We start from the raw sequence: 55,876 nt of genomic DNA on the forward strand, positions 1-55,876 counted from the left end.
ATGGATTACAACCAACGATTCCAGGAACAGGACAAGGAACTGCGAACGGACCAAAAGTAAATGAATCACAACCAGCGATTCCAGCAACGGGACAAGGAGCTGTAAACGGGCCAGTAGTAAACCAACCAAAAATACAGGCAGCGCCTGGTCAATCCGCACCAGCGCTACAGGGTTCAGTGCCAATAATGAGTCAACCAGCACCAGAGGTAAAAGGTTCAGTGCCAACAATGAGTCAACCAGCACCAGAGGTGAAAGGTTCAGTGCCAACAATGAGTCAACCAGCACCAGAGGTGAAAGGTTCAGTGCCAACAATGAATCAACCAACACCAGAGGTAAAAGGTTCAACACCAGCGATGGGTCAATCTGCACCAGCGGTACAGCGCTCAACACCGACAATGAGCCAGCCAGCACCAGCGGTACAAGGCTCAGCGCCAGTGATGGGTCAATCCGCACCAGCGCTACAGCGCTCAACACCGACAGTGAGTCAACCAGCACCAAGTGTACAAGGTTCAGCGCCAGTGGTGGGTCAATCCGCACCAGCGCTACAGCGCTCAACACCGACAGTGAGTCAACCAGCACCAAGTGTACAAGGTTCAGCGCCAGTGATGGGTCAATCCGCACCAGCGCTACAGCGCTCAACACCAACAGTGAGTCAACCAGCACCGAGAGTACAGGGTTCAGCGCCAACAGTGAGTCAACCAGCACCAAGTGTACAAGGTTCAGCGCCAGTGGTGGGTCAATCCGCACCAGCGCTACAGCGCTCAACACCGACAGTGAGTCAACCAGCACCAAGTGTACAAGGTTCAGTGCCAACAATGAGTCAACCAGCACCGAAGGTACAAGGCTCAGCACCGACAGTGAGTCAACCAGCACCAAGTGTACAGGGTTCAGCACCGACAGTGAGCCAACCAGCACCAAGTGTACAAGGTTCAGTGCCAACAATGAGTCAACCAGCACCGAAGGTACAAGGCTCAACACCGACAGTGAGTCAGCCAGCACCAAGTGTACAAGGTTCAGCGCCAGTGATGGGTCAATCCGCACCAGCGCTACAGCGCTCAACACCAATAGTGAGTCAACCAGCACCAAGTGTACAGGGTTCAGCGCCAACAGTGAGTCAACCAGCACCAACGGTACAAGGTTCAGCACCAACAGTGAGTCGACCAGCACCGAGTGTACAGGGTTCAGCGCCAACAGTGAGTCAGCCAGCACCAAGTGTACAAGGTTCAGCGCCAACAGTGAGTCAACCAGCACCAACGGTACAAGGTTCAGCACCAACAGTGAGCCAGCCAGCACCGAGAGTACAAGGTTCAGCACCAATAGTGAGTCAACCAACACCGAGTGTACAGGGTTCAGCACCAGCGATGGGTCAATCCGCACCAGCGCTACAGCGCTCAGCACCAACAGTGAATCAACCAGCACCGAGTGTACAAGGCTCAGCACCGACAGGGAGCCAAAAGAAAGTCGTTCAGCAAGAAAATAAGGTTATTCAAAAGACTGAGATTGTACAAGAGACAGAGGTAATTCAAAGAAATCATGTGAAGCAAGAAACAGGAAGTGTCTTACAAGAAAATAATAAACAGAATGTACTACAAAGTGAGCGTTTGGATGATAATGCTGAACAAAAGTTTAGCGTTCATGAAGATATGTAAGTACTAAAAATAATAGAAAGGTGAAGATGTAATTGAGCTATGAGATCCCTAAAGAGATAAAATCACCGATTAAATTAATTTTCTCATTGTATGCAAAGGATCTATCCATCATCGGCGTAGGAACATTGTTCCTATTAAATGTTGGAAGTGAATTTGTCCACAATTGGTTTACCATTCCCTACTATATTGTAGGGTTTGGTGCTTTACTTTTTATGGTTATGAGTTCTTCCACGAATCCAGGAAAACGAAATTATGTTGCTTTATATTTTTTAATTAAGCGTAATAAAACTACTTATCATCCTATTGATGCTAATGCGATAGAAAATGAATCTAAATACTCGAATGAAAATAAGGAGGAAGAGAGAAATGAGTACAGAGCAAAAATTAAATGATGCTGCAGGTGTTCCAACAATAGTTGTACCTGTAATAACAGATGAAGAAAAACCAGAGAAATCTGGTTTTTTTTCTATAAAAAAGAAAGAAAAGAAACCGAAAAAGAATATAAAGAAGAAAAAAACCAAAGGTTCGAGTGCCAAACCAAACGATAAGTATGCTTCCTTTTGTACGGTATGAGGGGAATCATATTGTTCTAAAAAATGGCGTTATGGATATTTTACAAATTACAACTACTGATTTAAATACGCTAAATGAATCGGATGAAATGATGATGATTTATCAAAGGGTTAGGTACATGCGGAGTTATGCGTATGATTATAAAGAAGTATCTTTAAATTTCCCTTCTAATACATTTATCCAACAAGAGTATTGGAGGAAAAAAGAGAAGAAACGCAAGATCCTATTAATCACAAATATATTGATCGTAAACTATTTGAATTGAACTTTTTAGAAGAAAAGAGAACGGATAGGGAGTTTTTTCTATTTATCTACGGTAGTAATAAAGAACAATTAGCAGAAAGACGTAGAATGGCAGAAAACCATTTTAAAAATTCTTTTCCATTAGTAAGGATTACAAAAGAAAAGAAAATAGATGTGTTGTGTGTACTAAATAATCAAAACTCTAAATTGTAAGGAGGACTAATCATGGCGTTTGAATTAGCTAATATCATTCCTATGTTAAATAAAAAGAAAAAAAGGGGGATCAAGATGAAAATAAGCAAAAACAGAAACATGATTTAGAATTTCTTGCAAAGATTCAACCGAAAGGCGGTTTAAGATTTGGTGATAACTTTGTAAGAAAAGGAGACGGTTATGAAGCTTGTATTCACATTGTTGACTATCCTACTAATGTAGATGCAAAGTGGATGAAGACGATTACTACAATGAAGAACGTTATAGTGGTTACAGATGTTTCTACAATGGAGAGAAGTGAGACCGTAACCAATATTAATAAGTCTATGTTAGAACAAAAAATGCGTTTTAGTAATGAAAAACAAGGGATTGCTCAACTAGATGCTGTTCAAAAACATGATGAGTTAACCAAACTATATCACCAAATATCACAATTAGGAGAAGTCATTAAGTTAGTTCATGTTCGTTTATACGTTCATGGAAAAACGACTTTAGAATTAGAAAAGAGCGTTGGAGACGTTTTAACGGAGCTAGAGGCACAAAGCTTCAAGGGGACTGTACTTTTAAATGAGCAAGAGCATGAGTGGAAAGCTTTGTTTAGCCCGTATGAAGAACAAATTACATACGCTAATAAGAGAGAGGGAAAGGGAATGCCTGGGCTTACATTAGCTGCTGGGCTTCCCTTTCATTATGCACAATTACGTGATCCAAGAGGATCATATTTAGGGACTACATTTACGGGTGGTAGCGTGTTATTTGATTTGTTCCATAAAGATAAGCAACGTAGATACTATAACGGTGTACTTATTGGAGAAATGGGTTCAGGGAAAAGTACACTTCTTAAAAAGTTGTTTTTAGATAATAAAATTAGAAATAACTTTATAAGAGGCTTTGATGTAACAGGAGAATTTGAGACGTTAATTAAAGAAGTAAACGGGCAAATGGTGGCACTTGATGGTACACAAGGTTTAATTAACCCGTTGCAAATTTATCGTTCAAGGATAGACGATGAAGATAAAAAAACAATGGAAGAAATAGAGACACATTCTTTCTTACAACATCTTTCTAAGGCAGCTACTTTTTATTGTCTGTTATCTCCACAAGTTACAGATGCGGATATCCAAGAGTATAAAAAAGTACTTAGAGAGTTCTATGAATCATTAGGATTCTTAGAAAAAATAAAAACTACAGGTGTAACTAACTTGAAAAATGAAGAGTATCCTATCTTTTTAGAATTACTCGAATATGTAAAGAAAGAGCTGTACTCGAATGTGGAAGAGAGAATTATTAACCCTGGACTATCCCTTTCTAGATCAGCTAGGCTAGAGAAAATTGAATTAGCTCTTGATGATATTGTAAATGGATACGGTCATCTATTTAATGGACATACAACATTAGAAGACCTAACAAATGAACAAGTTGTATTCTTCTCTGTAAAATCATTACGTAGTCTGGAGAAAAAAGTTTTTAATGCCCAAATGTATAATGCATTTAGTTTGATTTGGGATCACCTAATTCAAATTGGTGAACCACAACGTAAAGGAATTTATAAAGATGGCTTTGACTTTGATCTTATAAAACGTTTGTTAGTTATTTTAGATGAATCACATTTAACGATTAATACGAGTAACCCAATTGCGGTAGACTTTATACTGGAATTCGCGCGTGAAGCCCGTAAGTATTTTGGTGGGCTTCTTTTTGCTTCACAATCAGTTCGAGATTTTGTGTCAGATGCAAAAGATAATGAGGTAGCAATTAAAATTAAAACACTATTTGAACTAACCCAGTATAAGTTTGTCTTACAGCAAGATGCGAACTCATTAGATACGCTAAGGTACATTTTCCAAGGTCAGTTATCCGAAAGTGAGCTAAGGCAAATTCCATTATTACAGCAAGGAGAATGTGTTTTAGCCATTAAAGGTGTGCAGAACTTAACAATGACAGTAGAAGCTTCCGAAGATGAAATAAACCTCTTTGAAGGTGGTTTATAATGCATGGATATTAAAAAAATAATAATTAAAAAGATTCTTTTATGGCTTGGGATTCCTGGTGTTTTAATACTAGGAGTCCTTTTTATTGGGGCCATATCAGCAATATCCATATCTGGTTCTCATAAGTCCTCCAGTGGAAGTGGAGGGGGTTCTGGATTAATTATAGGGGCTGGTTGTAAATTAACAGGACAGGTCGATCGTACGAAGTTTGATGCGAAAATAAATCAATCTGGAGCGTTTGCGAATCATGCAGATGGATTTATGAAAGCAGCTGAATCAGCAAAGATTGATCCAGTACTATTAGCAGCAATTGCACTTCATGAAACGGGGTACGGGAAGTCAAATGCAGTCGTTAATAAAAATAATCCTGGAGGATTAATGGACCCAAAAACGAACTGGCAAACCTTACAGATCTTCTCAAGTTTGGAGGAAGGGCTTGTATATATGGCAGGGAACTTAAATAGACTTTATATCTCACAAGGGCTAACAACTATTGATCAAATAGGTGGGAAGTATGCACCGATAGGAGCAGACAATGATCCTGGTCAGCTTAATAAGTATTGGGTTCCAACTGTTACAAAAATTGCTCAAGAATTAGGTGGAGCAATGCAATGTGAGGTTGTAGAAGGTGGAGGAACAGGAACAGGAGACATTAAAGTTGATGAAAATATGAAAGGAGACTTTCAATTTCCCTTCGTGGGAATCAATTATGTTGTTACAAGTGATTATGGCGGTCGCTGGGGAACACTTCATGCAGGAATAGATTTAGTGGCGTATCGTGGAGCACCTGTTAGCGCTGTAGGGGATGGAAAAGTTGTGGATGCTCGTTTATCTAGTTCGTATGGAAACATGGTTACAATTCAACATCCTAATGGAGTGTTTACACGTTATGCCCACATGGATGGATTAAATGTATCAACCGGACAAGATGTAAAAAAAGGACAACAGATTGGGATACAAGGAAATACAGGAGACTCAACTGGAACACATCTTCATTTTGAAGCTAGAAGAGGAAATGATTATAAACAAGGAACCTCTTTTGATCCAAGACAGCTATTACCATTTCCACCAAGTCAATCTGCCAATCACTAAATAAAAGGAGGTTTTCGTTTGTCTGCATTTAAAGTTGGAAGTAATAAAAATAAAATTTACTATGCCATTATGATAGGAATTGTTGTCATTTTAACCATTTGTTTAACATCAAAAGAGTTTATGTTTAATGACGATCCTATTGTTCAAACTGAATTTAATCGACCGTTACCTGGATTAAACTATAATACTATTTATCTAAAAAAGTGGGAGTACAATCCAGATAAAGATATAATGCAAGTTCATCTTAAAACAGGGGAAAAAAGTGGAACGTATGTAAGTTCGAAATTATCTTTTACAGCTAAACAAAAAGGAAATGCTAAAGAACTACCAACGAAAGTTGTGTTTAATCAAGGGGATATGTATGTTATCCAAATCAGTGAAGTGCCAAAAGAATATAGAGTCGTAGGTTTATTTGTAAATGAAAAAGCAGAGATTGATTCATTTGAAACTAGCACAACTACCGAAGGTGGAACCATTCAAAAAGAAGAAAATAATAATCTAAAAGAAAAGAAAATCGTTTTAACAGGAGATTATCGAAAAATAAAAACAAACAAAGATCTATTAAGAAAAAATGAAAACGAGTACGCGCAAGATGAAACGGAAGAAGAATTACAATCTGTAAGGATAGAAATAAATAATGTAAAGAAAACAATCCCATTACAAGATGAACTAACAGATAAAATTGTAAATGAAATTGAAAGAATTGAAGCAAATAAAGTATATCAAACAGATGATGAAAAAGAAAAAAGTGAATCGGAAATTCAAAAAAGAAAGCTACAAATAGAACAGTATAAAAAGAGAAAATTAGAGCTAGAAAACAAAACTAAAGAGTTAGAAGCAAAAGAGAAAAATCTTCAGAAGAAATTAGAAGATCAGCGTAAAAAGTTTAATTTAGCAGAATGAAATTAAACTATTTTAAAAGATAAAAAGAGATATAAACATTATGAATATAATTATCAGATAATTTTTCGGTTGTATAAAAAAGTTATCTGATATTTTTTTTGCCATTATATAAGGAATTGTGTTTCAAGATAAAGGTTTGAAAAAGTACATTGAAACTACATTGGATTTACATTGAAACTGCATTGGAAATACATTGAAACCACGCTGAAACTACATTGAATTTCTCTTTCTCATGATATCACGTTTTTGTTAGGCTCTGCCTAACCTGTCACCTTCGGTGATAGCAAAAAACCCTTATGCTCTTGCAATTAAAATCACTAATTTGGAGGTTTTCCCCTATGAATGTGTTAATCCGTGATCTTGATGCTAGTTTAGTGAAACGCATTGACGAACTAGCAAAGGCAAAAAAAATTTCTAGACAAGAATTTTTGCATAGGTATATTAGTAATCTTGCTGTACTTCAAGATATGAAAGACTTACAAGATAAACATATAGAATTACAAAAACAAAGCATGATCCTCATAAAACAAAACACACAAACTATGAATCGTATGTTACAAGTTATTGAAGATATTGAATTGGAAAATGAATAAATAAAAATAGTGAAAGGGGCTTAAGTATGTCTAAAAAAAAGATGGATAAGACTTATTATTTAAATGAAACTACAGTTGCTTATATAAAGGAATATGCAGAAGAAAAAGGAATTAAACCAAGCCATGCATTAGAAAGAATTATTGTTGAACATCAAAACCAAAATCATGATTTATTAGAACAAATTAAAGGAGCAGTTAAAGATGTTATTCATGAAGATTTAGGAAGAATTAGAGCTGGTACAAATCTAACTGATAAACATACAAGAATGTTATTACAATTTGCAAATCACTATTTTACAGTAAATAGATTTGAGCGATTGGCTACAACAAATCAGTTTATGTCTAAAGGCATGGTACAAGCAGAAGAGTTTGTTAAAGATCAAATTTCAAATGCTCGAATGAAAAAGTTAGAAAGAGAAAAAGGCACAAGTGATTCAAATTAGGGAGGGAATATATGAATACGCCTGGTGTAGTAATTAAAAGTCAATTCGTATATTCCAAAAATGATTTTAGTAAAAATCAAGATAAAGAATTCGGGGATTATATTGATTATATCGGAAGAAAAGATGCTGTTGAGAAAGAAAAAAATGAATTTTGTTCTTATCAAGATTATATGGGAAACGAGGAAAAAACGTCTTCACTTTTTACAAAAGAGGAAGACGTAGTTTCACTAGATGGTAAGAATAGATTGAAAGAGGCTTTTAAAACGGCACAAAAAAACAAAAGTGTTTTGTGGCAAGATGTAATTAGTTTTGATAATGAATGGTTAGAGAAACACGGTATTTATAACTCGGAAAGCAAAATGCTAGATGAAGAAAAATTAAAAGATGTAACAAGAAAAGCAATGGATGTCATGATGACGAAAGAACGATTACGTGATACAGCAATTTGGTCAGCAGCCATTCATTATAATACGGATAATATCCATGTTCATGTCGCAATGGTCGAACCAGTACCGAGTGCCGGAAGGATAATTTCCAAAGGCAGATTCAAAGGAATGCATCGAGGGAAAAGAAAACAAAAATCAATTGATGCAATGAAATCAAAAGTAGTAAATAGCATTATGGATCGCAGCGAAGAGTACAAAAAAATTAATGATTTAATACGGAATAAAATTGTTAAAAGTAAAAAAGATGTGCAGCTTTCTGAAAAAAGAAAAATGAAAAAGTTGTTTGCTGAAATTACGAAAGAGCTACCTGAAGATAAAAAGCAGTGGCAGTATAACTATAACTCTATTAGCCATGTAAGGGATAAGATAGATCAATTAAGTGATATGTACATAGAGAAATACCATAAGAAAGAGTTTAAAGAATTAAAAGAGAAATTAGAAGAAGAAATGAAGATTATGAAAGAAGCTTATGGAGGGAGGGAAGAAGATAAAAAACGTTATAATCAATTTGGTGATACAAAGGTTAATGAATTATATACTAGATTGGGGAACGCTGTTTTAAAAGAAATGAAGCAGGTAGCAAAAGAACAACAACAAGCTAAATTTCAAAAGAGAAAAAATATTTTTTCTCGTGGTAAACGTATACGGTCTGGTTTTAAACAACGTACCAACATTATGAGAAGCTTAAAAAATATGAACTATCATATGAATAATGAATATGAAAAATGGAAGAACCAACGACAATATAAACAATTACAAGAACAAATTGAAAATGGATACGAGAGATAAAAATGAGAGTTTATTGGGAGTATGGTGGGAGGGAAGTACCTATTTTTAAAGATATAATTATATTATGAGGTTTAAACTTCTAATTTCTATTAAATAAATTAGAAGGGGAAATATAATGTTAGCTTTCTTTAAAAATTAGTTAACTTCAAATGTGAAGTTTTTTATTGCAAAAGCTCTAATAACTTTTGGAAGAATAAAAAATGAAAGGTTGATTATTCCATGAGGATCTTCATGAAGAATGGCGATATTACAAATTATGATAGTAAAGTTGATGTAATAATTAATGCATGGAATAGAAATTTTTTACCACGTTATTTTTTAAATGAAGCTGATTTTTCAAAGGCAATTAGGAAGAAGGCAGGTCATGAACCATTTAAACAATTGCAAAAAGAAGGTCTATTAAAGCTAGGTGAAGCGGTTATTACTTCATCTGGTTTTTTAAATTGAAAAGCATTAATTCATGTAGCTGGTATTAATACTTTGTGGAAAGCAACAGAGTATTCAATTAGGCAGTCAACTTATAACGCATTGCAATTAGTAATAAAGAAAAAATATAGTTCGGTTGCAATGCCGATTATAGGAAGCGGTACAGGAGGATTAAAAAAAGAAAAATGTTTAGCAATTATCAAAGATGAATGTAAGAAGTTTATTCATCATGAATTAGATGTATATATTATAGATTTTAGTGCCTCCTAGTCGATTTATTAGTTTGGTAAATAGAATTTGAAAGGAGGTGAATAAGTGAGTAATTGGTTATTTGCGTTATGCATGATAGTTGTTGCAAGTATTTTAAATGTGATTGTCTCATTTTTTATTAAAGGGGGGAGATTGCTTAAGGAGAGTCGTAAGAAAAGTGAAGGAGGAAAGGCACATAGAGTATGAGTTAGTAAAAATTTAAAGTGCAGTACGAAAGCATTCACTAGGAAATGGATTTGAAGCGGGACATAAAAGGCTAGCTTTTTGCCTATCTGGATTATATGGGGATATATAAGCTAAGAGTACAAGTTGTAGAGGTGATATAATAACCTTATTAATAAAATGGGGGTTTTAATATGAAAAATAAAAAATCAGCGGAATTTTTATTAAATTATTCTTGGGAAGGAAAAACAAAAGGACAAATAATTTTAGAAATGGAATTACCTGATTATGAACAAGGTTATTTAGAAGATGCAATGAATGAATTAGGACCAAAAGGAAAATATTCTGGCATGGATCTAGATAGTTATTTTGTATTAAGAATGGCTATGGATGAAGATGATGTTGGCCCATTAAATGATGATGATATTATATATAAAAATTAATATAATAAGGAGAATTATTGATGGTAGAGTATAATTCTGGAGATATTGTTAGGGTATTTTATCCGTATATACCAAAGGTGAAAAATACTTATGAAGTTTAGAGAGACTAAAAGAGTTGGTCTTTTTTATTTATTAATTTACACTTTTACACTTATGTAAAAGTGTAAAGATGGTATAATAACCTTATTAATAAATGGAGGTTTTGACATGGAAAATAATAAAATGGACAACAAAAAATCAAGTGCTTTTTTATCTAACTATTCATGGAAAGAGAAGGATAGAAAACAAATTATTGAGGAAATGGAACTTGAAGATTATGAACAAAAATATTTGGATCAAGCAATGAAAGAATTAATACAAGAAGAAAAATATAATGGTTTCGAATTAGATAAGAGAATTATGTTACTATTTGAAATGAATGAAGAAGAAGATGACGGATTTGATGAAAATGATGCTGAATATATGGAGTAAAGAAGTAGGTGAATGAAATGGAAAGATTTAAATCAGGTGATATTGTAAGGGTATTTTATCCTTTTAAACCAAAGGTGCTAAGTGAAGAAAATGAGGTAAAATTAGGGAAAACAAGGTTTGGTGTTATTATTAATGCCAAAAATAACAAAACCGTAGCTTTACCGATTCTTCAAATTCTTACAAGAGATGGGAAAACAGAAAAACCTAATTATAGAATGAGGGATGACGAAATTAAAGTTCCCCCAAATATTACATATAAAAAACCTTCACTTCAAAAGAGAATTCCTATAAATGGAGTAATTAAAACAGATAGAATCGAATTATTTGATTATGACGAAATAATAAAAAAGTATCGAAAATAGATTTGGTTACTAAGAGCGCTATACTAAAGAATTACAAAGGTATTTTGAAAGATAAATCTTTTTTAGATTCATTAAATAGGGAATCATCAGGTCATAAAGAGGCAATGCAATGTTTTGAACGTGTAATTATCGCTGAAAAATTACGTTTTTTAACTACAAATATAGGAGAATGCAAATACGAGTATATGGAAGATCAGTTGCTCAAAATCAATAAAATACAACCTTTAGGAAAATCAGATATGAATAAAAGAATCCATTTCTATGCTGTTGAATTAACAGATGAGGAAAATAAGGATTCTTTTTTTTATACCATCGCTTCAATGAAGCAGCCTGAACAAGTTGCCAGAGAATGGGGAAAGCCAAAAGCAGCGATTGATTGGCTAAAAGAGGATGAAAGGTTTTATAATTTACAAAAAGATATTACTAAGGTATTTAAAAAGACGCCCAATTCACATCCTAATAGATATAAAGCCTTTTCTTTATTCCGCAAAAACACAATAGAAAATGCTATGGAAAGATAAAAGAACTGTAAATTCAATACTTGATGAGGTTTAGAGAGACTAAAAGAGTTGGTCTTTTATATTTTCTGTAATTTACACTTTTACACTTGTGTAAAAGTGTAAAGGTGGTATAATAATCTTATTAATAAAATGGGGGTTTTGACATGGAAAATAATAAAATAGAAAACAAAAAATCAATTGATTTTTTATCAGATTATTCATGGAAAGGGAAAGATAGAGAACAAATTATTCAAGAAATGGAACTTGAAGATTACGAACAAAAATATTTAGATCAGGCAATGCAAGAGTTAGTAGCAGAAGGAAAATATACTGGATATCATCTGGATAGAAGGATTCTTTTACTAATTGATATGCATGAAGATGAGGATGATTTTGATGAAGATGATGTTGTTTATATCAGATAAAGGGATAGGTGAATCAAATGGGAATATATAAATCAGGTGATATTGTAAGGGTATTTTATCCTTTTAAACCGAAAGCTTTAAGTAATGATAATGAGCCACAGGTAGGAAAAAGAAGATTCGGTCTTATTATAAACGCTGGGAATAACAGTACTCTAGCCTTACCAATTCTTCAAATAACTTCGCATGGAGGAAGAACAGAGCAAACTAATCATAAGTTGAGAAGAGATGAAATTAAAGTTCCAGAAAATGTTACATATTACAAAGATTCAGCTCAAAGAGAAGTCCCTGTATATGGCGTGATTAAGACTGAAAGAATTGAATTCTTTGATGATGATGAAATATCAAGACCATTAACCAGCATAGATTTAGATACTAAGATTTCCGTACTAAACAATTACAAAGATATTTTGAAAAAGAGGATTTTTGTAGAAGTGTTAAATGAAGAATCACCAGGTCACAAAGAGGCAATGCAATGTTTTGAACGTGCGATTATCGCTGAAAAATTAAATTTCTTAACTACAGATCAAGGGGAATGTAAATATGAGCATATAGAAGACAAAATGCTTAAAGTAAATAAAATACAATCTTTAGGAAAATCAGATACAAATAAAAGAATCCATTTCTACGCTGTTGAATTAACAGCTGAAGAAAATAAGGATTCTTTTTTTTATACCATAGCTTCAATGAAGCAGCCAAAACAAGTTGCTAGGGAATGGGGAAAGCCAAAAGCAGCTGTTGATTGGTTAAAAGAGGATGAAAGATTTTATAATTTACAAAAAGATATTAGTAAGGTGTTTAAAGAGCCACCAAATCCACACCCTAATAAATATAAAGCTTTTTCTTTATTCCGCAAAAACATGTTAGAAAATGCTATGGAAAGATAAAAGGAATCTAATACTGAATTAAGTCTAGAGCAACTGATAGAGTTGGTCTTTTTTATTATTTCTTTTTAAAAAGGAGGTGTAGGGTTGCTTCTCATAGATGTTTCACCGTATATGTTTTTTTGCAGCATCATATTATTTGTGTTGATGATGTTTTATAAGTTAATGCATAAGCGTAAAGCGAAAAATATATTCTTAAAGTCAGGGATCAGAGACATTGATCAAATGGATGGACGACAATTTGAATTCTTTCTTGAGGCTCTATTTACAAAACTGGGATATAAGGCAGCTGTCACGAACGGTAGTCATGATTTTGGGGCAGATCTAATATTTGAAGGAGAAAATAGAGTTGTTATTCAAGCGAAAAGATATGCTTTTAAGAACAGAGTAGGAATTAAAGCTATACAAGAAATTTATGCAGCTAAAACCTTCTATAAAGCTAATGAAGCATGGGTAATCACAAATAGTACATATACATCATCAGCAAAACAATTAGCAAGAGCATGTGATGTGAAACTACTGGATAGATCATCTTTACAAGAATTTATTGTACAAGTAAATCCAGAACAGAAACCAGCTGATATAAGAAAATCAGTAGAACCAGCTACAAGAAAGTGTCCGAAATGTGGAGAGGTATTGGTATCTCGGACTCATGATGGACGAGTGTTTTTAGGGTGTTCATCTTTTCCACAATGTAGACACACTGAAAAAGTGGCAAATTAATATTGGGAGGTATTAGAATGGGACGACTTTCTTTGTTAGAAGAAATTAAATCAAAAGAAATGATATTTTCCACGAGGGGTGAGAAAGTTTCAATACCAATTGGAGATTTTGCAATTAATCACTTAGAGTAACACTTATAAAACCAAGTTTCATATGGTAGATTCACACCTGTTAGAGGAGATTAAAATAAGCTTTTTTTACCCATACTTTTCTAATTTAAAAGATACTTAAAATAGACTCTTACTTTAACAAGTAAGAGTCTATTTTTATTTATGAATAAAAATGAGAGTTTTACGGGAGTTTTTGGCTACTTATCTGGTTGGCAGCGAGGAAAATAAAGAGTTAACCTATTAGTATGGTAAAACCAAAAAATTAGATAAGGGGAGGGGAACTTTATATGGAAAACGTAGGGGGAATGGAAGAAAGTCCATTTGCTTTTATAGAAGGATGCGTTAATGCTCTCTTTTTAGTCTTACCCTTCTGGACGTTAGTATTTTTAGTAGTGTATTGGAATTTATTTTAAATCTATACTTAAAAATAAATACATTTAGGTGTAATTAGGAGTGCATAATGAAGAAAGAATTATTTGTCTGTGAAAAACCATCACAAGCGGAGACTTATGCGAAAGCTTAAGTGGTGGTGGCACAAGGAAAAAAGGATATTTTGAGGGTAATGATGTTAGGATATATAGTAGAAAAGGTCGAATCCTTTTTAAGGAAGTGTAGGACGGTATGTCTTATGATAGTGTGTTTTTGGTTAATCATGTTTTTAGTGGCTGGAGAACACTTTTTATAAAGTCTTATAGGAAGTATTGGGAAATGGAATCTCAAACGTTTAAGGTTTGAAAACTTTCGTATATGGATTATAAGAAGGGAATGAAATACTTAATGAACTTCAAAAGTAGTAAAGGAAATGTATACAAAAAGATCACTTGTCTTGGAAACAGGTGATCTTTTTATTAGATAAATTTCTACTTGCCAACAGCAGGTAGTCGTTACCCTATTCATATGTTCAGTAAATATTATAACACAATTGTCTTTGTTAAAGTGACAACATAGCGCTATGCTAGAGCTAAAATTATAGCAATACAATTCATTAATATTAATAAAATGCTATGGTGCCATGTTACTTTTGATTCGGCTTAATTTCTATCATTTAAATTTGAAAAATGTCACTATCCGTTATGCCTAATACTTGCATTTCTGTCCTTAATGAACGTTACGATTCGATTTTTATTGATTTGGTAGTCCTGTCTAGCAAGATATATTCGTGTAAAAATATGCCCCCTCATTTTTCTTTACCTTAACACCACATCTCACCCAGAAAATCTGTAGGTATATAAATTTTATATATTAAGTGCAGTTTCTTCACACTTGTTCTCATTAGAGTTTTCATAGTATGTATAGTACCTTTTTAAGGATACATAAGTTTTAAATCCTACTTGCTTCACAATGTGTTCAGCTGTGCATTGCTGCTGGATCATCTTTAAAATAAAGGTATTTCGAAAATGTTGTGCAGAAATCCCTTTCCTCAAATTTGCCCGCCTTACTTCTAAACGAATCATTTTTTGAATGGAGATTTCCGTTAGAAATTTTGGTGCATCATCGTCATAACTCCAAAGGTAAGTACCGAGCATAAAATGAAAAGCAACAAAGAGTGGATCATCGCTGTGATATCTAGGGCGTACTGGTTCAGGAATAGTTTTATAGTAATAATATAAGTGTAATTTATCCTCTTCTTTTAACTGGATTGTACGATTGATTTTTGTATCTTCCGGAATAGATAATGTATTGTTCTCAAAATGCACATGTTTCATTCGTAAAGCGACAAGCTCATGTAGAGATAATCCGTAGTCTAGGAGCAAAATTATAATAGAGAAATTTCGCTCTAAAATCATAGGACGGGTAGTTCGTTGTTTTTCTGTCAGTCCTTCTAATGATTGAGACACTTGCTTTAGACGCTCCTCTTCCTGTAGAAAAATAAAGTCTTCAGTACGTAATGCACGATTAGGTGGAGATATGTGAATGTCACTTTCGATGGGGCTAGGTAAATCTAAATATTCGTACAGCCTATTAAGAACGATGTAAATACGATGTACCGTCTTGTCAGAGTATTGACGTTCTTCTATTAAGTAAGTAAAGAATGCTTCGAAATCCTTTTTACATAGAGATTCCCAACTAATGTCTTCAGACAGTTGTTCAGATTGATGCAGCCATTGAATGCAGCTCTCGATATCGTAAATATATCGCTTGATCGTAGAGGGTTTTCTTCCTTTATTTAATAAGTAGGAAGAAAATCCTTGTAGTGTATCTTGTTTTGTTCCTGCAATGTTATTGATTTTTATTTCCCCTCTCTTTATATCTTTTGACCACCCTATAAAATGTAGGACTAGTCATATTACACCTTCTCATAGCATCTAATGCTGTTATCTGTCCGAATTTCCATTTATTATAGGCTTCAATGAATTCTGGAGTTATTTTAGTTTTAGGCCTTCCTAAATGTTTTCCTTTTTTCTTTGCAGCGTCAATGCCTTCACGTTGGCGAGTTTTTATTTTTGTCCGTTCCTCTTCAGCAAGCCACGATAAAATTTGAAGTACCAAATCAGTAATAAGAGTTCCTAAACCATCTTTATATTGAGTTGTATCTAAAAGTGGCATATCTAATACGACAATATGAGCTTGTATGTTTTGGGTAATATCTTTCCACTCCTGAAGGATCGCTTCTTTATTTCTCCCGAAGCGATCCAGGGAATGAATATATAAAATATCATCTTTTCTTAACATGCGTTTTAGAAGTTGGTATTGTTCTCGGTTAAAATCTCTTCCGCTCTGTTTATCGACAAAAATATCTCGTTCGTCAGTGATGAGTTTTTTCATTACTTCAATCTGACGATTCTCATTTTGGTCCTTGCTACTGACTCTTATATATCCAAATTTTCTTGTATTCAAAATAAAAAGACATCCCTTCAAAATTGGTTCTACTAAAATAATAACAAAAATACTTCAAAAGGTATCATTAATTATTTAGTATTTCAAAATTACATTTTCAAACCTTTTGAAGTACTAAATTTAATAGAGTTTACTGCGCATCAAAAGGTGTACCTTTTGAAGGATTCATCATATACATTCCAACATTAAATTTAGAATTATCTCAATGTAAATTGAGATTGCATACTAGTACAACTCTTTTTATTTTGAAGGGAGGGAAAAAAATGAATCAAATTAGTTTAGGAATAAAATCATTTATAGTGCTGCTCGGAACGTTTTGTGGATATTTTCTCGGGGGGTGGGATATAGTTTTGATAACTTTAACTATACTTACAATAATTGATTATATTACGGGAATTATTGCAGCAGCGTATAATGGTGAATTAAAAAGTAAAATCGGATTCCGTGGTATAGCCAAAAAGGTTGTAATGTTCTTATTGGTTGGAGTCGCAGTGCAATTAGATTTGATACTTGGTAGTAACAGTGCAATTCGTGAAGCAACAATATTTTTCTTTAGTGGAAACGAATTACTATCTATTTTAGAAAATGCTGGTCGTATGGGAGTAAAATTACCTGATGTATTGGTTAATGCAGTTGAAATTCTTAATGGGAAAAAACAGAGAGATAAAAAAGGAGACGATGTAAAATAATTTTCATATGAAGATATAAAACTTACAAATTATAAAATTTTGTTTTACTGCTGAAATTTAAATTTTATCTTTTCTAATAGCAAAATCCTCTGTACTTTAGATTTCTTACGATTTTTTTATTTAAGCACATTTTTAATCTATTCTTAGATTTTTAATGTCTTTCATCTAATTATTCTTATATTTTTTATTTTGTAGGTTTAAAGTTGATTTTTTACTATATAGCATCTCTTTATTAATTATATATATAAATATCTTTTATAAATATTTTTAAAGGGAGCTATGTAAAATGGATTTAGAAAGCAAGGGGAAATCACTAAATGAAGATGAGGTAATACAAATTATTGAGGCTTTTAAACCTAAAATTAAAAAGAGCTTATTTAATACTTCACTTGGTGAGAGAGAAGACTTAGAACAAGAAATTAAATTAAAAATAGTAGAAAAGATTAACGATATATACAGCGATGAGGTTCCAGGGTTCTTTCAATTTATAAATAGTTTTTAAAACTATTTATGTTTAGTTAATGTTTTAACAAAGTAATTTTTAAATTTACAGAACACTTGGATTTACATTCTTATTATTCAAGTGTTTTGTATTTTTTCAGTAAAGGTTGATTTTTTTGTATTTGCCTCTCTTTATAACATATACAATGCGGCGGTATAGCCAAGTGGAAAGGCAAAAGTCTGCAAAACTTTCATCCTCGGTTCAAATCCGAGTGCCGCCTTTTATTTTTTTGAATAAGAAAGGAGATAGAGATGATTAAAGAAATTTTTGTATACACTAATCCGAATTGCTTTTTCTGTAATGTACAAAAAAAATGGATGCAAGAAAACAACATGGATTTCACTGAGAAAAATGTATTAGAAGAAGAGTATAAAGAGGAGTTTATAAAAAAAAATATCCAAGGTACTCCTTATACTGAAGTTATTTATACTAATAATTTCACTGAGACCATATTAGGTTTTGATAAGAGTAAATTAGAAAAATTCCTTCAACAAGTTAAGGAAATACAAAATAATACTGATATTAAAAGTGGGGTCTTAAAATATAATAAATTAAAATCTGATTTAATTAATATTGTAAAGCAGATTGATGATTGTGAAAAAACAGAAATTCCTTTCTATCAAGATCTAGCTATTTGTTACTCAAAAGAAATAAAGCGACTAAGTAAATCTATTGAGGATATATACGATTTAAAGATATGTCATTCTGATAATAATTAAATATTTTATGGCACAAAAACAATTTATCACTTGACCCTGTTTGGATAAGTGATAAGTTGTTTTTTATTAAGTTATAAGATAAGACACTATCATTTTGAAAAATTAAATCGTCGATAAAAATATGTTTCAAAAGTAATAGCCTGTATTTGTTTATTTTTAATATCGGAACTTAATAAAAAAATTTTTAATCTAGAATAATTTTAAAAATTTAAAAGCATAAATGCAAGTTAAAATATATTCTTAAACTGAAATGTTGTAGAAATTTAGCTGTGAAATTTATTTTTCACCTTTCTTTTCCTCTTTATAACAAAAGAGAGGTGGAAAAATGAATATACATCTAATTCCTAATATTGTAAACGATTCTGTTCGGGTGGCTGAGGAATTACCAATAGGAATTCAAACTATGAATATCCCTGTACTTTGGGAAAAATCTAATAAAGGAAAAGGAAATGTTATTGCAATTATTGATTCTGGATGTGAGGTAACGCATCCGGAATTGAAAGATAATATTATAGGGGGGGTTAATTTTACAAGGGATGATGATGGAGATCCTGATATATATACTGATTATACTGGACATGGTACTCATGTGGCTGGTATTATAGCTGCTCAGAATAATAGTAGAATTATAGGAATTGCTCCCGAAAGTAAATTACTTATCTTGAAGGTTATTGATCATTCTGATAATGGTGAGTACAAAAGTCTTATTCAAGCTATTCAATATGCCGTTTCATGGAGAGGAATAAATGGTGAAAAGGTTAATATAATTAACCTATCAATTGGGGGAACAATAGATGATCCAGGTTTATCAGAAGTAATTGATAAATCAATACAATCTGATATTATTTTAATAGCTGCTTCAGGAAATTATGGAGATGATATAGCTGAAACGGATGAAATACTGTATCCCGCATATTATAACAAAGTCATAGAAATTGGATCTATTAATCAGGCATATCAAGTTTCAAGATTTTCAAATAGTAATAATAGAATAGATTTTGTGGCTCCAGGAGAAAAAATATTGTCAACATATCTAGGAGGGACATATGCAGAGTTGTCAGGAACGTCAATGGCGGCTCCACACGTTACAGGGTTGGTTTCTCTTTTAATAAATCATCTTAATTTAAATAATTCTTCATACAAGTATGAGAAAATATATGCTTATTTATTGAATAGCTGTGAAGATTTAAATTTATCTAAAAAGCTACAAGGTAATGGATTAATCAGAATTAAGGACGTATCTCCCGATTTTTCTGAATAACCAAAAACTGTAAGTAATGCAGCTATTTAATTTTGATATGAAAATATAAGGGCCTTAATACATTCTATGGTATTAAGGCCCTTTAAAATTGTTTAATTTATATTATAGATTTAAAATATAGTTTGATAAATAAGGCTTTTTAAACCCAAAATCCATGGCGAAGATTTTCTCCGTGGATTTTGTTATTTTGCAGATTTTCCACTCAAACGAGCAGTTTTTATAGCTTGGTTGGGAGAGTTTGGGCAAGAGCTATCAGCAAATCCTTGTAATCAGAATACGTGTAAAAAAGTAAATTTCTCTCAAGTAGACAGTGCTTAAAAAGAGCAACTATGCAACCTAAGTTCTATATTTATATAAAATCAGGTTATTTAATTCCTTTTAAAATCTTTGATGATTATAAACAGTATATATTTGAACACTGCAATATTAACCTCATCGATTTTACCTAAAGAATATAAATGGGAAAAATCTTCCTTAAAGTTACTGAATAAGTTTTCTATACAATCATTATCCTAAAAGTAGACCTTTCGAGAAATACTTGCCTTCATCTAATATTGTTAAGTATTTGATTATATTAACTAGATGTATGCTAATGATTCTTGATCAATATATAAGGGAATTCCATTCAAGTTTCGTTTTTTCTTTGTGTTTTTAAGTGTGTCTAAAATAAGCCTTAAGCATTTTCTATGACTGGTTTCATAGGAAACAATTTTATTAAATTACAAATGCTTAATAGTTGATAAGTACCATATTACATATGCCTCTTTTTTCCTGATTACAGCCTTGAAAAATTGTTTCACCCAATGACCTACAACCGAGGGATAAACACCTAATTTTCCCGCAATGAATTTATAGCTTATGTCTTCTTTTAATTATAAATCTACAGTTTTATTTTTAAAATTCTACATCGTAAGTGACTCTAATTTTATACATAGAAAAATCCCCTTATAGTAAACAGGTTAATCTGCCTTCCTTCTCCTGTTTACTATAAGGGGACCATAGCATATAAATGAGGCGCTATATGTTTATGTTCAATTAAAATGTCTTTTATTATTAATCTTGCAAGTATTCTATTTTAAGTTTTTTTAGAGCCCTTTTATGGATAGCAGATATATTTTGAGGTGAATCATTATAATATTCAGACACCTCTATATTCGACAATCCTTTTACATAGATAAGTTCCAGTATATGTTGTTGTTTTGGGGTTAATTTTAAAAAAGCTTTGTATAGAGATTCATCTTCTATGTGACTCTTTAATCCTGATGAACTAGAAATCATTAGTTCCAATATGCTTTTTTCTTCCGCCATAATATATTTGTCTGATTTTTCAATGAATTTACCATCTGAATCATCCTCTCCGCTACCGTTTAAGGTAAGTAAGAAGCGTGAATGAATTTTTCTTCTTCTTTTGTCATAGTCAATTGAGTAAAAGTGAATAAGATTATCTAAGTATTTTCCTAATTTTGATTTCTTATAAAATATTTTAAATGATTTATCTAATTCCTCGATATGGTGTTTTGATTCAGGATGCTGTAGATAGTCTAAGAAGACTTTATAGTTATTTGAGTCTTTTAGAAACTTTTGGATTATTGGTTGTTTAAAAGCTTCTTGATACTTTTGGGTAAAGTGACACAAGTCTACTTGCTTAAACATATTTATCCCCCTCTTCTGTTAAGACCATTGAATTATAGATATTTTAGACATCAATAATTCCATATATTAACAATAACATTTTACCAAATATATACATAATAAATCTTTTATATATAAAGAGAATTAATATTTAGAATTATCAACCTATCTGAAAAAAATAATTCTTATTTAGATAAGGTTAAAATAAGTCCCTTACACTATTTTTTAATTAAATATAGAATATTATTTAGTTTTTTAATCTGAAAATTGATTTTTAAGTATCAAATCTCTCTTTATATGTTGTAACCTGCAGGGAGCAATTCAAAAAGAGGAGGAATTACAAATGAGTCAAGAAGCAAATCATAATATTTTTAAGTCAGAAAGAATTGACAAAGGACACCAAATTGTTCAGACATTGCTTTCTTTAAAAGAAGTTAAAGAATTTATGGAACAGAATGTTTTGGATTTCAGCTCTATTGATCTGAATAAAAATGAAACACAAGATGGAAAATCAATTTCTATTCCTGTGAAATCAGAAAATGAAGAGATTTCACAATTTATCCTTGCTTTTGAAAAAGAAGATGGTGTGCTCAAAGTAAAGGTCTTAACTTTAAACACAGAAGATGGTTTAAAAGTTAGTTTTAATGATTTAAATAGTTCAAACAAAACAACAGGGATCTACGATGAGAATTTTAATTTAATTAAGGTAGAAAAAAATGGAGAACTACAATCTCAAGATATTGTTAAATGTATTTATAATTACTTTATGGCGTTACCTGGTTGGTTACAAGGATTTTGTGGTGGTGCTTGTTCTACCTGCCTCGGTGGTTTAGCTCCAGCGTGTGCAGCGTGTGCGGGTTGCATTGGTGGAAATGCTTGGGCATGTTTCTAAAATTATAAAGGGGGAAAATATGATGACAAATCAAAATGTAGCAGTTGTGACTGCTAGAATTGAGAAAACAAGTTATCTAATTGAGAAATTAAAACAGGTAAAAGAGATGAAAGAACTTGGAGATAAATATCAATTGAACTACGACGAAACTACAATTAATATGTACCCTGGAACAAATGGCTTCGCAGTAGTGATACCTGTAGAACAAGCAGATGCTTTACTTCAAAAGTTTGTGGTTGCATATTATGATGAAGATCATATGGTTAAAAATGTTAAAGTAATGTCTTTAGAATATAAAGATGGAGAATCTACGTTTTCATTTGCTACATCTGATGAGACACATAAAGTATCATGGAATATTGAAAATGGTGAATTAAAACCAGTAGTAAATTTAAGTGAGAAGCTACAGGGACAAGGTGTCACTGACGTATTAGACTGTATTAGTAAGGGATGGGATAGAGCACCGCTTGCAGTCAAAATTGCTTGTGGTACAGCTTGTGGTGGATTCTTTACAGGGGTTGGAGCCGCAGCTTGTCTTGGCTGTTTAGCAGGGTTTGGTATCACTTGTTAATAATAGGTAAATAATACTTTAAATTGAGCCCCGAATTATGTTTTGAATTGAACATAACTCGGGGCCTTTTTTTATAATTAAGATATTCAGAATAATAATAATGCATTGTTAGGTTTATTGATAGGAATGAATAATTATGTGTGAATTTGAGATGGTTTCACGATTTAATCCTTTACATCGAAGGGAAATAGTTACAAAAAACCAACCTGAGTTCTTTATTTATATAGGACCAGGTTGGTTTTTTATTTTTGAATATTTTCAAACCCTTACTAATTGGAAGGGTTTCCAGGTTTTCTGAGAAAATTAGAAATAATACAAAGAATTATCCCTAAAATAATAACACCAGCAGCTAATAATTTGTTTGTATGTTCAAACAAATTAATTCCATTGATAATATTGAGCATCATAAGTCCCCAAAAAACTAAAATTGACCCTAGACCATACAATACCTTTCTTATTCGAGAACGATTCTTCATAATTCCTCCCCCTATCTATTTGTGTATTTCAAGTTTATCATAAAAAAACAGGTAATATTTGTTTTTACAATTTTTTCAAATTATTTACTTAGTATGAATTATTTTTTTGATACTTAAATTTCTTGTTTGGGAACAACAGGGTTGCTAGCTTTACTATCGGAGATTGGTAAAAACGTTTTACTGGTCAATTAAGCACCAAGTATATTAATTACCATGTTAAGGAAATGTTTACGATGCTTTCTTAATAGGTTTGCTTTTCATTAAACAAGGAAAGCAAGCTGTACATGCAAGAATTATTCTATAAAATCTTTTATGAAAAAGGGATTCGGATGATTTTGTCGAATTTCTTTAAAAAATGATACTTTTACATTTAACTCAATTATAATTGAATCACTTCAAACCTAAGTAGAGGAATTCAAGGGGAAATTGAGATGATATGAAGAAATGTTTTGTCTTGATTAACAGAAACTGTATGTTAAGTCTAGCGATAAACCCCTTGATAATCAAAAGCGTAATGAAAAAATCGTTCCAATCTCAACATTTATTGTTGGCTTTTAAAGTTACTTGACGTTTACGAAAGAAAGGAGTATTTATGGAAACAAATACAGGATTAAACGATGATCTCACAAAAAAACCATCTATATTCAGTATAATCACCTCACCTACACTACAATTTCAAAGAATGCGTACCCACAAACCAATTATCGTACCGCTAATTATTATTTTACTTTTAACAATTATTACGAGCGCTCTTATCTCATACGTCACACTAAATAATCCTGCAATAAAACAAATGAATAGTAGTACTGATTTTCAACCCGTTACACATATTATGTTCTTAACTACTTTTAGTTTTACTACGATTAGTGGAATTATATCCGTATTTTGCGCTCCCGTTTTCTACAAAAATATCATGATACTTTTTGGAGTCGATACAACGTATAAAGAATTACTTTGTGTTACGCTCTATGCTGTGTTCATTATGAAACTCGGTATGTTGTTAAATGGAACAATCGCTGTTTTTCTTGGGGATTATCAGATTTCCTATACAGGATTAGCTCCCTTATTAACCGATTATCCTATCTTGCATGCGATGGCGCAAAGAGTAGATATATTTGCAATTTGGTACTACATTGTTTTAGGAATTGGATTATATGTTTTAACTGGATTACATAAAAAGAAAATTTTGATTCTTGTGATCGTGTTATTTTTCATCACAACTGCTTTAATGAGCATCGGTGGGATTATGCAAGAGATAACACAGATGGGTTCTGGTGTAAAAGCTCCATGATATTTGTAATGAATCTATAACTCTTAGACATAGGGTATTACTATCTTTAAATGGGTGCGTGATTGGTATATGAAATGAAAAATTTTAGCTAGCAAACGAGAAATAAATACTTTATTATTGATCCTGCAATATTTAAAATCTTCTATTCTAATACAATAAGAAAAGCAAAAAGAACTTGTAGGGATTCCTACAAGTTCTTTTTTAGATAATGTAAAAAAGTTTTAAAAAAATATCCCATAATTTGAATCGGGGCAAACACTATAACCGCGGGTTGATTTTATTATATACTGAATCTTAAAATATGCGCTTTTACATTTGAAAATTTTGTTGATTTAGAAAAGAATAATAAATAACCACCTTGAACACCTAAAAAATCTCAATTGAATACTTTGAATAAAACACTTTAAATCAATATTTATATCATAATAAATTATAAAAAATATAGGTATAGGTAAATAGAGAAGAATATAGGATTCTTACAGAAAGATATATATTTAAGATTAATTAACTATAAGACAATGAATTTTACGTTATAACTAACTATGGGATATTCTTATTTTTTTATTTATGTGATGAAGAAATTTGGTGTAGGAGAATTAAATAAATGTTTGTTTAAAATATTTTAGTTATGAATGATGGGTTTTTTGTTCAATTGTTCAATTAGTTAATTCCCTTCTTTATTATATAAAATCTATATAACAAAGAAAAATTACCTACTTCCATAGGTAATTGGGATATGGAAACGATTCGAGGTGCCACTCTGGAAAAGTATTCAATAATAAAAATCGTAGGAAATGATAATTCCTACGATTTTTTGATTAGAATTCTCTAATATTAATTGCAAAATGTGGTTTGAATCTCACTTCAATTGCTTTTTTCTCTTCATAGCACTGGATATGGAGTGTATCATTGCGAGTATAGACTCGTTCTACAAATTCCATATTAACGTCAAATACACATCCTTCATTATAAGAAAGGCTTAATTTAATTGTATTCTCATAAACTGACATAATCATTACTAATTTAAATCCTAAGTGATCCATTTTACGATATAGATACACACCTGCACCTTCAATCAAAAAGTCTTCTGGTTCACTCTCGAATAACTCTAATAGTTCGTATTCATCATATTTAATATCCAATGTTTATAACCAACCTTCTGCACCGTAAAAAAACTTTTATTATTTTTTCTTTGCGGGAACAGCAGTAATAACATCCCCGTTATCATTAAGTATAACATAACCATCTGCTCTACTATATTTCCATGTGCCAGGTGTATCAGCCGGAGCACGAGAACCCGTTTTGATAATATCTTCAACTACATTAGGTGTCATACCACGAGGGTCAATTTTAGAAAATAGCTCGTTATATTCCGCAGAACCTAGTTTATATCCCTTTTTAGCAGCCATTTCCTTAGCTCTTGAATTAAGCTCCGCTCTTATTTCAAGAGTATCTGGAGCCATTCTTTCTAAAGCATGCTCAGTATACTTTCGACCATTGATTACTCCTCCCCCTCTTGGCATGCTCCATCCAATACCTGAAGTCCCTTTTGTTGCATTTTCAATAGCCTTTCCTTTCTTTTCAAGGTCACCAATTTTCCCTACAACTTTACCAATTATACGTGAAGTACCACCTGATACAACGGATAGTGTCCCCCAGCCATAATCTTCTGGTCCATATTTCCTACCTGTTACCAGATCTTCACCTTTGATTAACTGTCCAATTTCTTTTCCTGTTCCTATACCTGGTGTAATATCTAAAATAAACGATAAGTCCCCATCATTCGCGCGATTATATATTCTAGAATAATCGCCGCCAAAATCACGCAATGCATTACTTAAATCAATATTTCCAACACTGATGGCTGCTGCAGGAATATTATACTTATGTTGGACAACTTTAGAAGCTGTATCCATAAATGCATTTCCAAAATCTAACCCCGTATTTACATCATTATAAATACCCGGTACTCTTTCTTGAAATGCTTGTAAATCTTTTGCTATGACTGGAACATTTTTTCTTGTTACTTGTACAAGTTCCTCCATCCCAGGTTTCGCCGCATCTATAGAGTGTTTTAATCGAATCGTACTTGTTGCAATGTTTCCTAAATCCTCAAATGTACCATTGTCGTGTAATACTTGCTGAATACGCTTATGACTCTCTGCTAATTCATGAATCGAATCTGCAATTTGTTTTAAATAAATATTACATTGGTCTTGAAACTTTCCTACGTTTTGTATATCTTCTCTAATTACGTCATAAATTTGATTGTTAAACTCCACCATTTGAGTAAGAGATTTTTGCACTTCTTCCATGAATCGAACCATTTCATGAGATCTTCTTAGAATTTGTTCTGAAAAATGCTTTGCTTGTTCTTCTCCGAATATACCAGCTCTTTCAGCATCAGCCCGAAACATTTCTATCAGCTGTCGCATCTCTTCTTTTGTTAAACGGTCCCAATCATTTTTTATTTTTTTCTCCAGGACTTTCATTTTTTGTTCAAATTCTAGTATTTGTTTCTTTTGTTCTTCTAGGTCACGTTTCGCATCTTCAGCGTCTTTTGCAACATTATTCCACAATTCAATCGAATCAGTGGTATTATTTTCTAAGTCTTGCAATGTTTTTAATGTATTATTGAGTAAAGGCTCATCACTTTTAATATAGTTAAAAACACCTTCAAAAATTTTCAATTTGCCGTCTAATAAAGATAACGGTGTCTTCGCTTCTTGGTCAAAAATAATAGCATCATGGATACGTACATACCCTTTTTCACCTTTATACTTTACTTCATACCAAGAACCAATTTTTCCTGTTACTTCTATTAATTCACCAGTATTTACGCGCTTTGCTCGTAAAACTTTTTTTAAATCTGGTTCTGGATATACTTTTTTTACAAGGGATTCTAATGTAATCCAACCTTTTATCATTTCTCCATCTTTATTAAAAGAGAAAACCTTGTCTTTATAAGTAAAATCTCCTGTTTGTAAAGCACCAGTTGGATGTAACAGATACCAGTCATATTCTAACTTCATCCAACCGCTTTTTGGTTCACTCTCATAACTAAAGTAGTAGGGTTTTCCATCTACTTGTTGCATACCTCGGGATAAGATACCACTTTGATCAAAGTAATGCATTTTCCCATCAATATATTGGATACCCTTTTGTAACGCACCGGATTCATTCGCATAATATTTTGAGCCACCTTTATCAATCCAACCGGTTTGCATAAAACCATCAGGTCCAAAATAGTATTGTTTATTATCAATGGTCTGAAGACCTGTTACACGACTACCATTTTTTAAATAATACGTCCATTTCCCCTCTTCTTGTACCCATCCTTTTGCATTATCAAATAACAACATAGATTTTAATTGTTGGAAATCATAATACACATTATTTACGTTCTCTGTTAGCTCATGGAGTTCTTTCTCCTGATTTTTAATTACATTTGGAGGAAAGTATTTTTCTGGATCTTTTTTATACTCCGTTAGTATAAATCGCGTAAGGCTTGTTCCTTCTTTTACAACATCCCAAGAACGTGTGGGATTTTCTCCTATGACTACAGATTCAAAAATTCTTACATACCCTATTTCTCCTTGATATTTTACTTGATACCAAATACCTTGTTTACCAATAACCTCTAGTACATCTCCGTCTTTTACTGGCTTCGACTCAAATAAAAATTTTGTTTCTGGTTTAGGATACATTCTTTTAATTTTAGAACGTAATGTAACCCAACCTTTTTCCATTTCTCCGTATTTATTAATTTCAAATTGTTTCCCTTGATATGTAATAACACCAGTTGCATATTTCCCATCACGTATATAGCTCCAAGCTGTTGCTGAAAAACTCCATCCTGTTTGTAATTTTCCAGGTTCTTTATAATGAAGCCATTCATTTCCGACTTGTTTTTTCCCTTCAAACAACCTACCATCTTTGAAGAATTCATATTCTATGCCATCTAATGTGATTGTTTCTGTTCTTTTACTGCCATCTTTTTCGTAATAATACCAATTCTCTTTCTCCTTCACCCAGCCTACCTTATTTAAAACTTCGGCTGCTTCTGTAAACGTTGGTGCATAGGTAGAAAATAATAAAAATAATGATACTATAAGTCCTATGACTTTCTTCATACTCGCATCTCCTTATTAATTCATTAAAAACCTTTTAATTATATATTAGATTTTATTACTATTAAAATAATAAATACGGATATGCATAATTGCATATCCGTATTATTGATTCTCCGAAAATAAAGAAGCATCTAATTTAAATTAGATGCGGAATGTATCAAGTACATTATCTTTTTCTTCCTTATTAATCCCGATATATCTTAGTGTAATTTGTGGTGTACTATGATTCAATATTTCTTGTAACATGGCAATATCTTTTGTTTGCTTGTAAAACCAATATCCAAATGTTTTACGCATGGTATGGGTTCCTAGAGATTCTACTCCGGCAAAATCTCCGGCTGTTTGTAACTGTCTATAGGCTTGAATTTTACTAATAGGTTTATCACCTTTTCGAGAAGGAAATAACCAGATACTTTTTAGATCTTCAGCATATGGAAGTACTTCCTCAAAAATGGATGTAATATTTATGATACGCTCCTTTTTTGTCTTTCCTTCTTTCACTTTAAATTCTTTCCGTTTTTTTCGCTTTAGTTTTAAAATTTCACTCGTTTCCATTTTAAGTAAATCACTTACACGTAATCCTGTATTGATTCCAATTAGGAATAAAATGTAATCTCGATCTGAGCAATGGCGTTTAAGAGACCATTTCATATCTTCGAGCTGTTCTTTGCTTCGAATTGGTTGTACATCGATTAAATGTTGCTTTTTATCCATCTGTTTTTCAATCCCTTTATTTTCAATGATTTGAATGTATACTTTTTTGTCTATTTTTAGAATATCAATGAAATTAGATGGAAGTCAATGTTTAAGCGGAAATGAAAGTAAACTTTTGGGTAAAGTTTACTTTGGAGTTTTGAATCATTTATAGCTAATTCTTTAATAAATTTCTCAATATTGATATACTTGTTAATTATGGTTATAATATTCAAAATTAACAAAAAATAAATTATAATAACAATATGATAGTTATCCTTTTGTTTACTCCTTGTGCTAAAGATAAGATTGTGTTCCCGATCTTATCTTTTTTCTTTGTAGATTTTTGATACAAAAAAAGAATCCTTATAATAAGGATTCTGCAACAGGAAAGAACAAATATATAGTAATAAAAAGAATTTCTTGTATCATAGAACAAGTATCTGAAGTTGATATGTAGTGTATCTAGAGTCTATGTAAATTTAAAGATTTTCTAATAAAATGTTTTTTTACATCTAATTAAGCTATTAGCATAATTTATCAAATTATAGGTAAATTTTTAAATATTTTTCGAGTTAATATAATCTAAAACAAAAACCAATTATCTGCATAGGTAATTGGTTTTTGTTTATTGTAAGTTAGTTATTTAATAAAAAACAATACATGGATATGAAATGAATATTATGACTCATTTTTACAGGTACCTCGTTTAGACACATTTATCCATTTGGTATATTTTTGCCCATCCCCCTTTTTCGGGGGATGGGCAAAAAAACCCACATTCAAAAATATTGTAGAATTTATGACAATTAACGATGGATTTCTTAATTCGTATATATCTTTTTATTTTAAATATGACATTACCAAAAAAAAACAATGTATTTCAAATGGTATATATATAACAAAACATAAAAAAACTAGTCACTATTATCTTATAGTGGCTAATTATTCATAAAATTGCGTATTTTCCGATATTTATATATTCTAATAGGGGGTATCTTTTTCCATCCCCCGAAAAAGGAGAATAAGAAAGAATCTAGTCAATATCTATTGCTATTTCCTTTATAAAAATAGTAATTGTAACAGACTTAATCTAGAATCTCTCTTTAAAAAATAAGAAAAGGAGGAGTTCAAGTGAAAAAAACTTTAGTTACAGGATTAATGGTTACAGCAATATTAGCAAGTCCTTCCAACTATGTAAGTGCTTACGCGGAGAGGGTGCAGTCTAAATCAGAGTCAACATATGTACAAAATGTCAAAAATGCGAATACATTATCACATTCGATTAGAACGTTAGGTTCACAATCACCTTTAGCGCAAGCATATGGATTAATTATTTTACAGCAACCAACCATTAAAGGGACTGGTATGAGCAGTTTAACGAATCACCAAGAATTTGTAAAAAATCATGTTCGCGAATGGTTAGATGAATATAATCCTAAGTTAGTTGATTTAAATCAAGATATGCAGCGTTTTAGTACAAGATTCAATGGTTATTATGGTACATTATATGATTTAGCGGGAACGGTAAATACAGATGCGGAAACAAAAGTGAGTTTTGTAAATGCTTTTAATAGACTACAACAGGACGTACAAACTATCCAAGATAGTATGAACCAAACCTTATTGCAGCTAAATCGTTTTAATGATTTATTGCTTCAAGATAACAAAGGGTTTTCTGAAAAAGCAAAAATAGCAATTCAATCCTTAGAGGGGTCAGATGGAACTGTTACACAGCTAAGAGCTGATATTAAAAGACTTCAAGAAGAGATACTGGTAGAACTCGCAAAAATTTTAAATAGACCAAAGGAAGTTCGTAACGGCGTTATAAATATTGGGAAGCAAGTCTTTACGATTGCGGGCGGAGCAGCTCAGACTCAAACTATAGATTTTATCTCTATTTCATCTCTTGGTGGTGGAATTTTAGATCTTTTCGACAGCCAAACAGCTGCTTCTGCTAGGATCATTGAGCAGAAACAAAAAGAATTACTACCACTAATTCAGCAGTTAGCAGAAACCCAAATTCAAGTGACTGAAATGACTTTTATTGAGGATCAAATGAATGGGTTTACTGAGATGATTAAGAGACAAATTACTACTTTTGAATATTTGATGAATGATTGGAAAGCGCTAAATGATACAATGATCCAAATCCAACTCAATCTGAGTGCAGGGGCACACATGGATAGTGTTGGATTACAAAATCAATTAATTCAGCTCAAAGAATACAGTGATGAACTGTATTTGCAAACAAAAAAGTTTGAAAATTTCATTTCAAATGTAACAATAAATTAAGTTTAAGCAAAGAGTGAAATATGATTATACTGAAAGTTAAAGGAGAAGACAAAAATGACAAAAAAGCCTTATAAAGTAATGGCTTTATCCGCATTAATAACGGTAATGGCAGCAGGTAGTATCATGCCAACATATGCTTCTGCAGCGGAGAGCACGGCAAAATCAACTCCTATTCACGCTAAAACAGGTACAACGGGCGATTACCCGGATTATTCATTAGGACCAGAGGGTCTTAAAGAGGCAATAACAAATACAGGGTCAAATGCTTTAGTAATGGACCTTTATGCTTTAACAATCATTAAACAAGCAAATGCTGATTTCAATGGGCTCAATTCAATTGATACATCTTTACGAACGAAAATAATTAATGATCAAAATATTGCCAGAATAAATGCAGGGCAATGGTTAGATAAACTTAAACCGCAAATGATTTCAACGAATCAAAATATTATTAATTATAATACTAAATTTCAAAATTACTATGATACGTTAATAACAGCTGTAAACAATAAGGACAAGGAAACATTATCAAATGGACTTACAAGGCTAAATAATGATGTTGTAGCAAATAAGGCGGAAGTGGACGAATTATTAGGAGAACTGCGAGAATTCCGAAAGAAAATGGCAACAGATACGCAAAACTTTAAACAAGATGCAACTCAAATAACGTCTATTTTAGCAAGTCAAGATGCTGGAATTCCGCTGTTGCAAAATCAACTCACAACGTATCATGCTACAATTGCTGAATATAATAAACTGCTTATTGCCTCAGCAGTTGCAACGGCTCTAGGTCCACTTGCTATTATAGGTGGAGCAGTTCTAATTGGTACTGGTTTAGGAGCTAAACTAGGAGTGGTGTTCATTGTAGGTGGTTTAGGAGCAACAGCAGGAGGTGTAGCAGGAATTGTTATAGCAAAGCAAGAGATGGATAAGGCTCAGGAAGAGATTAAGAATATAACAGGACAAATAACCCAGGCTCAATTAGAAGTAGCTGGTTTAACAAATCTAAAAGAGCAAACTGAATCCTTAACAGAGACTATTGATATAGCAATTACTGCACTACAAAATCTTTCAACCAAATGGGATGTAATCGGATCAAAATATAAATCTTTACTTAAAAATATTGCAGTTATCGACCCTAACGATCTATTTTTCATAAAAGAGGATCTCGATGTGGCTAAAGATAGTTGGAAAGAAGTTAGAGATACTGCTGCAAATCTTTATGAAACTGATATTAAATTAGTAGATACAGAATAATCAATTGATTTTATGTGATAAGGGTTCCCTGTTCAAACTTGAGCAGGGAACTATCTCAATGCTCACTAAAAGATACGAATTCTTAAAAAGCGTAGGTGGGATAATATGAATAAGAAATTGTACAAGAAATTCTTATTATCAATGATGATTGCTGGAATGGCAACAAGTAATATAGTACCACTTCATACTTTCGCGGCAGAACAAAAAGTCCATACAACTATATCGCAAGAAACCATTCATAATTATTCACTTGGTCCTGAGGGATTTCAAGATGTACTAGCACCAGCAATGTCTAATGTACTTGTTATGGATTCATATGCCAAAACAATACGTAATCAACAAGAGACAGACCTTAGTGGTATAAGTTCCCTTAATAGTTATTTACGAGCAAACATGTTGAAGCACCAGGACGATGCAAAAAAAAACGCGACCTATTGGTTAGAAAATCTTAAACCACGTATTATGAATACGAATCAAAACATTGTAGATTATAATGATACATTTCAAACACACTATAGTATTTTACTAGCTGCAATAGATCAAAAAGATACTGAAAAATTGAAAACTGAGCTCGAAAAATTGTATCAAAGTATATTGACTAATAAAAGTGAAGTTAACGAGCTATTGGAACAGCTGAAAACATTCCGAAATAAAATGACAGCAGATACGCAAAACTTTAAACAAGATACAAATCAATTAACGACTATTTTAGCTAGTACAACTGCAGGTATTCCCTATTTAGAACAGCGAATTAATGGGTATAATGAGTCTATCAAAAAAAGCAATGATCAAATTATTGCAGGTTCAGTACTTTGCGCGACATTAATAACGTGTATCATTGGTGGACCGCTGATTGCAACAGCAAAAAGTAATATTGCATCTGCTGAGCGAGAAATAGAAATTTTAAAAGCACAAATTTCTGGGGCACAAGCAGAAATAGCTATTATAACTGATGCAAAAGATAAGACTACGAATATGGCGGAATCAATTGACACAGCTATTAATTCTATACAGAAAATGTCTAATAGTTGGGATACTGTAGCAGCAAAATATAATAATTTAGTAAAAAATATCACATTTATTACCCCAGAAGAATTTGCTTTTATAAAAGCAGACCTTAATACAGCAAAAGATAGCTGGCAAGATCTTAAGAATTATGCTGATAAATTATATGAAGCGGTAAAAACTGCGGAGAAAGAAGAACAGGATCTTATGGAGCGACTTCGTCCGTCAAGTGTTCGATATTTCTACAGATCGATAGACAATGCTTGTACATTTGAAATAAAAACGGGAGCAAATGCACCAAATGCGTCTTATAAAGTTGTGAATTTAACAAAACGGACTACGCATAATATGTGGAGCGGAGGACCAAATACAGGCATGTGGGTTGACCGTCTTCCATTAAACTTAAAAGACCAATATGCGGTAATAGCAACGGTCAATGGAATGGAGTATGTCGTATATAAAGAAGTAGGAGAAAACATTCCTGGAGCTAATTTGAATGGTACCTATCAATTATTTTCTGCGTTAAATAATAGTAGCGTTATAGATCTGAATCAATCAACGAATAATGTTACCTTATGGAGCAATAACGGCAGTAATAATCAAAAATGGAAGTTAGTATATGATTCAAATAAAAAGGCCTATCAAATTAAAAGTGTAACAAATGAAAATTTAATATTAGCTTGGAATGACTATCAAGGTTCTGACAATGTTTTTGCTACACCTAACCAATACTATGAAGAGCATTATTGGTTAGTTGAAGATGCAGGAAATGGATATATTTATTTAAAAAACAAGAAAAACTCTAGGGTTTTAGATGTAACTGGTTCTGGTACTAAAAATGGAACAAATGTTATAGTATATCCATTTACAGCTAGTAATAATCAAAAATTTAAATTACAGAGATTATATTAAATTATAAGATTCTGGTGCAAAAAAATTTCATCTTGAATTTCAATTGTTGTAAAATAGGGCATCTCTCCTGCTTCGGAAAGATGCCTCTTTTCTATTCTAACGAATATTGGGGTACACCCCATGCCCATCGAGGGGTCCCCATATCAAAAAAAGAAAATTTTACATTAAGAAAATTTTCCCGTTAAATAAGGGTTATTTGGCACTGGAAAATCAATATTTTTGAAAATGTCAATTGGAATATTTCTCTCACCAATAAGAAAAGTAAATAACAGTTTGTAAAGGTATACCTTTAAGGACATAACCTTAAGCCTTATAAAATCAAGGTTTGTCACGTTTATAAACATGCTACGAAACATTTATAAACATTTACTAAGTCCCCATGACCTTTATAAATTCCTTAGCATACAATTTTCTAAAATGATATGGTGACCCCTTATCGGACATTTGCTTCAAAGTTTCGATTGCACGTTCTACTTGTTTTTCTTGAATTTCAATTATTTTTACGTCCCTCCATTAAGTTGATAGCTTGTCCTTGCGGTTTATCAAAAACCACTTTTAATACTTGAAATAACATTGATGACATTTGTAGCATCTCGTTTTGTTCATTTGTTAATGCTACTGGATATAGCATTCCATCCTTGCAATACATTCGAATTACGCGGCCTTTCGTTTCCACATTCCCCCTTTACTAGGAAAATTTGATATGATATAATAACAGCTCATAGTCTTTCGACTTTTCGAGAAACGCCCTGTCTCCCAACTGGGCGTTTTTTCATTTTTAATAGCCAAACCGTCTTAGAAAGAAAGCGGTTTTTTATTTGGTTTTGATAATTTCTAACTATCCTGTTAAAATGTAATTACCGTTGTGTTACAACCGGCCTGTGCTTCTGTACGGGCTTTTTTTGATGCTATTTTTAGCTAGCGGATGCATTGTGCTCACCCTTTCTGATACTTTCACGCATCGGAATATCCAGGAACAGTTGCATTGATGGGGGGCACCTGCCACAGTAGGTTTTATTTTTTGCAAATATTCAGACAATTAAGAAGTTATCTTTATTTGTAAATTTGTGGTATTATTAGTTTGTAAGGTCGCCAATTCGACCTTACCTTTAAAAAATGAGCCTTGAGTTTCACATTCAAGGCTCATTTTTTATTTAGCTAGAGTGATATACTTGTATGTTTCCTCAATCTTATCTGTGCTGTCATGTACACATCTAGCTCTTAAATCTTTTATGATCCACAAAATTTTCTTTCGTTCGTATTCATCTCGCTGCTGTTTATTCATAGCCTTACCACCATTTATCTATTTGGTACAATGTTTATATCAACTAAGATAGAAGGTAACACTATGGATAAGAAAGAAATTGCAAAAGATTAAACAATTGCTTTTTTCCAAAACAAGTCAGGTTCAATCCGTTCCGTTGATGACGCTGTACTTGTATATGAAAAGTTCTACGAAGCTGTGCATAGATTAGCTTCAGTTGTTAGTTACAAAGATATATTGCCTGAAGATTACATCTGCAATGAAAAATAACTTTCTGTAAGAGTCGAAGACGAAACTTCAGTTCTTAACTATTTGGGTATCTTTTCCCATCCCCAAAAAAAGGGGATAAGATTAATTCATACGAAATTTAAACATAGTGTCAAAAAGTGTACTTTGTGACATAGCTAAAAATTTGGAAGGAGTTATGATGCGATTGCTAAAGAACTAAGAATGCCAAGAAAAGAGAATCCATTTGGGTTCTCTTTTTCTTTTAAATTTGAGTCCTTAACCTCAAATTTAAAATACGCATTAATAATTGTAATAATTTAACATAAAAAGTCACCTTAACATACAGCAAATACAAAAAAAATCGGATATAATATCCGGTCTTTACTTATTATTGATTAACTGGATTTTCACAATATTTCTTTGCAATTGCACTTGCCATATCAATTGCCCTTTGTAGAGTAGCTTGTTTAGAACTAAAATCATAAGCCTCAAATCCAAATTCTTCATAAATTTCAAAGGAGATGCTTGTTACAAGTCTATACTTTGAAGGGATAGCTTCATTATCAATTGTTAAATGGAAATCATAACGATCATCAAAACATAATAGTTCAACTTTGAATGTATTATGTGTGCTTGCTTGGCGAAATTGATAATACTCAACTGGATATAAATAATCACCTTCATTTTTGTAGTTAAAGTCTTTAAAAAAAATGATAATCAACGCCCCTCGTGTGTTTTTTTGAATGTTCCCTATTTTTATCATAAACTCTTACCAATTACAAAGTACAGAGTTATTAGATTTATTATTTATAGGCGTTTCAAAAACGATTGTTTTTGATAAATCTAAAATGAACAAAATTTAATCTTTATAAATCGCTTATCTATGTTATCAAAACTATTGTCAAAATCAAATTAACTTTAATTACCCTTTATGATAAAATCATCTTGTAAAGGTTAGGTGATTTCATGAATTCATACATTTATGGCTATGCAAGGGTAAGTACCCAACAACTAGATTTGATTCGTCAACTAGACATGCTTCAAAATTATAACTGTACTGAAATTTTAACTGAAAAAATAACAGGTACGAAAAGTGATCGTCCAGAGCTTACTCGATTAAAAGATAAAATTAGACCTGGTGATACATTAGTTGTTGAAAGCTTTTCTAGATTAGGAAGAAGTACCAAAGATTTAATTGAACTTGTTGATTATTTTGAGAATAAGGGAGTTAAGCTAATTAGTATTAAAGAACAATTTAATACTAATACACCTCAAGGAAAATTGATGTTAACAGTATTTCAAGCATTTAGCCAGTTTGAAAGAGACTTAATTGCTCAACGTACTAAAGAAGGGCTTGAAAGTGCAAGAGCAAGGGGAAGAGTAGGTGGACGCCCTCGTGTTAAGGATAGTTTCATTCAGAGAGCATTGAAGTTATATGATTCTAAAGAATATAGCATCCAAGAAATTGTAAACATGACAGGTATTAGTCAAGCTACACTCTACCGATATATACGAAAAAATAAGCAAACCGAAAAAGGTGAACAAACTAAAGAACAAACAGCCATTATTCGCATGTTGTTACGTGTGGAAAATAATAATAAATTTGTACAAAGAAAGGGGAAAGTTCGAAAGAATATCGAATCCTTTCTCATATCACAATACAATATGGAACAACGTTCAGGAGAATATATATTTTATGTTCCTTACAAAACAATTTCAGATTTAGAAAAAAAGGTAGATAGCATAATTCGTGAAATTGATTTTGAAGCGGATTTACACAACTGTTTTACGGAGTTAGATGTGTACTGTGATGAATTGGAGCTACAATGGTAAAAGTGGCATTTGCTTATATAAAGAATTACATTATAAAATAATAAGAAGAAAAGAAAGACAGGGAGAGGAAACCCATGTCCACAAAATTAGTAAATTTACGAATTGATTTCGCTTTTAAACAGTTATTCGGAACGAAGGGAAACGAAGAAATTTTAACTGGATTTCTAAACGCTATCCTAGAAGAATCTTTAGATGCACCTATCGCATCACTACAACTAGAAGATCCACATCTTCATAAATCTTATGAAGATGATAAGTTATCCATATTAGACTTATTAGCAACATTAGACAACGGAACGCAAGTGAATATAGAGATACAACTTCGCAATACACATGATATGGTGAAGCGATCTTTATATTACTGGAGTAAACTCTATACATCCCAAATGCAAGAGGGGATGCCCTATCGTTCACTTCGGAAAACAATTACCATTAACCTATTAGATTTTATATTATTCTCCCAGGATGATTCATTTCATACCATAGGACAATTATGGAATCCAAAAAAGCAACAGATACTAAGTGATGATATTGAAATTCATTTTGTAGAAATTCCAAAATTGGTCAAACAATGGCGTGAAGAAAAAGTAAATCCATGGGAAAATGCATTTGTTCGCTGGATGTTATTACTACCAGCACATGAAGATGAACATTTAACTCAAACATTGGAGGAGATTGCGATGAATCAAGATCCAATTTTACAAAAGGCAATGAATAAATGGGAAAATATGAGCCATGACTCCTCATTCCGAACAGCTTATGAAGCTCGTGAAAAGTTACTTCTAGATGAGCAAGCTAAGCTAGCACATGCTCGTGAAGAGGGGAAAATTCAATTAATTCGTGGTATGCACAAAAATGGCATGCCTTTAGAAGACATTGCAAAATTCACAGGTCTAAGTATAGAAGAAATACGAAAACTCCTATTATAATACGTATTATTACAAAAACTTTGCGATATTTTTCGCAAAGTTTTTTATTTAATCCTTTAAACATCAACTCCCCAAAAATTTCCTTTTTTATGCAGTTTACTTTTAATTTATATTAGTGTGATTTTTAAAATAAGTTGTACCGTTTATAAAAAGTTTGATTAAAAATCCTATATAATGCCTCACCATACATGCCCATCAACTTAAGGAATGTAAACACCCCCCAAAAACAAAAAAATGAGCTGACCTCTCAAAATAACTAACTGTAGAGAAAGAAAATTTTCATTTAGGGGATGCTTTCAAACCTTAGCTTGATGGCGATGTGGTGCTACCCCGTATAGTGTAGCCTTGGAATAAAGTTGGATTAAATTAACTTAATAAACCCTGATAAAAGATGCAAATAGAAAAAGTTTGATAATTTTTGCGATCCTTACTCAATTAATGCGCCCTTTGGCTGAAGAAGGGCCCATCAGTTTATCACTGATTTTTCTTTTCTAATTTTAATTGATTAACAATGTAAGATACTAATGTAATTAACGGATTAATAATAGTCTTAGATGTTTTATACTCAACTTGCTGAGATGCATCAACCATAGATAATTGAGCAACGGAGATAACTTTCTTTGTATCTTTAATGATTTGATTTAAGAACTTTGCAATTTCTTGGTCGTATTCTTCTTTTAGTCCTTGCATTATCAATTCAAAAGTACTATTTATAACAATAACCTCTAAATCTAAAGATTTTTGATGATTATTAGCATGATGTTTAAGGCGTTCTACCGTACCTTCAACAGTTGCAGGATTTGTAAAAAGAATGGTCTGAGGCTGCTGTATATTGCAGAGGTAATCAAAGAATGGTTCATCAATTTTAATAATTGGCACTGAAATTGAGAGTTGGTCTTCCTGTAAAATTGCAATATAGTTTGTGCAAGTAATAAGGATAGCATCAACATTACATTGGGCAATCCATTCTATTTGCTCTTTAACTTTAAATTGAGCATCTGATTCTTGAAAATTTTCATTTAATGTAACTCGATACATTAAAGCTGGGTCAACAAAATGTATTAATTCAATGTTAAATAGGGAAAATGCGTTTTCTATATATTCTATATTTGAATAATGGGCGTGTAAGCACCCTAATCTTTTTCTCAATTCCATTCCACCTCTATTATATTTCTGCTTATTCTATCAGTATGCGCATCCAAATGTCTATCAAAATTGAGATTGAGACCTTTCCTCTTATTCCACAATATGGTCCTTTAGTGCAGGAACTTTATTGCTATTCAACGATTCCTTAATCCGCCTTTCAGTACAGATCTTCTATTCACTATAAAAACATCACAATTTTTTTATAAACGTCGCGACTTTATTCAAAACATCGCATCTTTTTTAAAAACATCGTGACTTTATTTACAAGCGGCATATAGACATATTTTTCAACCGCTTCCTGTACGTTAAGGGACTCGTTATTTTTTTTACAGTTTTTTATTATGAAATTCTAAATAACTAATTATAATAGGTGAAAAAACGATCAATAGTTGGGTTACGGAAAGGATTCGAAATTACATTCTTTCTCAATACATATTATGGATAAATAAAGTAAAATATGGGTTGGGGTTATGTCTCATGTTGTGTTAATCCTAACAATAACTAAGGGTACATAATATGCTTTCATACCTTTGAATAATTTTGTTATAGGAGGGATGGATATTTAACTGGCTCAAATTGTTGGTATTGATAGATACCTTTGTACTGGGGCTTTATCTATATGCGTGAGGGCCTTTCCCTAAGTCTTGTCAGGAAGTAAGGAACAGTAGGCAAACACTTATACAATATGAATAGAGGAGAGGAATGCCTTATGAAAATACGTAGTCAAATTACATGTGCAAGTCTGGCCCTTTTAATAGCTGGAAGTTCCCTGTTATATGCAACACCAACCTCAATTGTAAAAGCAGAGCCCACGCAAAATGTATCTAGTTCGTTACAAACAAATACTCAACGAGATCGTAATTCCGTCAAGCAAGCAATGCGGGATACATTGCAACTTGGATACCCAGGGATACTTGCTAAAACTTCTGAGGGTGGAAAAACGTGGGGGTATGCCGCTGGAATAGCGGATCTGAGAACCAAGAAACCGATGAAAACAGATTTTCGCTTTCGCATTGGGAGTGTGACGAAGACGTTCACTGCAACAGTTGTACTTCAATTAGCTGGAGAGAATCGCCTGAATCTAAACGACTACATCGAAGACTGGTTGCCTGGTGTCATTCAAGGAAATGGATATGATGGTAACAAGATTACTATCCGGCATATATTGAACCATACAAGTGGTATCGCTGAATACTCAAGGTCAAAAGACGCTGATTTTACGGATACAAAAAAATCGTATACGGCTGAAGAGTTAGTGAAGATGGGGATTTCTCTACCCCCAGACTTTGAACCAGGAAAGGGCTGGTCTTATTCAAACACAGGATACGTATTACTGGGTATGCTTATTGAAAAAGTAACCAAAAACAGCTATGCGGAAGAGATTGAAAATCGGATTATTGAGCCACTTGAATTGTCGAATACATTCCTACCTGGGAATTCAAGTGTTATTCCAGGCACCAACCATGCCCGTGGATATGACCAACCAGACAGAGCAAGTGAGCTAAAAGACGTTACTTATTATAACCCAAGTGCAGGTAGCTCTGCTGGAGATATGATTTCTACTGCTGACGACTTAAACAAATTCTTCTCTTACTTGCTCGGTGGCAAATTACTGAAGGAACAGCAACTAAAACAAATGCTTACTACAGTTCCTACAGGAAAAGAAGGAATCGATGGATATGGTCTTGGAATCTATGAAACTAAGCTTCCAAGCGGTGTCTCAATATGGGGACACTCAGGTGGCATCCTAGGGTTTACAACTCTAGTTGGAGGTACACTTGGAGGCAATCATACGTTGGTCGTCAATTGGAATAGTTTGGGTAGAACTGGCAGTCCTAATCCTTTTAAAAATATTTTACTTGCTGAATTTAGCAAGTAGGAAAAAAGGAAAAATTTATCGTAGTTTTCATAGTTAAAAATATAATTTTCTGTTTCAAAAGCCCCAACTTATTTTCAAAAAAAATAAGTTGGGGCTTTTTTTGTTTTGGTGGCGTTTATTCTTCTTAAGTTGACGGCCATGTAAGGTGACCCCCTATTATAAATAGTATGACATTAATTTTTCTGTTTATTTATATAATTTATAATTGCATTATATAAAAATTCAGCTAAGTCTTCATTACTAAATTGATTTATGTAATTTTTAAATCGATTATCAAATTTATACGCATTTGCAATACATGTCAACATTTCAGAATCACATACAATAGATTGTTCGAGATAACTTTTCCACTCTACAATTAATTGCTGTACTTCATCGGAAGTAGGTGATTGATTAATATAGGAAGCAATTTTTCTAAACACTCTTTCCATTTTTTGTTCGAATTCATGAAATAAGTTCGCTTTTTCATTAGGGGAGAGATTTTTCAATTTCTCCTCAAATTCTTTGTATTTTTCTGTTTCCCCATAGATGAATTTCGCTTCATGAGTATATTGTTCTTGTAATGATAAAATGGATGAATTATTAAAAATATTTAAGTTGTAAATATCCTTTCCTGATACATACTCATCTACCGCAGTAATAACTGCTTCTAAACGTTGTTTTTTTGACAATAAAGTTTGGTTATGCTTCTTTAATAATTGTTGCTGTTCTTCTCTCGTAAGCTTCAATACATTCGCAATTTCCTTTAGAGAAAATTCCATTTCCTTAAAAAATAGAATCGTTTGAAGCTGTGCTAAACTGTTCCTATCATAGAGTCGATAACCATTATCTGTTAAGTAAATTGGCTTTAATAGATTTATTTTATCATAATATTGTAAGGTTCTTTTGGTTATGCCTGTAATTTGGACAATATCTTTAACCGTTAATAATTGTTTCTTCATCCCAAAATCCTTTTATTTCATCTAGTATTAAATTGGCAGGAATTATTGTGGCTTCAAAGATGTTTTTTCCTGTTTTTTCTAAATAGTATTTGATTAAATAATATCCACAGGCATAACCAGCAGCATAAGGCATATTGACTGGTATATAGTTTTGAAGTTTTGCTAATTCATCACCATAAAGATACGGTGCAATTTTATCAAATCCTGTTAATTGTAATTGTTCCTTGAGCACGGGTTTAATACGTCTATTAAGCATTTCCATAGTTGTTTTCGATACCCAAGGTCCAAGTAGATCTTCCCCAAAAATAGAAGTAGCAAAGTTTTCTGCTAAACCCTCACTAACAATTAATTCACCTAAAGTAACCGTATGGTCCCACTGAATAAATTGATATCGAACATTATGATTACATTCATGTGCTAAAGCAGCCTTCATTCGAGGTATTGTGTATTCATTTGGCACAAATGTACACAAAATATAGCCAGGGATACCTCCATCACCACTATATCCTTCATTTAACATTAATGAAGGGCTATTTGGATCCCCTAATAGAATCGTGAATAAGTAATCAGATACACGAAGGTTCACATCATGCTCTCTAAATAAATGAAGGCTTTTCCTAACAGCTTCTTTACACTCAGACCAAAAAGAATCAGACGAAATCAATTCTAATTCTGGTGTAATCTCATTTGTAATCTGATTAGGAGAAATGCTCATTATATTATTCAATGTAATAACATCAAAGCCATTTTGCTCCTCAGCTTTAAAAGGAACATATTGAATTTCCCATTTCCCCATAAACGGAGCCAACATTTCTTGTCTGTATAATTCAACCTTTTCCTCTTTTGGAGCTTGTAAAATTTTTCGATATATTTTATCGGACCGTAATGATTTTATATTCATTTCTTTCACTCCTTATTTAATATAGTTAAAATTATGCACTATGACGTTGCGTTATAGTCAAGTGGGTTAACTAAAAATATAGCAAGAGAATGGGATTATATGTTTTTTGAAATATATTAATAGGACACTTTCATTTGTAATTACCTTAGCTTAGTTTGGATGTTGAATGTATTTGAAAATGTCTCCAAAGCCGAATTTTAAACAACCTTATTGGGGCCCACCACACATCCATTAAGCTATGCTATTGAAATACCCCCTTGCTATCAAGTTAAAAAATCTGTTGTTCTCCAAAACGATAAAAATAAACTTTGGTTCTATAAAAACACAAAATTTCCATTTAGGGGGTACTTTAAAATCTTAGCTTGATAGCCATGGGGTACCCCCACATCGCTATCAAGCTAAGATTATACAAGGTCAAGTATAGTAGAATTATTTCTTTTTTCTAAAATCCAGGCTTAGAGAATTTAAAGATTTGCATGCAAAATAAACCCTATCGGGTTTCATTTTTTGAATTAGGCCGCTTGATCTTCAGAATTGGTATAATTGTAAACGACACCTAATATATCAAAGATTGTTTTCTTCTCGTATCGATGAGATTTTCGCCCATTTTGCTGTAGGAGGTTGAACAGGCGAATGAGAATCTTTGATAGTTCTTGGGTGTCTTTCTGTATGGCTTGATAAATAAGAAGAAAGTAATCTTTAATCATATATATGGCCTTATATTCACTCAGTTCTCGTTTCTTTTTCATAAGAAGTAATTGACGCATTTGAAACATCGTAGAAGAACAGAGTATTTAACAAAAAGCTTGAATCCCCAAAAACAAATCTTTACATTTAATTTTTTCTTTCTAACCTTTGTTGCTTTCATAATTTAAATATCCTCCTTTTTGATAGCTGCATAGCGCCATAAAAGCCTACTTTGCGTATTATAAGAATTTCCCCCTCAGATTCTAAGAGTAATTTTTCAAAAAGATATATTTTTTTTGAAATAAATAATTTATACGAATGATTTCGTGTGATTTCCAATCTACCTATTCCGACAAAACCTAGCAAAGACTTTGCGAGCTTCGTCGATGGATTTTAAGAGGTATTAAACCTTGGATATGGAATTTTGCTTATAGGAGGTGGTGTAGCGCTATGTCAGAAGCAGAAGTAATATATACCAGCAGTGAGGTCTATAGCCGTTTAGGGGTAAGTGGCAGCACACTTAGAAAGTATTCGGATGTCCTTGAACGTGAAGGGTATGATGTAAGAAAAAATAGTCGGGGGAGAAGGGAATATACAGAGTTTGATATTGTACTTATTGAACAGTTAGTGGAGTTGAGTAAGCAAGATGGGATGACTTTAGAGAAAGCTGCAAAAATGATTGCAAAGCAGTTTGGAATCGCTAATAAGAAAGAGGAATCCCAGGGTACTGATCCAATCCCCTATCAAATGCAATATCAATTTCAACAACAATATAGCGCTATGATAGAAGAGATTAATAAGGTGCAGCAAGCAAATCTAATAGAAATGGAAAAGAGATTAAGTGATCGCATAGATCAACGGAATACATTAATTGAGGACGATATGAGAAATCGTAAGGAACATGAAGAAAGGATAGAAAAGAGCTTGGAGCTAAGGGATGATAATCTTATGAAGATGGTCAGAGAGATTCAAGAAGCAAAACGTACTATTGTATTAGCCCAGGAAGAAATAGCAGCAGCAAAAAGGAAATCATGGTGGAAGTTTTGGAAATAGTAATGTATATTTCTATGAAATTTGGATAAACTAATAATAGGTAACAGATAAAGTGTTTAGTAGTTAATAGATAAAATAGGGGGCTTACATTTATGGCAATCAATGCACAAACAGTAAAGCAATACTATCAATCTAATTTGGATGAAGCACTAAAAAAAGCAAGTGAGATTCTTAGAGATGCAATAGGGGAGTCTAATTTTAATGGTCTTGTAGGAGGAAAGAATAAAACGTATGGTGTCGATATCAAAGAACATGATACACCAGAAAGTTACGTTAAAGCATGGATAGATGGTCATGAAAGGGTATACGAAAAAGATAGAAATTTAAAGCTATCATTTACTAAATATGATAGCTCATCTTACAAAATTCAAGCACTATTAGAGGATAAATTTTTGAGAGGCTTTATTGAGTGTTACTTGATAAAATCATATTTTAAAAATAGATAAAAATGTAAGAATAAGTGCACACACCATAAAGATATTTAATTGAAATATAAAATTAAAAAGATGATAAAAATTAAAACCTGAAAAGATTTCTATGTTAATTTCATTTAAGAGGTCTATTAGCTCATATTTACGTTTTTTTAACTTCTTAGTGAAATTGTATTAGATGGAGTTTTATATACTGTTAAAAACAAAAATAAAAAGCCGTTTTTTTAGAAGAAGCTTTAAAAATATTAATATACGATAGAATATAGTAAATTTATTCATAATTTGGTACTTTTTATATCGGGATTTATATTTTGTGCAATTGACATGCCAATCTTTGGGTGCTGTGTTAGGAGCTAGCTTTTTACTAACAGCGTGTAGTAGTGAAAAGAAAGAAAATATAGCAAAGGCAACTGACGGTGAATCTATGAACGTAATGAAAAACGTGTTTGAGGGTTGGTATACGCAGGGGGAAGGAAATAAGCCAATACCAGCAGTAGCGAAATCGTATGATGTGAGTGAAGATAAAAAACATACACATTCCATCTAAGGGATTCAAAATGGTCAAATGGTACACCTGTAACAGCAGAAGACTTCGTATTCTCTTGGAAAAGAGCTGTGAATCCTGATACAGCGGCGGAATATGCATTTTATTCTTTAATATTAAGAATGCAAAGAAAATTAATAGTAAAGAGTTACCTGTAGATCAGCTAGGGATATAAAAGCAATAGATGATAAAACATTAGAAATACAATTAGAACAGCCTGTTCCTTACTTTATAGATTTGACAACGTTTGCAACAGAACCTTACCAATTGAAGCAAATGCGAGTAGTTAATTAATAGTAAATTGCGTAGTGATACTATCGGTAAGGGAAGTAATATTTACATAATTCTCGATTTTCCATAAAACAACAACAATAAGGTTCTGATGCAAAAATAAATTTTAAATTTAGTATTTTATATAGATATTTGATGTTATCAACGAAACCTGAATTTCTTATTAATAATTAGCTTTCGTTGATGTGGGTACAGTACGAAAAGCTACAATTAGCCAAATAATATTGATAATTAATCCCGCTATACAAAAACTTAGGGGTCCTAGTAAGTTAGGAATGATTTGTTCTGATTTATTCATAAATAAAATGACTCCAAGTATAGAGAAATCTATCATTAATCCAAAACCACAAAAAACTGCCATGATATATTTCATGGAATTGGCTCCAGCTATATAAGAAGATAAAGGTACAATATAAAGTACTAGAATAATACCTATTGAAGACCACATACCAATGCTACCAAATTTATTAGCTTTAGGCCCTGAATCTGCAAGTGGTGAAAGAGAAGAAGCTATCAATAAAGAACAAAAGAGTACTGCAGATATTAACGTTACTATGATAATCCATTTTTTTTGTGACATAATATTTATCATTCCTTTCAAAATTTTCTAATCATTACTCCCTTATATTTTGATTATACACGTAGCACTTAAGTAATGGAGCTAAAAATTCAAAAATATTCATCAAGTGTAAGATTAATCCATAAATTATACTTTTTAATCTTTAATACTTTTAATATATAAGGATGGAAAAAAACTTTTTTACTGTAGATTTTTTTATTGAGGAAGATGAAAAGACATATTCATTACATTCGAAAAATGATTACTATAAAATTAAATAAATTAAGGGGCTATGTACAAAGACATAGACCCTTAATAGAATTAACAAACTGCAACACTAATTGTGCTAATTACTTTACAGTTGATACTCACAGAAGAGCCTGCACGTAATTGAATATCTTTATCAGATGCTAACGTTTGAAGAGATATTTGACCAATCTTGTTTTCAGCAAAAGATAAATCTCCAAGCGATGTAAGGCATACCAGACATAAAAACACCTCCAAATAATGATGATTATATAATATATGTATATAGACATAGACCCTAAAAGGAATTAGCAAACCGCAATACTAATCGTGCTAATTACCTTACAGTTGATACTCACAGAAGAGCCCGCACGTAATTGAATATCTTTATCAGACGCTAACGTTTGAAGAGATAATACTTGATTCATTTAAATCACTTCCTTTCAATATGATTTTTTTCCCTTCAGGGTTATTATACGAAGGAAATAGTTTTGAAATCTCTGGAATTGGTAACCAAGAAAAACCACGTGAAGAGACTTCATGAAGAGCTAGAAGCATACCACTTGCTCCTGAAAAAATGTCTCCCGATAATCTATAATTAAAATCTCCAGGAATAAAGAATTTACCTTCATCCTCAAGTAAATAAAGATTCATTGTTTCTATTGCTCTGTTAATATATGAATCTTCATCTTGCAAACTAAATTCAACATCAATTGCATTTGCAGTAACAATTAGGCCTGATAGTCCACGGAATAGCCCAGGACTATAAAAACACTTAGAGGCTGACATCTCTCCAATTGCTAAAAGTTCTTCATGCCAGTCCTTATTTTTTAACAGGTGTCTCAATTCAATCATAGCGAGACCAATCCCTGCACTTCCCCCAGCAAGATAAGGTACAAACCTTGAGTTATCTCTTACTTGATATACTCCTGTTTCTTCAAGGACACATTGTCCAGTATCTTTTTCAATAGCACGAATAGATAAATTTAGCCAATGTTCATTTTCAGTAATCCAATACAATGTACTAAATAACAATGATGCTCCTGACCATCCATCAATAAGGCCAATTGGAATTGCATCAAGATCATCAGGCCTTATTACAACATCACGATTAAGAAGTTCTTCTAATTGATAACCGATTCCCAATGCTTTTTCAAAAAGTGATTCAAAACCAGGTAAAGTTGATGCTGATAATAACGATAAGCCGATTCCTGATAATCCAGTTCTAAGAGATACATCTTCAGAGTCGATTTGATTCGGAATCGAATCGTATACCTTTTTCGCTTCTGTGATCATTCCAATTTCATAAAGCACACCAGCAATTCCAGCTTTCCCATTGAAAAGTCCATTATCAAGATTATCAATATATTCAGCACTACTAAACTTCACAGCCCATTCCCTTGCTTTTTGAGGTAATATTCCAGTACGAGCTAGTGCCATTATTACTCCAAAGCCGCCCGTCTGAATATTGAGTAACCCGTTAGACTCATATTGACGAATATCTCCTGGTAAGAGCCTATCACCTTCTCTAAGGTCGGAAACAATCCCTTTTCTAAGACTTGAAATTACTTGTGGTAAATCATTTTTATCAAAATATTTCTTTGGTGAAGATAGAATACTATCTATTGGTTTAGCCTCACGTTTTTCACATTCAACCTCAATCTCTTTAATGATTTTTAATGCTTCCTCACCAAAATATTTAGATATCCATTTATCATGTGTCTGAAGTATACTTTCGGCCATGTCTTGGACTGGTCCAATAGGAAGAAAAACATTTCTAACTATACGTAATAGTGCAAACCAATCAGCTTGTTCTCTATTAGATTTTACCGATCCCGTAAACCCAGGAGTCATTAAACCAGAATGTTTAGTATCTGTAATATCGCTTGCGGATTCAAAATCTATTAACCTAACTTCATTTGTAGTAGTAACCATAACATTAGAGGGTTGCAAGTCTCCCATACCAATACCACGAGAATGTATGTCTTCTATTGCTTTTTTGAGCTGTTTTAAAATGCCAACAGCCTTTTCACAAAATTCTTTGGAATCTTGATTTCTAGAGAATGGATAATATGCTGCCAACCATGTATTAAGTGTAGATCCCGGGATATATTCCTCGACAACAAATGTATGCTCCCACTCTTGGAAAATTTCTTGATATTGAACAACACATTCAATACCTTTTAAACGTTCAAGAATTTTAGCCTCATGCTTTAGGCGTTCCACCGCATCTCTACCTTGTCCATCAAGGCCTGCTCCTGGTCTTCCTTCTTTTAAAACAATTTCTTTCCCAGAATCCCTATCCTCAGCTAAATATACGCCTCCACCATTACTAAAATGTAGTGCTGATTTAATATTATAATTACTCAGTTTGGATTCTTCTAACATCGTTTCTTCTTGGGTCTTGGTCATTTCTTTTATTACTTGTGGCTCTTCAACAAAATCTGGAACAATGTATGATGCACCACGAGAATCAGGAATATATTCACCTGATGGAGTCTTAATAGCTAGTACCTTAGATGCACCATCCTCCACATACATTTCTGCAAATGCTCCATATCGGAAGTAAACATTACCATCCAACCATCTCTTATCGCTAAGTATATATGGACCGTTTTTTAAATCTTTTAGTATATGGTGCAAACTATCTAAAAGGAACACAAATTGCTCCTCATTTAATGGATAGATTGTAATAAATTTACCAGAGCTTCCTCTATCACCATATTTAGAATTTTTAAGTATTAATTCCCAAAGATTTGATACATGCTTGAAAGTGACAGAATGCTCAAAAAGGAAAGCTGAAACTAAATCCAAAGTTTTTTGTGCTTCGCTTGAGGCTGCACTAATATGAATTTTCCAACCTTGAATAGGTAAAATAACATCTGGTCTTAAATAATAAGTCCAATGATCATCTGATCTTGTTTCCCATAATTCAGGAAGAGATGGAAGGTTTAACTTTGAATCCTCTGCCTTTACTTTCGGAGGCTCATAATACCTTTCATTAGGAATAACATATCTTATATAGCGCATATCCATTTTGATTACCTCCATTGATTAATGTGAAAAATAATGTAAATTATATTAATAAATCAAAATATTAACCTTACTGACTACTATAATTATTTAGGCAGCAGAATTAACTATTAATTAAATAGATTCTATGGGTTTTTGATGCATACTAATTTAAATGCTTAATTATTATTGTTGTCCTGGTAGACATGTAAATACACTAATAGTACTTTTCTCTTTACAAACAAGGCTTAAATTTGAAGTAAGTCCTCCTTGCACTGTAGTTTTTTTCATTTCCTGTAATCCAAGTACTTTTGACATTTGCTTATTATAAGACATCTTTTATCCCCCTTTCTTATTAGTTTTAAATTTTGTAATGGATTTAAGAACCAAAATTATCACTAATTGTGGCTTAAGCTATAATTAGTTTAATATTTATGTACTAAAACTCTTGGGTCAGCTGATAAACAGCCTGATGCTACTTGATATGCAGCTTCAATTGTCTCACCCCAATAAGGTCCCCAAAGTGTATTCTTTACAGATTTCATTGAAAGGCTTGAAACAGAATTCTGTACATATACTCCTTTGTGTTTTGTTATCCAGGGTCCTCCAGACATCCCACTTTTCCCCTTACAGCTTATTCCTTGTAATGAAGAGTTTTTAAATCTATCCCTTTGTGCTACCCCTTGATTAATTAAAGGTTTTTTAGCAGGAAATAATCGGTTTTGAAATCCACAAACCCAATAATCTAAGTTCCGAGATATATTAAATGCAGCAGGAACAGCATATTTATAATAATTACTATTTGCTTCAAACCTTGATTCAAGAACGAGGAATCCAGTATCGTATTCAACTGCACCTTGTTCGGCCCACACTCTCGGAATAGTAGCTAAAACAGGTTTAAAAGAAATGCAAAAGTCTTTCCCTTCTACATATGGTAAAAATGCAATCTGTTCATAAAAACTCTGAGCTTCCCAATCGTATATACAATGTGCTGCAGTTGCAATTAGTGGAATATGGGGGGACTTAATAATATTACCGCTGCCTAGTGATCGTTTTCCATTTACCCAAAATTCTACCTTTCCTAAACATGACAATAACGATTTCTCGTTGTCACTTAGTCTACTACCAAGAAACACCACCATTCCATTTCCCCCTAAACATCATGTTAAAAATAAATATAACTAACTGAATAAATACCAAATAAATAATTGTTTTAAGGTAAAATCAAATCCTGTTAAACAATTTAGAAATATATTACATAAATTAAATATATTTCCATTCAAAGGAAACTATATAATTGTATATTAAGTTTGTCAATATTTAATTTTGTTAGAATATAATTATTAGAAAAATAAAATGTGATTGTTGATTATTTTCTTTAAATTCTAACTAATCTTAATACAAAGTTAACTTTATAAGTTTATATTAAAATTGTCAAGTAATGGTTTATATACAAAAAGATAGAAGATAAATACAAAAAATAGTAAGATCGGATACTTGAAAATTCCTTTTATGAATGGATAAATTTTCTATAGCCAATCTTACTATTAACTTAAATAACTAAATTTTTTCAATATAGGCAATCTGAAAATAAAGCATTTCTTTTATTTAATCCAAGAAACAACTTATTACTTGGGTTTTTTATCAAATGTATTAAATTACGTTGCTAATTCTAGAGTTAACTGTTGTTCTACTAATTCTTTATAAAGAGGGTGTGTTGCTAATAATTTTTTATGAGTACCTGCCCCAGTCACCACTCCACCTTCTAGCATTATTAATTGATCTGCTTGCCGTACTGTTGCCAAACGATGGGCAATAACGAATGTTGTCCTGTCTTTCATTAATTTTTCTAATGCTTCTTGTACAAGTCTTTCGGAGGTACTATCAAGATGTGCTGTTGCTTCGTCTAACAATAAAATTTTTGGATTGCGAATCATTGCACGCGCAATCGCTAAACGTTGACGTTGCCCACCCGATAAGCGAATTCCTCTTTCTCCTACTTCTGTTTCAAGTTGATCCGGTAATGAGTCAATAAACTCCTCTAAATTTGCGTGAACAATCGCCTTTCTAATCTGTTCTACTGGGACGTTCTCTAAGCCATATGTTAAATTTGAACGAATTGTTCCTGACATCATTGGTGAATCTTGTGACACATAAGCTATTTTTTTTCGCCATTCAACTAACTGCATGTTGTGAATAGATTTCCCCTTATATGTAATATCTCCCTCATTCGGGTTATAAAAGCGCTCAAGTAGTGAAAACAACGTTGTTTTTCCAGCACCACTTGGTCCAACAATAGCTGTCATCTGTCCTATTTTTGCTTGAAAAGAAACTGATTTTAAAATAGATTTTTCCTTCGAATAGGCAAACGAGATATTTTGAAATGACAACGTATCATCTGTACGGCCTAAGTCATCTGATGTACACATATCTGGTTCTGATTCTGCTAATAGAATTTGATTTAACCGTTCACTTGCCCCCAAAGCTTTTTGAAACTGTGTAAATAAACTAGCTAATTGTGAGAAAGGAACTGAAATCTGGAATAGATAAAAAATAATCGCGACAAGTGCACCTGCTGAAAGTGTTCCTGCAGCAACACGAGTACTACCATAACCAAAAATAACAACAAGTAAAAGTAACATTACACTCATTGTTAATGGCTGAATAATAGCCATAATTTTAGCCTCTTTTATCCCAAAACGAAAAAGTTTTGTCATTCTCTTTAATCCTATTTGTTCTTCATACTTTTCTGCTAATGATGACTTAACAAGACGAATATCAGTTAATACTCGACCTAAATCACTTTGAAATGATGCAGTTTCATCTTGAAGAGAGCGAGATACCTTATACATACTCTTCCCCAGTGGCGCTATTACAAGACCAGCTAAAGGAATAACCACAATCATCATAAGTGTTATTTTCCAGTCAATTGATATTAATAGAATTACGGAACCAATAATCGAAATAATCCCTGATATAAAGGGAATCAATTGTCCTGTTATAAACTCTTTTATAATCAATGTATCATTAGTCATGCGACTCATTGTTTCTCCAGATGGATGGCGATCAAAAAACGAAATAGGTAAATGTAATATTTGTTGCCACGTTTTCTCACGCAAAGCTAGTACAACACTTTGCCCTACAAAATTCATGGTATACAACGCTAAGCCTGACATAATTAATTGTGTGACAAAAACACAAATTAAAACGGCAATTATTTTAGTACTTATCTGATCTAAAGTCATTCCATCTATAAACTTCTTTGTTACCAATGGAACCGCTAAAGACAAACATGTCTCAATAATAACAAGTACCATTGCCAGTATAAGTAACCATTTCGCTGGCATGAAAATTTTAATCATGCTCCAAAATTTTTTTATTCCTAATGTGCTTTTCATATTATTGGTCACTCTTTTATCCTCCTTATACAATGTCTTTTTTAAATCAATTATCATTACCAAATAAATACAATACTTAGCAATTAAAATATAACAGTATATGGTTATTTTTGCACTTAAATTTTTTAGTAATTCTGATAATTACCGACAAATAGATTATTTTACTGTTTTTTTAACAAAAACCAATAGTTGACAAACTCTATATGTCATTATATGGTTATTTTGCGCTATTTTTTTGAATTCAGGTAATTTGTTTAAATTAACATTTTTTCTATTTTCTTAAATTAAAACCAACAGTTGACAAACTTCAAATTACATTATATGGTTATTCCGCGCTACTTTTTTGAATTCAGGTAATTTGTTTAAATTAACATTTTTTCTATTTTCTTAAATTAAAACCAGCAGTTGACAATTTTAATATAAAATTATATGGTTATTTCGCACTTAATTTTCTGAAATTCAGATAATTAATTATTAGAATTTTTCAACTCCCGTTTAATTCAAACCAATACTTGACAAGTTAAATATACAGGTATATGGTTATTGTTGCGTTGGTATATTTCAGAATATATTAAATTTTTAGTTAATAGTAATGATCTGCTTGAATTCAATTAAGATTTAGCGCTTAATTTTTACGATTAGTTATCTGAATGTTTAGTTTTCATTCTAATTCGTATTATTTTAAAAAATAAAATCGGAAAGTAGGATGCCAAATGTCTTACCATAAACAAATGTCAAAAGTACTTGAATTGCAGGGAATGGCAAAAACTGCAGCGCAAGGGGGACTTACTTCAAATTTAAGTTTTATTTGTAAAGAAAAAAGTACTATTAGTGTATTTACATGTCTACCAGGACAACAATAATAGATATTTTGCTTGAAACTAAAATCGAAAGGAAGATGAATGATGTCTTATAAAAATAAAATGTCCAATGTTTTAGATCTTCAGACTTTAGAAACAGGAAATTTATCTACAGCAAATAAATTATACTCAACAAATAGTTATTTTGGATGCCCAAATAATACAGTTGCAAGTACTGTTAGTATTATGGGTTGCTAGTATTGCTTACATTAAATTTATACTGAAAGGAGGTGATTTAAATGAATCAAGTATTATCTCTTCAAACGTTAGCGTCTGATAAAGATATTCAATTACGTGCAGGCTCTTCTATCAGTATTAACTGTAAAGTAGTTAGCACGATTAGTGTTGCGGTTTGCTAATTCTTCTTAGAATCTATATCTTTATACATAGACCTCTAAGTTATTTAGTTTCATAGCAATCATTTTTCAAATGTAATTAATGTTGCAAGTACTTTTAGTATTATGATTGCTAATATTGCTAAAAGGAGGTGATTTAAATGAATCAAGTATTATCTCTTCAAACGTTAGCGTCTGATAAAGATATTCAATTACGTGCAGGCTCTTCTATCAGTATTAACTGTAAAGTAGTTAGCACGATTAGTGTTGCGGTTTGCTAATTCCTCTTAGAATCTATATCTTTATACATAGACCTCTAAGTTATTTAGTTTCATAGCAATCATTTTTCAAATGTAATTAATGTTGCAAGTACTTTTAGTATTATGATTGCTAATATTGCTAAAAGGAGGTGATTTAAATGAATCAAGTATTATCTCTTCAAACGTTAGCGTCTGATAAAGATAT

The 55,876-nt window shown here is 32.3% G+C and carries 59 protein-coding genes, 1 tRNA gene and 3 pseudogenes (1 of these 63 running past the window's edge); 42 read left to right on the plus strand and 21 right to left on the minus strand.

Features of this window, described 5'->3' with window-relative positions; genetic code table 11:
* The 21 genes from MHI26_RS30580 to MHI26_RS30680 form a co-directional block, all read left to right on the plus strand.
* Window positions 1-1,649, plus strand: partial view of a pLS20_p028 family conjugation system transmembrane protein gene (locus MHI26_RS30580; protein ID WP_340994831.1) — the end only. Its footprint begins 2,314 nt before the window's first position; the window shows 1,649 of its 3,963 coding nt (coding positions 2,315-3,963); its start codon lies beyond the left edge, outside the window; its stop codon occupies window positions 1,647-1,649.
* A gap of 32 nt (window positions 1,650-1,681) precedes the next feature.
* Window positions 1,682-2,041 carry a DUF5592 family protein gene (locus MHI26_RS30585; RefSeq protein WP_061667868.1) on the plus strand — a complete coding sequence of 120 codons (360 nt, stop codon included), beginning with the start codon at window positions 1,682-1,684 and terminating at the stop codon, window positions 2,039-2,041.
* Window positions 2,016-2,222 carry a hypothetical protein gene (locus MHI26_RS30590; protein WP_340994833.1) on the plus strand — a complete coding sequence of 69 codons (207 nt, stop codon included), beginning with the start codon at window positions 2,016-2,018 and terminating at the stop codon, window positions 2,220-2,222. The genes MHI26_RS30585 and MHI26_RS30590 overlap by 26 nt, the downstream gene beginning before the upstream one ends.
* Before the next feature lie 192 nt (window positions 2,223-2,414).
* On the plus strand, window positions 2,415-2,678 hold the full coding sequence (locus tag MHI26_RS30595) for a hypothetical protein (protein ID WP_340994835.1): 264 nt from the start codon (window positions 2,415-2,417) through the stop codon (window positions 2,676-2,678).
* Between the two features lie 251 nt (window positions 2,679-2,929).
* Window positions 2,930-4,669, plus strand: a complete 1,740-nt coding sequence (locus tag MHI26_RS30600) for a VirB4 family type IV secretion system protein (RefSeq protein WP_340994837.1) — start codon at window positions 2,930-2,932, stop codon at window positions 4,667-4,669.
* Between the two features lie 3 nt (window positions 4,670-4,672).
* On the plus strand, window positions 4,673-5,761 hold the full coding sequence (locus MHI26_RS30605; protein ID WP_097889108.1) for a peptidoglycan DD-metalloendopeptidase family protein: 1,089 nt from the start codon (window positions 4,673-4,675) through the stop codon (window positions 5,759-5,761).
* An 18-nt stretch (window positions 5,762-5,779) separates the two neighbouring features.
* Entirely contained in the window at window positions 5,780-6,664 is an 885-nt protein-coding gene (locus MHI26_RS30610) for a hypothetical protein (RefSeq protein ID WP_097889109.1), read from the plus strand.
* Window positions 6,665-7,002: 338 nt separating this feature from the next.
* Window positions 7,003-7,257, plus strand: coding sequence for a ribbon-helix-helix protein, CopG family (locus tag MHI26_RS30615; protein ID WP_097889110.1), 255 nt, complete (start codon window positions 7,003-7,005; stop codon window positions 7,255-7,257).
* Window positions 7,258-7,298: 41 nt separating this feature from the next.
* Window positions 7,299-7,700 (plus strand): hypothetical protein, encoded by a 402-nt coding sequence (locus MHI26_RS30620; RefSeq protein WP_257151881.1) that lies wholly within the window; start codon window positions 7,299-7,301, stop codon window positions 7,698-7,700.
* A gap of 11 nt (window positions 7,701-7,711) precedes the next feature.
* The gene (mobP2, locus tag MHI26_RS30625) at window positions 7,712-8,935 is read left to right on the plus strand and encodes a MobP2 family relaxase (protein WP_340994841.1); all 1,224 of its coding nucleotides are present in this window, start codon (window positions 7,712-7,714) and stop codon (window positions 8,933-8,935) included.
* A 231-nt stretch (window positions 8,936-9,166) separates the two neighbouring features.
* Window positions 9,167-9,382, plus strand: a complete 216-nt coding sequence (locus MHI26_RS30630) for a hypothetical protein (RefSeq protein ID WP_340809312.1) — start codon at window positions 9,167-9,169, stop codon at window positions 9,380-9,382.
* Window positions 9,383-9,391: 9 nt separating this feature from the next.
* Window positions 9,392-9,631 (plus strand): macro domain-containing protein, encoded by a 240-nt coding sequence (locus MHI26_RS30635; RefSeq protein WP_340809319.1) that lies wholly within the window; start codon window positions 9,392-9,394, stop codon window positions 9,629-9,631.
* 45 nt (window positions 9,632-9,676) lie between these two features.
* Entirely contained in the window at window positions 9,677-9,817 is a 141-nt protein-coding gene (locus tag MHI26_RS30640) for a hypothetical protein (protein WP_176519905.1), read from the plus strand.
* A gap of 170 nt (window positions 9,818-9,987) precedes the next feature.
* Complete coding sequence (locus MHI26_RS30645) at window positions 9,988-10,236, plus strand: hypothetical protein (protein WP_061665893.1); 249 nt, start codon at window positions 9,988-9,990, stop codon at window positions 10,234-10,236.
* Between the two features lie 207 nt (window positions 10,237-10,443).
* Entirely contained in the window at window positions 10,444-10,707 is a 264-nt protein-coding gene (locus tag MHI26_RS30650) for a hypothetical protein (RefSeq protein WP_225988080.1), read from the plus strand.
* Window positions 10,708-10,724: 17 nt separating this feature from the next.
* Entirely contained in the window at window positions 10,725-11,069 is a 345-nt protein-coding gene (locus MHI26_RS30655; protein WP_225988079.1) for a hypothetical protein, read from the plus strand.
* A gap of 44 nt (window positions 11,070-11,113) precedes the next feature.
* Window positions 11,114-11,590 (plus strand): hypothetical protein, encoded by a 477-nt coding sequence (locus tag MHI26_RS30660; protein ID WP_225988078.1) that lies wholly within the window; start codon window positions 11,114-11,116, stop codon window positions 11,588-11,590.
* 143 nt (window positions 11,591-11,733) lie between these two features.
* The gene (locus tag MHI26_RS30665; protein ID WP_225988077.1) at window positions 11,734-11,994 is read left to right on the plus strand and encodes a hypothetical protein; all 261 of its coding nucleotides are present in this window, start codon (window positions 11,734-11,736) and stop codon (window positions 11,992-11,994) included.
* Window positions 11,995-12,011: 17 nt separating this feature from the next.
* The gene (locus MHI26_RS30670) at window positions 12,012-12,878 is read left to right on the plus strand and encodes a hypothetical protein (protein ID WP_151547511.1); all 867 of its coding nucleotides are present in this window, start codon (window positions 12,012-12,014) and stop codon (window positions 12,876-12,878) included.
* An 84-nt stretch (window positions 12,879-12,962) separates the two neighbouring features.
* Window positions 12,963-13,598 carry a restriction endonuclease gene (locus tag MHI26_RS30675; protein WP_061665998.1) on the plus strand — a complete coding sequence of 212 codons (636 nt, stop codon included), beginning with the start codon at window positions 12,963-12,965 and terminating at the stop codon, window positions 13,596-13,598.
* Between the two features lie 397 nt (window positions 13,599-13,995).
* Window positions 13,996-14,121 (plus strand): hypothetical protein, encoded by a 126-nt coding sequence (locus MHI26_RS30680; protein ID WP_264158514.1) that lies wholly within the window; start codon window positions 13,996-13,998, stop codon window positions 14,119-14,121.
* Between the two features lie 822 nt (window positions 14,122-14,943).
* Here the strand turns inward: MHI26_RS30680 and MHI26_RS30685 are convergent.
* Window positions 14,944-15,957: a tyrosine-type recombinase/integrase gene (locus tag MHI26_RS30685; protein WP_151547510.1), complete on the minus strand. Its 1,014-nt coding sequence runs from the start codon at window positions 15,955-15,957 to the stop codon at window positions 14,944-14,946.
* Window positions 15,929-16,546, minus strand: a complete 618-nt coding sequence (locus MHI26_RS30690; RefSeq protein ID WP_151547509.1) for a recombinase family protein — start codon at window positions 16,544-16,546, stop codon at window positions 15,929-15,931. The genes MHI26_RS30685 and MHI26_RS30690 overlap by 29 nt, the downstream gene beginning before the upstream one ends.
* Window positions 16,547-16,809: 263 nt before the next feature.
* Here MHI26_RS30690 and MHI26_RS30695 point away from each other — a divergent pair, with 263 nt between their 5' ends.
* From MHI26_RS30695 to MHI26_RS30715, 5 genes are all read left to right on the plus strand, one after another.
* Window positions 16,810-17,235, plus strand: a complete 426-nt coding sequence (locus tag MHI26_RS30695; protein WP_061668045.1) for a phage holin family protein — start codon at window positions 16,810-16,812, stop codon at window positions 17,233-17,235.
* Window positions 17,236-17,521: 286 nt separating this feature from the next.
* Complete coding sequence (locus MHI26_RS30700; RefSeq protein WP_061668044.1) at window positions 17,522-17,737, plus strand: helix-turn-helix domain-containing protein; 216 nt, start codon at window positions 17,522-17,524, stop codon at window positions 17,735-17,737.
* 149 nt (window positions 17,738-17,886) lie between these two features.
* Window positions 17,887-17,957, plus strand: a tRNA-Cys gene (locus MHI26_RS30705).
* Window positions 17,958-17,988: 31 nt separating this feature from the next.
* Complete coding sequence (locus tag MHI26_RS30710; RefSeq protein ID WP_061668043.1) at window positions 17,989-18,456, plus strand: glutaredoxin family protein; 468 nt, start codon at window positions 17,989-17,991, stop codon at window positions 18,454-18,456.
* Window positions 18,457-18,781: 325 nt separating this feature from the next.
* Window positions 18,782-19,717 (plus strand): S8 family peptidase, encoded by a 936-nt coding sequence (locus MHI26_RS30715; protein ID WP_061668042.1) that lies wholly within the window; start codon window positions 18,782-18,784, stop codon window positions 19,715-19,717.
* Between the two features lie 1,053 nt (window positions 19,718-20,770).
* Here the strand turns inward: MHI26_RS30715 and MHI26_RS30720 are convergent.
* Window positions 20,771-21,370, minus strand: a complete 600-nt coding sequence (locus MHI26_RS30720) for a sigma-70 family RNA polymerase sigma factor (protein ID WP_061668041.1) — start codon at window positions 21,368-21,370, stop codon at window positions 20,771-20,773.
* A 322-nt stretch (window positions 21,371-21,692) separates the two neighbouring features.
* On the opposite strand from MHI26_RS30720, the gene MHI26_RS30725 reads away from it, so the two are divergent.
* Both MHI26_RS30725 and MHI26_RS30730 read left to right on the plus strand, forming a co-directional pair.
* Complete coding sequence (locus MHI26_RS30725; protein ID WP_061668040.1) at window positions 21,693-22,241, plus strand: hypothetical protein; 549 nt, start codon at window positions 21,693-21,695, stop codon at window positions 22,239-22,241.
* A 22-nt stretch (window positions 22,242-22,263) separates the two neighbouring features.
* Window positions 22,264-22,812: a hypothetical protein gene (locus MHI26_RS30730; protein ID WP_061668039.1), complete on the plus strand. Its 549-nt coding sequence runs from the start codon at window positions 22,264-22,266 to the stop codon at window positions 22,810-22,812.
* A gap of 269 nt (window positions 22,813-23,081) precedes the next feature.
* Here MHI26_RS30730 and MHI26_RS30735 read toward each other — a convergent pair whose 3' ends face one another.
* Window positions 23,082-23,288: a hypothetical protein gene (locus tag MHI26_RS30735; RefSeq protein ID WP_061668038.1), complete on the minus strand. Its 207-nt coding sequence runs from the start codon at window positions 23,286-23,288 to the stop codon at window positions 23,082-23,084.
* Window positions 23,289-23,880: 592 nt separating this feature from the next.
* Between MHI26_RS30735 and MHI26_RS30740 the strand changes: the two genes are divergently transcribed.
* Complete coding sequence (locus tag MHI26_RS30740; RefSeq protein WP_061668037.1) at window positions 23,881-24,579, plus strand: Yip1 family protein; 699 nt, start codon at window positions 23,881-23,883, stop codon at window positions 24,577-24,579.
* Between the two features lie 818 nt (window positions 24,580-25,397).
* Here the strand turns inward: MHI26_RS30740 and MHI26_RS30745 are convergent.
* From MHI26_RS30745 to MHI26_RS30755, 3 genes are all read right to left on the minus strand, one after another.
* Entirely contained in the window at window positions 25,398-25,721 is a 324-nt protein-coding gene (locus MHI26_RS30745; RefSeq protein ID WP_061667701.1) for a hypothetical protein, read from the minus strand.
* A 39-nt stretch (window positions 25,722-25,760) separates the two neighbouring features.
* On the minus strand, window positions 25,761-28,712 hold the full coding sequence (locus MHI26_RS30750) for a pre-toxin TG domain-containing protein (RefSeq protein ID WP_061667702.1): 2,952 nt from the start codon (window positions 28,710-28,712) through the stop codon (window positions 25,761-25,763).
* Window positions 28,713-28,853: 141 nt separating this feature from the next.
* A complete protein-coding gene (locus MHI26_RS30755; RefSeq protein ID WP_061667703.1) occupies window positions 28,854-29,426 on the minus strand; it encodes a tyrosine-type recombinase/integrase in 573 nt (190 codons plus the stop codon).
* Between the two features lie 1,113 nt (window positions 29,427-30,539).
* Between MHI26_RS30755 and nheA the strand changes: the two genes are divergently transcribed.
* From nheA to MHI26_RS30775, 4 genes and pseudogenes are all read left to right on the plus strand, one after another.
* Complete coding sequence (gene nheA, locus MHI26_RS30760) at window positions 30,540-31,700, plus strand: non-hemolytic enterotoxin subunit A (RefSeq protein WP_061667704.1); 1,161 nt, start codon at window positions 30,540-30,542, stop codon at window positions 31,698-31,700.
* Between the two features lie 54 nt (window positions 31,701-31,754).
* The gene (gene nheB, locus MHI26_RS30765) at window positions 31,755-32,957 is read left to right on the plus strand and encodes a non-hemolytic enterotoxin subunit B (protein ID WP_061667705.1); all 1,203 of its coding nucleotides are present in this window, start codon (window positions 31,755-31,757) and stop codon (window positions 32,955-32,957) included.
* Between the two features lie 105 nt (window positions 32,958-33,062).
* A pseudogene (gene nheC / locus MHI26_RS30770) lies at window positions 33,063-34,139 on the plus strand (non-hemolytic enterotoxin subunit C); the annotation flags it as partial.
* A gap of 264 nt (window positions 34,140-34,403) precedes the next feature.
* The gene (locus tag MHI26_RS30775) at window positions 34,404-34,874 is read left to right on the plus strand and encodes an RICIN domain-containing protein (protein WP_225988082.1); all 471 of its coding nucleotides are present in this window, start codon (window positions 34,404-34,406) and stop codon (window positions 34,872-34,874) included.
* Between the two features lie 490 nt (window positions 34,875-35,364).
* On the opposite strand, the gene MHI26_RS30780 is transcribed toward MHI26_RS30775, so the two are convergent.
* From MHI26_RS30780 to MHI26_RS30790, 3 genes are all read right to left on the minus strand, one after another.
* Complete coding sequence (locus tag MHI26_RS30780) at window positions 35,365-35,550, minus strand: hypothetical protein (RefSeq protein WP_061667707.1); 186 nt, start codon at window positions 35,548-35,550, stop codon at window positions 35,365-35,367.
* Window positions 35,551-36,024: 474 nt separating this feature from the next.
* On the minus strand, window positions 36,025-36,159 hold the full coding sequence (locus MHI26_RS30785; RefSeq protein WP_255259159.1) for a hypothetical protein: 135 nt from the start codon (window positions 36,157-36,159) through the stop codon (window positions 36,025-36,027).
* 595 nt (window positions 36,160-36,754) lie between these two features.
* Entirely contained in the window at window positions 36,755-37,129 is a 375-nt protein-coding gene (locus tag MHI26_RS30790; protein ID WP_061667708.1) for a hypothetical protein, read from the minus strand.
* A 203-nt stretch (window positions 37,130-37,332) separates the two neighbouring features.
* Between MHI26_RS30790 and MHI26_RS30795 the strand changes: the two genes are divergently transcribed.
* Both MHI26_RS30795 and MHI26_RS30800 read left to right on the plus strand, forming a co-directional pair.
* Window positions 37,333-38,199, plus strand: a complete 867-nt coding sequence (locus MHI26_RS30795) for a recombinase family protein (RefSeq protein WP_098291927.1) — start codon at window positions 37,333-37,335, stop codon at window positions 38,197-38,199.
* A 74-nt stretch (window positions 38,200-38,273) separates the two neighbouring features.
* Window positions 38,274-39,128 carry an Rpn family recombination-promoting nuclease/putative transposase gene (locus MHI26_RS30800; protein ID WP_061667709.1) on the plus strand — a complete coding sequence of 285 codons (855 nt, stop codon included), beginning with the start codon at window positions 38,274-38,276 and terminating at the stop codon, window positions 39,126-39,128.
* A gap of 474 nt (window positions 39,129-39,602) precedes the next feature.
* Here the strand turns inward: MHI26_RS30800 and MHI26_RS30805 are convergent, their stop codons facing one another.
* Complete coding sequence (locus MHI26_RS30805) at window positions 39,603-40,283, minus strand: hypothetical protein (RefSeq protein WP_002001615.1); 681 nt, start codon at window positions 40,281-40,283, stop codon at window positions 39,603-39,605.
* A gap of 700 nt (window positions 40,284-40,983) precedes the next feature.
* On the opposite strand from MHI26_RS30805, the gene MHI26_RS30810 reads away from it, so the two are divergent.
* Entirely contained in the window at window positions 40,984-42,153 is a 1,170-nt protein-coding gene (locus MHI26_RS30810) for a serine hydrolase domain-containing protein (protein ID WP_061667710.1), read from the plus strand.
* Window positions 42,154-42,326: 173 nt separating this feature from the next.
* Here the strand turns inward: MHI26_RS30810 and MHI26_RS30815 are convergent, their stop codons facing one another.
* The 3 genes and pseudogenes from MHI26_RS30815 to MHI26_RS30825 form a co-directional block, all read right to left on the minus strand.
* Window positions 42,327-43,094, minus strand: coding sequence for a MerR family transcriptional regulator (locus MHI26_RS30815; protein WP_061667711.1), 768 nt, complete (start codon window positions 43,092-43,094; stop codon window positions 42,327-42,329).
* Window positions 43,069-43,995 carry a DUF2268 domain-containing protein gene (locus MHI26_RS30820; protein WP_061667712.1) on the minus strand — a complete coding sequence of 309 codons (927 nt, stop codon included), beginning with the start codon at window positions 43,993-43,995 and terminating at the stop codon, window positions 43,069-43,071. The genes MHI26_RS30815 and MHI26_RS30820 overlap by 26 nt, the downstream gene beginning before the upstream one ends.
* Before the next feature lie 512 nt (window positions 43,996-44,507).
* A pseudogene (locus MHI26_RS30825) lies at window positions 44,508-44,789 on the minus strand (IS4 family transposase); the annotation flags it as partial.
* 343 nt (window positions 44,790-45,132) lie between these two features.
* On the opposite strand from MHI26_RS30825, the gene MHI26_RS30830 reads away from it, so the two are divergent.
* The 3 genes and pseudogenes from MHI26_RS30830 to MHI26_RS30840 all read left to right on the plus strand — a co-directional run.
* Window positions 45,133-45,735 (plus strand): DUF3967 domain-containing protein, encoded by a 603-nt coding sequence (locus MHI26_RS30830; protein ID WP_061667323.1) that lies wholly within the window; start codon window positions 45,133-45,135, stop codon window positions 45,733-45,735.
* 92 nt (window positions 45,736-45,827) lie between these two features.
* Window positions 45,828-46,181, plus strand: coding sequence for a hypothetical protein (locus MHI26_RS30835; protein ID WP_061667325.1), 354 nt, complete (start codon window positions 45,828-45,830; stop codon window positions 46,179-46,181).
* 298 nt (window positions 46,182-46,479) lie between these two features.
* Window positions 46,480-46,965, plus strand: a pseudogene (locus MHI26_RS30840) (ABC transporter substrate-binding protein); the annotation flags it as partial.
* Window positions 46,966-47,164: 199 nt separating this feature from the next.
* Here the strand turns inward: MHI26_RS30840 and MHI26_RS30845 are convergent.
* The 7 genes from MHI26_RS30845 to MHI26_RS30870 all read right to left on the minus strand — a co-directional run bounded on the left by MHI26_RS30845 (window position 47,165) and on the right by MHI26_RS30870 (window position 54,228).
* Window positions 47,165-47,581 (minus strand): DUF5391 family protein, encoded by a 417-nt coding sequence (locus tag MHI26_RS30845; protein ID WP_223837313.1) that lies wholly within the window; start codon window positions 47,579-47,581, stop codon window positions 47,165-47,167.
* Window positions 47,582-47,881: 300 nt separating this feature from the next.
* Window positions 47,882-48,058: a class III lanthipeptide gene (locus MHI26_RS31680; RefSeq protein WP_190322835.1), complete on the minus strand. Its 177-nt coding sequence runs from the start codon at window positions 48,056-48,058 to the stop codon at window positions 47,882-47,884.
* 56 nt (window positions 48,059-48,114) lie between these two features.
* Window positions 48,115-48,234 (minus strand): class III lanthipeptide, encoded by a 120-nt coding sequence (locus tag MHI26_RS30850; RefSeq protein ID WP_190322717.1) that lies wholly within the window; start codon window positions 48,232-48,234, stop codon window positions 48,115-48,117.
* A complete protein-coding gene (gene lanKC, locus MHI26_RS30855) occupies window positions 48,197-50,842 on the minus strand; it encodes a class III lanthionine synthetase LanKC (RefSeq protein ID WP_098986934.1) in 2,646 nt (881 codons plus the stop codon). Before lanKC ends, MHI26_RS30850 begins: the two co-directional genes overlap by 38 nt.
* Before the next feature lie 162 nt (window positions 50,843-51,004).
* The gene (locus tag MHI26_RS30860; RefSeq protein ID WP_120461549.1) at window positions 51,005-51,154 is read right to left on the minus strand and encodes a class III lanthipeptide; all 150 of its coding nucleotides are present in this window, start codon (window positions 51,152-51,154) and stop codon (window positions 51,005-51,007) included.
* 89 nt (window positions 51,155-51,243) lie between these two features.
* Entirely contained in the window at window positions 51,244-51,960 is a 717-nt protein-coding gene (locus tag MHI26_RS30865) for a trypsin-like serine peptidase (protein ID WP_061667330.1), read from the minus strand.
* Window positions 51,961-52,476: 516 nt separating this feature from the next.
* Window positions 52,477-54,228, minus strand: coding sequence for an ABC transporter ATP-binding protein (locus tag MHI26_RS30870; RefSeq protein WP_336619308.1), 1,752 nt, complete (start codon window positions 54,226-54,228; stop codon window positions 52,477-52,479).
* A 701-nt stretch (window positions 54,229-54,929) separates the two neighbouring features.
* Here MHI26_RS30870 and MHI26_RS30875 point away from each other — a divergent pair.
* The 3 genes from MHI26_RS30875 (at window position 54,930) to MHI26_RS30885 (ending at window position 55,692) form a co-directional block, all read left to right on the plus strand.
* Window positions 54,930-55,079, plus strand: coding sequence for a class III lanthipeptide (locus MHI26_RS30875; RefSeq protein WP_098472239.1), 150 nt, complete (start codon window positions 54,930-54,932; stop codon window positions 55,077-55,079).
* Window positions 55,080-55,315: 236 nt separating this feature from the next.
* Window positions 55,316-55,435 carry a class III lanthipeptide gene (locus MHI26_RS30880; RefSeq protein ID WP_190322834.1) on the plus strand — a complete coding sequence of 40 codons (120 nt, stop codon included), beginning with the start codon at window positions 55,316-55,318 and terminating at the stop codon, window positions 55,433-55,435.
* Window positions 55,436-55,572: 137 nt separating this feature from the next.
* Entirely contained in the window at window positions 55,573-55,692 is a 120-nt protein-coding gene (locus tag MHI26_RS30885) for a class III lanthipeptide (protein WP_190322834.1), read from the plus strand.
* Window positions 55,693-55,876: the final 184 nt, after the last annotated feature.

It is taken from the genome of Bacillus sp. FSL K6-1218 (genome assembly GCF_038006445.1).
Lineage (GTDB): Bacteria > Bacillota > Bacilli > Bacillales > Bacillaceae_G > Bacillus_A > Bacillus_A thuringiensis_S.

Excerpts from the sequence above, each read along its gene's own strand:
- nheB (WP_061667705.1), top strand. The coding sequence starts at position 31,755 with ATGACAAAAAAGCCTTATAAAGTAATGGCTTTATCCGCATTAATAACG.
- MHI26_RS30695 (WP_061668045.1), top strand. The coding sequence starts at position 16,810 with ATGAATCAAATTAGTTTAGGAATAAAATCATTTATAGTGCTGCTCGGA.
- MHI26_RS30860 (WP_120461549.1), bottom strand. The coding sequence starts at position 51,154 with ATGTCTTATAATAAGCAAATGTCAAAAGTACTTGGATTACAGGAAATG.
- MHI26_RS30740 (WP_061668037.1), top strand. The coding sequence starts at position 23,881 with ATGGAAACAAATACAGGATTAAACGATGATCTCACAAAAAAACCATCT.
- lanKC (WP_098986934.1), bottom strand. The coding sequence starts at position 50,842 with ATGGATATGCGCTATATAAGATATGTTATTCCTAATGAAAGGTATTAT.
- mobP2 (WP_340994841.1), top strand. The coding sequence starts at position 7,712 with ATGAATACGCCTGGTGTAGTAATTAAAAGTCAATTCGTATATTCCAAA.
- MHI26_RS30700 (WP_061668044.1), top strand. The coding sequence starts at position 17,522 with ATGGATTTAGAAAGCAAGGGGAAATCACTAAATGAAGATGAGGTAATA.
- MHI26_RS30800 (WP_061667709.1), top strand. The coding sequence starts at position 38,274 with ATGTCCACAAAATTAGTAAATTTACGAATTGATTTCGCTTTTAAACAG.
- MHI26_RS30880 (WP_190322834.1), top strand. The coding sequence starts at position 55,316 with ATGAATCAAGTATTATCTCTTCAAACGTTAGCGTCTGATAAAGATATT.
- MHI26_RS30620 (WP_257151881.1), top strand. The coding sequence starts at position 7,299 with ATGGATAAGACTTATTATTTAAATGAAACTACAGTTGCTTATATAAAG.
- MHI26_RS30850 (WP_190322717.1), bottom strand. The coding sequence starts at position 48,234 with ATGAATCAAGTATTATCTCTTCAAACGTTAGCGTCTGATAAAGATATT.
- MHI26_RS30835 (WP_061667325.1), top strand. The coding sequence starts at position 45,828 with ATGGCAATCAATGCACAAACAGTAAAGCAATACTATCAATCTAATTTG.
- MHI26_RS30750 (WP_061667702.1), bottom strand. The coding sequence starts at position 28,712 with ATGAAGAAAGTCATAGGACTTATAGTATCATTATTTTTATTATTTTCT.
- MHI26_RS30630 (WP_340809312.1), top strand. The coding sequence starts at position 9,167 with ATGAAGAATGGCGATATTACAAATTATGATAGTAAAGTTGATGTAATA.
- MHI26_RS30720 (WP_061668041.1), bottom strand. The coding sequence starts at position 21,370 with ATGTTTAAGCAAGTAGACTTGTGTCACTTTACCCAAAAGTATCAAGAA.
- MHI26_RS30710 (WP_061668043.1), top strand. The coding sequence starts at position 17,989 with ATGATTAAAGAAATTTTTGTATACACTAATCCGAATTGCTTTTTCTGT.
- MHI26_RS30790 (WP_061667708.1), bottom strand. The coding sequence starts at position 37,129 with ATGATAAAAATAGGGAACATTCAAAAAAACACACGAGGGGCGTTGATT.
- MHI26_RS30815 (WP_061667711.1), bottom strand. The coding sequence starts at position 43,094 with ATGAAGAAACAATTATTAACGGTTAAAGATATTGTCCAAATTACAGGC.
- MHI26_RS30645 (WP_061665893.1), top strand. The coding sequence starts at position 9,988 with ATGAAAAATAAAAAATCAGCGGAATTTTTATTAAATTATTCTTGGGAA.
- MHI26_RS30680 (WP_264158514.1), top strand. The coding sequence starts at position 13,996 with ATGGAAAACGTAGGGGGAATGGAAGAAAGTCCATTTGCTTTTATAGAA.
- MHI26_RS30590 (WP_340994833.1), top strand. The coding sequence starts at position 2,016 with ATGAGTACAGAGCAAAAATTAAATGATGCTGCAGGTGTTCCAACAATA.
- MHI26_RS30725 (WP_061668040.1), top strand. The coding sequence starts at position 21,693 with ATGAGTCAAGAAGCAAATCATAATATTTTTAAGTCAGAAAGAATTGAC.
- MHI26_RS30755 (WP_061667703.1), bottom strand. The coding sequence starts at position 29,426 with ATGGATAAAAAGCAACATTTAATCGATGTACAACCAATTCGAAGCAAA.
- MHI26_RS30810 (WP_061667710.1), top strand. The coding sequence starts at position 40,984 with ATGAAAATACGTAGTCAAATTACATGTGCAAGTCTGGCCCTTTTAATA.
- MHI26_RS30730 (WP_061668039.1), top strand. The coding sequence starts at position 22,264 with ATGACAAATCAAAATGTAGCAGTTGTGACTGCTAGAATTGAGAAAACA.
- MHI26_RS30805 (WP_002001615.1), bottom strand. The coding sequence starts at position 40,283 with ATGGAATTGAGAAAAAGATTAGGGTGCTTACACGCCCATTATTCAAAT.
- MHI26_RS30665 (WP_225988077.1), top strand. The coding sequence starts at position 11,734 with ATGGAAAATAATAAAATAGAAAACAAAAAATCAATTGATTTTTTATCA.
- MHI26_RS30775 (WP_225988082.1), top strand. The coding sequence starts at position 34,404 with ATGGAGTATGTCGTATATAAAGAAGTAGGAGAAAACATTCCTGGAGCT.
- MHI26_RS30600 (WP_340994837.1), top strand. The coding sequence starts at position 2,930 with ATGAAGAACGTTATAGTGGTTACAGATGTTTCTACAATGGAGAGAAGT.
- MHI26_RS30845 (WP_223837313.1), bottom strand. The coding sequence starts at position 47,581 with ATGTCACAAAAAAAATGGATTATCATAGTAACGTTAATATCTGCAGTA.
- MHI26_RS30615 (WP_097889110.1), top strand. The coding sequence starts at position 7,003 with ATGAATGTGTTAATCCGTGATCTTGATGCTAGTTTAGTGAAACGCATT.
- MHI26_RS30735 (WP_061668038.1), bottom strand. The coding sequence starts at position 23,288 with ATGAAGAATCGTTCTCGAATAAGAAAGGTATTGTATGGTCTAGGGTCA.
- MHI26_RS30830 (WP_061667323.1), top strand. The coding sequence starts at position 45,133 with ATGTCAGAAGCAGAAGTAATATATACCAGCAGTGAGGTCTATAGCCGT.
- MHI26_RS30650 (WP_225988080.1), top strand. The coding sequence starts at position 10,444 with ATGGAAAATAATAAAATGGACAACAAAAAATCAAGTGCTTTTTTATCT.
- MHI26_RS30795 (WP_098291927.1), top strand. The coding sequence starts at position 37,333 with ATGAATTCATACATTTATGGCTATGCAAGGGTAAGTACCCAACAACTA.
- MHI26_RS30885 (WP_190322834.1), top strand. The coding sequence starts at position 55,573 with ATGAATCAAGTATTATCTCTTCAAACGTTAGCGTCTGATAAAGATATT.
- MHI26_RS30670 (WP_151547511.1), top strand. The coding sequence starts at position 12,012 with ATGGGAATATATAAATCAGGTGATATTGTAAGGGTATTTTATCCTTTT.
- MHI26_RS30655 (WP_225988079.1), top strand. The coding sequence starts at position 10,725 with ATGGAAAGATTTAAATCAGGTGATATTGTAAGGGTATTTTATCCTTTT.
- MHI26_RS30605 (WP_097889108.1), top strand. The coding sequence starts at position 4,673 with ATGGATATTAAAAAAATAATAATTAAAAAGATTCTTTTATGGCTTGGG.
- MHI26_RS30820 (WP_061667712.1), bottom strand. The coding sequence starts at position 43,995 with ATGAATATAAAATCATTACGGTCCGATAAAATATATCGAAAAATTTTA.
- MHI26_RS30875 (WP_098472239.1), top strand. The coding sequence starts at position 54,930 with ATGTCTTACCATAAACAAATGTCAAAAGTACTTGAATTGCAGGGAATG.
- MHI26_RS30785 (WP_255259159.1), bottom strand. The coding sequence starts at position 36,159 with ATGAATAAACAGCAGCGAGATGAATACGAACGAAAGAAAATTTTGTGG.
- MHI26_RS30715 (WP_061668042.1), top strand. The coding sequence starts at position 18,782 with ATGAATATACATCTAATTCCTAATATTGTAAACGATTCTGTTCGGGTG.
- MHI26_RS30865 (WP_061667330.1), bottom strand. The coding sequence starts at position 51,960 with ATGGTGGTGTTTCTTGGTAGTAGACTAAGTGACAACGAGAAATCGTTA.